This window comes from Agrobacterium burrii (assembly GCF_017313405.1).
Lineage (GTDB): Bacteria > Pseudomonadota > Alphaproteobacteria > Rhizobiales > Rhizobiaceae > Agrobacterium > Agrobacterium burrii.
In genome coordinates this window covers 229410-285620 of sequence record NZ_JAFLNA010000002.1, presented here as the reverse complement: position 1 = coordinate 285620, position 56211 = coordinate 229410, and the positions used below count along the sequence as shown (strand labels likewise).

General features: G+C 58.8%; 56 protein-coding genes and 1 other RNA gene (2 of these 57 running past the window's edge). 28 read left to right on the top strand and 29 right to left on the bottom strand.

What is annotated here, in order from left to right; all coding sequences use genetic code 11:
- The 5 genes from JZX89_RS04840 to ruvC all read right to left on the bottom strand — a co-directional run.
- Positions 1 to 135, bottom strand: partial view of a DinB family protein gene (locus JZX89_RS04840; protein WP_207133263.1) — the beginning only. 444 nt of this gene lie to the left of the window's left edge; only the first 135 of its 579 coding nucleotides appear in the window; its start codon is at positions 133 to 135; its stop codon lies beyond the left edge, outside the window.
- Positions 136 to 171: 36 nt separating this feature from the next.
- Positions 172 to 390 (bottom strand): hypervirulence associated TUDOR domain-containing protein, encoded by a 219-nt coding sequence (locus JZX89_RS04835; RefSeq protein ID WP_207133262.1) that lies wholly within the window; start codon positions 388 to 390, stop codon positions 172 to 174.
- Between the two features lie 52 nt (positions 391 to 442).
- Complete coding sequence (gene ruvB, locus JZX89_RS04830; RefSeq protein WP_207133261.1) at positions 443 to 1483, bottom strand: Holliday junction branch migration DNA helicase RuvB; 1041 nt, start codon at positions 1481 to 1483, stop codon at positions 443 to 445.
- 128 nt (positions 1484 to 1611) lie between these two features.
- Positions 1612 to 2229, bottom strand: a complete 618-nt coding sequence (ruvA, locus tag JZX89_RS04825; RefSeq protein ID WP_149899499.1) for a Holliday junction branch migration protein RuvA — start codon at positions 2227 to 2229, stop codon at positions 1612 to 1614.
- Positions 2230 to 2257: 28 nt separating this feature from the next.
- Positions 2258 to 2770 carry a crossover junction endodeoxyribonuclease RuvC gene (gene ruvC, locus JZX89_RS04820; protein WP_004445748.1) on the bottom strand — a complete coding sequence of 171 codons (513 nt, stop codon included), beginning with the start codon at positions 2768 to 2770 and terminating at the stop codon, positions 2258 to 2260.
- Positions 2771 to 3019: 249 nt separating this feature from the next.
- Between ruvC and JZX89_RS04815 the strand changes: the two genes are divergently transcribed.
- Positions 3020 to 5329: a methyl-accepting chemotaxis protein gene (locus JZX89_RS04815; protein ID WP_207133260.1), complete on the top strand. Its 2310-nt coding sequence runs from the start codon at positions 3020 to 3022 to the stop codon at positions 5327 to 5329.
- A gap of 126 nt (positions 5330 to 5455) precedes the next feature.
- Entirely contained in the window at positions 5456 to 6457 is a 1002-nt protein-coding gene (locus tag JZX89_RS04810; RefSeq protein ID WP_207133259.1) for an LLM class flavin-dependent oxidoreductase, read from the top strand.
- A 56-nt stretch (positions 6458 to 6513) separates the two neighbouring features.
- On the opposite strand, the gene JZX89_RS04805 is transcribed toward JZX89_RS04810, so the two are convergent.
- Entirely contained in the window at positions 6514 to 7260 is a 747-nt protein-coding gene (locus JZX89_RS04805) for a YebC/PmpR family DNA-binding transcriptional regulator (RefSeq protein WP_207133258.1), read from the bottom strand.
- A gap of 197 nt (positions 7261 to 7457) precedes the next feature.
- Here JZX89_RS04805 and JZX89_RS04800 point away from each other — a divergent pair, with 197 nt between their 5' ends.
- A complete protein-coding gene (locus JZX89_RS04800) occupies positions 7458 to 7961 on the top strand; it encodes a pyridoxamine 5'-phosphate oxidase family protein (RefSeq protein WP_149899503.1) in 504 nt (167 codons plus the stop codon).
- A gap of 50 nt (positions 7962 to 8011) precedes the next feature.
- On the opposite strand, the gene JZX89_RS04795 is transcribed toward JZX89_RS04800, so the two are convergent.
- The 7 genes from JZX89_RS04795 to JZX89_RS04765 form a co-directional block, all read right to left on the bottom strand.
- On the bottom strand, positions 8012 to 8854 hold the full coding sequence (locus JZX89_RS04795) for an MBL fold metallo-hydrolase (RefSeq protein ID WP_207133257.1): 843 nt from the start codon (positions 8852 to 8854) through the stop codon (positions 8012 to 8014).
- Positions 8855 to 8971: 117 nt separating this feature from the next.
- Positions 8972 to 9796, bottom strand: a complete 825-nt coding sequence (locus JZX89_RS04790) for a TIGR00282 family metallophosphoesterase (protein ID WP_207133256.1) — start codon at positions 9794 to 9796, stop codon at positions 8972 to 8974.
- A 69-nt stretch (positions 9797 to 9865) separates the two neighbouring features.
- Entirely contained in the window at positions 9866 to 10483 is a 618-nt protein-coding gene (locus tag JZX89_RS04785) for a 5-formyltetrahydrofolate cyclo-ligase (RefSeq protein ID WP_207133255.1), read from the bottom strand.
- A complete protein-coding gene (locus JZX89_RS04780) occupies positions 10483 to 11745 on the bottom strand; it encodes a CNNM domain-containing protein (RefSeq protein ID WP_174374019.1) in 1263 nt (420 codons plus the stop codon). The genes JZX89_RS04785 and JZX89_RS04780 overlap by 1 nt, the downstream gene beginning before the upstream one ends.
- Before the next feature lie 230 nt (positions 11746 to 11975).
- A non-coding RNA gene (ssrS, locus tag JZX89_RS04775) (6S RNA) lies at positions 11976 to 12134 on the bottom strand.
- Between the two features lie 79 nt (positions 12135 to 12213).
- Positions 12214 to 12591: a cell division protein ZapA gene (locus JZX89_RS04770; protein WP_149899509.1), complete on the bottom strand. Its 378-nt coding sequence runs from the start codon at positions 12589 to 12591 to the stop codon at positions 12214 to 12216.
- Between the two features lie 10 nt (positions 12592 to 12601).
- A complete protein-coding gene (locus JZX89_RS04765) occupies positions 12602 to 12874 on the bottom strand; it encodes a DUF4164 domain-containing protein (protein ID WP_046799912.1) in 273 nt (90 codons plus the stop codon).
- Between the two features lie 324 nt (positions 12875 to 13198).
- Between JZX89_RS04765 and tkt the strand changes: the two genes are divergently transcribed.
- A complete protein-coding gene (tkt, locus tag JZX89_RS04760; protein ID WP_149899510.1) occupies positions 13199 to 15181 on the top strand; it encodes a transketolase in 1983 nt (660 codons plus the stop codon).
- A gap of 64 nt (positions 15182 to 15245) precedes the next feature.
- Positions 15246 to 16256, top strand: coding sequence for a type I glyceraldehyde-3-phosphate dehydrogenase (gene gap / locus JZX89_RS04755; RefSeq protein WP_207133254.1), 1011 nt, complete (start codon positions 15246 to 15248; stop codon positions 16254 to 16256).
- Between the two features lie 193 nt (positions 16257 to 16449).
- On the opposite strand, the gene JZX89_RS04750 is transcribed toward gap, so the two are convergent.
- Positions 16450 to 16710 (bottom strand): hypothetical protein, encoded by a 261-nt coding sequence (locus tag JZX89_RS04750; protein WP_149899512.1) that lies wholly within the window; start codon positions 16708 to 16710, stop codon positions 16450 to 16452.
- A 421-nt stretch (positions 16711 to 17131) separates the two neighbouring features.
- Here JZX89_RS04750 and JZX89_RS04745 point away from each other — a divergent pair, with 421 nt between their 5' ends.
- The 3 genes from JZX89_RS04745 (at position 17132) to JZX89_RS04735 (ending at position 21485) form a co-directional block, all read left to right on the top strand.
- Positions 17132 to 18997, top strand: a complete 1866-nt coding sequence (locus tag JZX89_RS04745; protein WP_207133253.1) for a potassium/proton antiporter — start codon at positions 17132 to 17134, stop codon at positions 18995 to 18997.
- A gap of 68 nt (positions 18998 to 19065) precedes the next feature.
- Complete coding sequence (locus tag JZX89_RS04740; protein ID WP_207133252.1) at positions 19066 to 20268, top strand: phosphoglycerate kinase; 1203 nt, start codon at positions 19066 to 19068, stop codon at positions 20266 to 20268.
- Between the two features lie 191 nt (positions 20269 to 20459).
- Entirely contained in the window at positions 20460 to 21485 is a 1026-nt protein-coding gene (locus tag JZX89_RS04735; RefSeq protein ID WP_142841549.1) for a class I fructose-bisphosphate aldolase, read from the top strand.
- A 57-nt stretch (positions 21486 to 21542) separates the two neighbouring features.
- On the opposite strand, the gene JZX89_RS04730 is transcribed toward JZX89_RS04735, so the two are convergent.
- The gene (locus JZX89_RS04730; protein ID WP_003497629.1) at positions 21543 to 21698 is read right to left on the bottom strand and encodes a hypothetical protein; all 156 of its coding nucleotides are present in this window, start codon (positions 21696 to 21698) and stop codon (positions 21543 to 21545) included.
- Between the two features lie 136 nt (positions 21699 to 21834).
- Between JZX89_RS04730 and JZX89_RS04725 the strand changes: the two genes are divergently transcribed.
- From JZX89_RS04725 to rcdA, 3 genes are all read left to right on the top strand, one after another.
- On the top strand, positions 21835 to 23124 hold the full coding sequence (locus tag JZX89_RS04725) for an MFS transporter (protein WP_153514417.1): 1290 nt from the start codon (positions 21835 to 21837) through the stop codon (positions 23122 to 23124).
- Positions 23121 to 23312 carry a DUF1192 domain-containing protein gene (locus JZX89_RS04720; protein WP_142841551.1) on the top strand — a complete coding sequence of 64 codons (192 nt, stop codon included), beginning with the start codon at positions 23121 to 23123 and terminating at the stop codon, positions 23310 to 23312. The genes JZX89_RS04725 and JZX89_RS04720 overlap by 4 nt, the downstream gene beginning before the upstream one ends.
- Positions 23313 to 23715: 403 nt before the next feature.
- Positions 23716 to 24231 carry a protease adaptor protein RcdA gene (gene rcdA / locus JZX89_RS04715; RefSeq protein ID WP_149899516.1) on the top strand — a complete coding sequence of 172 codons (516 nt, stop codon included), beginning with the start codon at positions 23716 to 23718 and terminating at the stop codon, positions 24229 to 24231.
- A 516-nt stretch (positions 24232 to 24747) separates the two neighbouring features.
- On the opposite strand, the gene rpmE is transcribed toward rcdA, so the two are convergent.
- A complete protein-coding gene (gene rpmE / locus JZX89_RS04710; RefSeq protein ID WP_003506183.1) occupies positions 24748 to 24969 on the bottom strand; it encodes a 50S ribosomal protein L31 in 222 nt (73 codons plus the stop codon).
- 260 nt (positions 24970 to 25229) lie between these two features.
- Here rpmE and JZX89_RS04705 point away from each other — a divergent pair, with 260 nt between their 5' ends.
- The gene (locus JZX89_RS04705) at positions 25230 to 27029 is read left to right on the top strand and encodes an ABC transporter transmembrane domain-containing protein (protein WP_174373866.1); all 1800 of its coding nucleotides are present in this window, start codon (positions 25230 to 25232) and stop codon (positions 27027 to 27029) included.
- A 5-nt stretch (positions 27030 to 27034) separates the two neighbouring features.
- On the opposite strand, the gene JZX89_RS04700 is transcribed toward JZX89_RS04705, so the two are convergent.
- The 6 genes from JZX89_RS04700 to JZX89_RS04675 form a co-directional block, all read right to left on the bottom strand.
- A complete protein-coding gene (locus JZX89_RS04700) occupies positions 27035 to 28681 on the bottom strand; it encodes an FAD-binding dehydrogenase (RefSeq protein ID WP_207133251.1) in 1647 nt (548 codons plus the stop codon).
- An 88-nt stretch (positions 28682 to 28769) separates the two neighbouring features.
- A complete protein-coding gene (locus tag JZX89_RS04695) occupies positions 28770 to 29801 on the bottom strand; it encodes a peptidoglycan -binding protein (protein WP_207133250.1) in 1032 nt (343 codons plus the stop codon).
- A 2-nt stretch (positions 29802 to 29803) separates the two neighbouring features.
- On the bottom strand, positions 29804 to 30823 hold the full coding sequence (locus JZX89_RS04690) for a flagellar motor protein MotA (protein WP_207133249.1): 1020 nt from the start codon (positions 30821 to 30823) through the stop codon (positions 29804 to 29806).
- A 200-nt stretch (positions 30824 to 31023) separates the two neighbouring features.
- Entirely contained in the window at positions 31024 to 31824 is an 801-nt protein-coding gene (locus JZX89_RS04685; protein ID WP_149899521.1) for an inositol monophosphatase family protein, read from the bottom strand.
- A gap of 164 nt (positions 31825 to 31988) precedes the next feature.
- Positions 31989 to 33089 (bottom strand): tetratricopeptide repeat protein, encoded by a 1101-nt coding sequence (locus JZX89_RS04680; RefSeq protein ID WP_207133248.1) that lies wholly within the window; start codon positions 33087 to 33089, stop codon positions 31989 to 31991.
- 8 nt (positions 33090 to 33097) lie between these two features.
- Entirely contained in the window at positions 33098 to 33751 is a 654-nt protein-coding gene (locus tag JZX89_RS04675) for a thiamine phosphate synthase (RefSeq protein ID WP_207133247.1), read from the bottom strand.
- 104 nt (positions 33752 to 33855) lie between these two features.
- On the opposite strand from JZX89_RS04675, the gene JZX89_RS04670 reads away from it, so the two are divergent.
- Positions 33856 to 34620, top strand: coding sequence for a sulfite exporter TauE/SafE family protein (locus JZX89_RS04670; RefSeq protein ID WP_207133246.1), 765 nt, complete (start codon positions 33856 to 33858; stop codon positions 34618 to 34620).
- Positions 34621 to 34733: 113 nt separating this feature from the next.
- On the opposite strand, the gene JZX89_RS04665 is transcribed toward JZX89_RS04670, so the two are convergent.
- Positions 34734 to 34910, bottom strand: coding sequence for a YdcH family protein (locus JZX89_RS04665; protein ID WP_149899525.1), 177 nt, complete (start codon positions 34908 to 34910; stop codon positions 34734 to 34736).
- 235 nt (positions 34911 to 35145) lie between these two features.
- Here JZX89_RS04665 and JZX89_RS04660 point away from each other — a divergent pair, with 235 nt between their 5' ends.
- The 5 genes from JZX89_RS04660 (at position 35146) to JZX89_RS04640 (ending at position 37924) form a co-directional block, all read left to right on the top strand.
- Positions 35146 to 35349 (top strand): YdcH family protein, encoded by a 204-nt coding sequence (locus JZX89_RS04660; RefSeq protein WP_006314698.1) that lies wholly within the window; start codon positions 35146 to 35148, stop codon positions 35347 to 35349.
- A 14-nt stretch (positions 35350 to 35363) separates the two neighbouring features.
- On the top strand, positions 35364 to 35864 hold the full coding sequence (gene purE, locus JZX89_RS04655) for a 5-(carboxyamino)imidazole ribonucleotide mutase (protein ID WP_077767952.1): 501 nt from the start codon (positions 35364 to 35366) through the stop codon (positions 35862 to 35864).
- Positions 35864 to 36952 carry a 5-(carboxyamino)imidazole ribonucleotide synthase gene (locus JZX89_RS04650; RefSeq protein WP_207133245.1) on the top strand — a complete coding sequence of 363 codons (1089 nt, stop codon included), beginning with the start codon at positions 35864 to 35866 and terminating at the stop codon, positions 36950 to 36952. Before purE ends, JZX89_RS04650 begins: the two co-directional genes overlap by 1 nt.
- Before the next feature lie 139 nt (positions 36953 to 37091).
- Positions 37092 to 37217 (top strand): type B 50S ribosomal protein L36, encoded by a 126-nt coding sequence (ykgO, locus tag JZX89_RS04645; protein WP_003497670.1) that lies wholly within the window; start codon positions 37092 to 37094, stop codon positions 37215 to 37217.
- A gap of 101 nt (positions 37218 to 37318) precedes the next feature.
- Complete coding sequence (locus JZX89_RS04640) at positions 37319 to 37924, top strand: tetratricopeptide repeat protein (protein ID WP_153514410.1); 606 nt, start codon at positions 37319 to 37321, stop codon at positions 37922 to 37924.
- Between the two features lie 65 nt (positions 37925 to 37989).
- Here the strand turns inward: JZX89_RS04640 and JZX89_RS04635 are convergent, their stop codons facing one another.
- From JZX89_RS04635 to JZX89_RS04625, 3 genes are all read right to left on the bottom strand, one after another.
- Positions 37990 to 38247, bottom strand: coding sequence for a DUF2312 domain-containing protein (locus JZX89_RS04635; protein ID WP_006314683.1), 258 nt, complete (start codon positions 38245 to 38247; stop codon positions 37990 to 37992).
- A 156-nt stretch (positions 38248 to 38403) separates the two neighbouring features.
- Positions 38404 to 38709 (bottom strand): DUF1244 domain-containing protein, encoded by a 306-nt coding sequence (locus JZX89_RS04630; RefSeq protein ID WP_149899528.1) that lies wholly within the window; start codon positions 38707 to 38709, stop codon positions 38404 to 38406.
- Between the two features lie 15 nt (positions 38710 to 38724).
- On the bottom strand, positions 38725 to 39513 hold the full coding sequence (locus JZX89_RS04625) for an N-formylglutamate amidohydrolase (RefSeq protein ID WP_207133244.1): 789 nt from the start codon (positions 39511 to 39513) through the stop codon (positions 38725 to 38727).
- Positions 39514 to 39792: 279 nt separating this feature from the next.
- Between JZX89_RS04625 and JZX89_RS04620 the strand changes: the two genes are divergently transcribed.
- Positions 39793 to 40191, top strand: a complete 399-nt coding sequence (locus JZX89_RS04620) for a DUF1036 domain-containing protein (RefSeq protein WP_236776599.1) — start codon at positions 39793 to 39795, stop codon at positions 40189 to 40191.
- Positions 40191 to 41630: a pyruvate kinase gene (gene pyk, locus JZX89_RS04615; RefSeq protein WP_153514407.1), complete on the top strand. Its 1440-nt coding sequence runs from the start codon at positions 40191 to 40193 to the stop codon at positions 41628 to 41630. Before JZX89_RS04620 ends, pyk begins: the two co-directional genes overlap by 1 nt.
- Positions 41631 to 41714: 84 nt before the next feature.
- On the opposite strand, the gene JZX89_RS04610 is transcribed toward pyk, so the two are convergent.
- Complete coding sequence (locus tag JZX89_RS04610) at positions 41715 to 43628, bottom strand: peptidoglycan L,D-endopeptidase MepK (RefSeq protein WP_174373876.1); 1914 nt, start codon at positions 43626 to 43628, stop codon at positions 41715 to 41717.
- A 176-nt stretch (positions 43629 to 43804) separates the two neighbouring features.
- A complete protein-coding gene (locus JZX89_RS04605; protein ID WP_207133243.1) occupies positions 43805 to 45346 on the bottom strand; it encodes a sigma-54-dependent transcriptional regulator in 1542 nt (513 codons plus the stop codon).
- A 169-nt stretch (positions 45347 to 45515) separates the two neighbouring features.
- On the opposite strand from JZX89_RS04605, the gene JZX89_RS04600 reads away from it, so the two are divergent.
- Both JZX89_RS04600 and JZX89_RS04595 read left to right on the top strand, forming a co-directional pair.
- The gene (locus JZX89_RS04600; protein WP_153514405.1) at positions 45516 to 47366 is read left to right on the top strand and encodes a M3 family oligoendopeptidase; all 1851 of its coding nucleotides are present in this window, start codon (positions 45516 to 45518) and stop codon (positions 47364 to 47366) included.
- Positions 47367 to 47465: 99 nt separating this feature from the next.
- Positions 47466 to 48101: an aminotransferase class IV family protein gene (locus JZX89_RS04595; protein ID WP_207133242.1), complete on the top strand. Its 636-nt coding sequence runs from the start codon at positions 47466 to 47468 to the stop codon at positions 48099 to 48101.
- Here the strand turns inward: JZX89_RS04595 and JZX89_RS04590 are convergent.
- Positions 48098 to 49006: a GGDEF domain-containing protein gene (locus tag JZX89_RS04590; RefSeq protein ID WP_207133241.1), complete on the bottom strand. Its 909-nt coding sequence runs from the start codon at positions 49004 to 49006 to the stop codon at positions 48098 to 48100. The genes JZX89_RS04595 and JZX89_RS04590 overlap by 4 nt on opposite strands.
- 243 nt (positions 49007 to 49249) lie before the next feature.
- Between JZX89_RS04590 and JZX89_RS04585 the strand changes: the two genes are divergently transcribed.
- From JZX89_RS04585 to JZX89_RS04560, 6 genes are all read left to right on the top strand, one after another.
- Positions 49250 to 50695, top strand: coding sequence for a homospermidine synthase (locus JZX89_RS04585; protein ID WP_149899536.1), 1446 nt, complete (start codon positions 49250 to 49252; stop codon positions 50693 to 50695).
- A 150-nt stretch (positions 50696 to 50845) separates the two neighbouring features.
- Positions 50846 to 51220 carry an outer membrane lipoprotein Omp10 gene (gene omp10, locus JZX89_RS04580; RefSeq protein ID WP_153514403.1) on the top strand — a complete coding sequence of 125 codons (375 nt, stop codon included), beginning with the start codon at positions 50846 to 50848 and terminating at the stop codon, positions 51218 to 51220.
- 221 nt (positions 51221 to 51441) lie between these two features.
- On the top strand, positions 51442 to 53358 hold the full coding sequence (locus JZX89_RS04575; RefSeq protein WP_207133240.1) for a 5'-nucleotidase C-terminal domain-containing protein: 1917 nt from the start codon (positions 51442 to 51444) through the stop codon (positions 53356 to 53358).
- A 351-nt stretch (positions 53359 to 53709) separates the two neighbouring features.
- The gene (hemH, locus tag JZX89_RS04570) at positions 53710 to 54744 is read left to right on the top strand and encodes a ferrochelatase (protein ID WP_174373881.1); all 1035 of its coding nucleotides are present in this window, start codon (positions 53710 to 53712) and stop codon (positions 54742 to 54744) included.
- A 58-nt stretch (positions 54745 to 54802) separates the two neighbouring features.
- Positions 54803 to 55819: an SPFH domain-containing protein gene (locus JZX89_RS04565; protein WP_174374020.1), complete on the top strand. Its 1017-nt coding sequence runs from the start codon at positions 54803 to 54805 to the stop codon at positions 55817 to 55819.
- Positions 55820 to 55821: 2 nt separating this feature from the next.
- Positions 55822 to 56211, top strand: partial view of an NfeD family protein gene (locus JZX89_RS04560; RefSeq protein WP_174373882.1) — the 5' portion only. It continues 75 nt past the right edge of the window; 390 of the gene's 465 nt are visible here — the first part of the coding sequence; the start codon lies at positions 55822 to 55824; its stop codon lies off the right edge, out of view.

The window sequence follows — 56211 nt, the reverse complement described above, 5'->3', positions numbered from 1 at the left end:
CGTCGGGAAGAAACTGACACGGGGTGCGATCAACGCTTCCTGCGAAAGTCCGAAGCAAGCCTGATGAAGCCGGAAATTGGCCAGCCGGTTGTTACGTGCGAGTTTGCAGAAAACCCGCAGCGGATCGTAAGCCATCAGCGTCCCTCCCTTGTCGCCGATTGACGGCGTCCTTCAATCGGCCCGCTCAAGCTCCGATCGGCTTTTCAGAACCTTTGCGCCGTCTTCCTGCTCGATCAGAAAAGCGGGTTCGTCCTTGCTCGCCTTCCGCTTGATCCTGGAGCCGGCGATTACGCGCTCGACGTCATCAGTGAAGGTCTCGGCAATCTTACCTTCGCCTGTCCCACGGCCCCAGTTCCAGCGAACTGTCGTTCCTATGCGAAATGCCGACATCATCATCTCCTTACCAAAGACGATCAAATGCCGGCATGCCGGGCTTGTTCCCTCAATCGTCTTCCAGCGTCAGCCGGAACTGCGCGGCCTCGAGATCCTTCGGCGGCTGCATGCCGAGATGTTTCCAGGCGGTTGCGGTCAGAATGCGCCCGCGCGGTGTGCGCTGGATGAAACCCTGCTGGATCATATAGGGCTCGATGATGTCCTCGATGGCATCGCGCGGCTCAGAAAGGCCAGCTGCGATAGTTTCGATGCCGACCGGGCCGCCGCCGAAATTGACGGCGATCATGGTCAGATACCGCATGTCCAGTTGGTCGAGGCCCATATTGTCGACCAGCAACCGCGTCAAAGCCTCGTCGGCAATCTCGCGTGTAACAGCTTCTGCCCGCGCCACCTCGGCGAAATCGCGCACGCGGCGCAACAACCGTCCGGCAATGCGTGGCGTGCCGCGCCCGCGTCTTGCAATTTCCCGCGCACCGCCATCGGTCATATTCAGCCCCATCAGCCGCGCACCACGCCGGACGATCAGTTCCAGCTCATCGACCGTGTAGAAGGCCAACCGGACAGGAATGCCGAAACGGTCGCGCAGCGGTGTCGTCAGCAGGCCAAGGCGGGTAGTGGCGGCAACAAGGGTGAATTTGGACAGATCGATCTTCACCGAACGCGCCGCCGGCCCCTCGCCGATGATGAGGTCGAGCTGGAAATCCTCCATGGCCGGATAGAGGATTTCCTCCACAGCAGGGTTTAGACGGTGGATTTCATCGATGAAAAGAACGTCGCGCTCCTCGAGATTGGTGAGAAGTGCGGCAAGATCGCCTGCCTTGGCAATGACCGGCCCTGACGTGGACTTGAAGTTGACGCCAAGCTCCTTGGCCATGATCTGCGCCAGCGTCGTCTTGCCGAGACCGGGCGGACCGACGAACAGCACGTGATCGAGCGCCTCGCCCCGGTTCTTGGCGGCTTCAATAAATACCTTGAGATTGGCGCGGGCTTCTGCCTGGCCGGTAAAATCGTCCAGCGACTGCGGACGCAGCGTGGTGTCGATATCCTCACCGCGCTTTTCCGGGGTAATCAGTCTCTCCGCATCGCTCATTCAGGGCATTCCATTGTTATAGCCGAATTCATCAGGTAACCGCCGCCGCTATATCATGAGTATCGCAACAAGGCGCTTCACGAAATTCAGGATAGGCCTGGGCTACACGCCCGCTTGCCAAGCCGTTCTTACCGCGAAAGTTCCTTCAGCCCCAGCCGGATCAGCTTGGCGCTATCGCCGCCCTCCCCGCCATTCTTCAGCGCGGCGGCAACTGCATTGGCGGCCTGGTCTCGTGAATAGCCGAGATTGGTGAGCGCCGAGACCGCATCGGCCACCGGCGCGGAGGCGACGCCCTCCCCAAGTTCCTGCTTCAGCCCGATGGACGCCGAAGCATCCCCGGCGAAAGCGGGCGCCTTGTTGCGAAGTTCAGTCACAAGACGAACCGCCACTTTCGGCCCCACACCGGGCGCACGCGAAATCATCACCTTGTCCTGAAGCGCAATGGCATTTGCGAGCTCGGAAGGCGACAGGGTGGACAAGACGGCCAGCGCCACTTTCGAGCCAACCCCCTGCACGCTCTGCAGCAGGTTGAACCACTCCCGCTCCAGTGCGGAGAGAAAGCCGAACAGCTTCAACTGGTCCTCGCGCACGTAGGTTTCGATGAACAGCACCACCGCCTCTCCGGCGGAACCGATTTTCGACAGTGTGCGCGCCGAACAATAGGCGACGTAACAGACGCCATGCACGTCCACCAGCACGTAATCCGCGCCGATTTCCTCGATGCTGCCCTTCAATTTTCCGATCATGATGCCGCCCGCTCAATGAGATCTATATTCAACCGGCCGCCAGGAGCCGCCGCATCCTGTCACCGCCGCGATTATGGGCGTGGCAGATGGCGATGGCGAGCGCGTCCGCCGCATCGTTACCCTTGAATTCGGCCTTCGGCATCAGGATTTTCAGCATCATGTGAATTTGCTGCTTTTCACCATGCCCGACGCCAATGACGGCTTTCTTGACCGCATTCGGCGCATATTCGAAAACCGGCAATCCCGCCCGTGCCGGCACCAGCATGGCAATGCCACGCGCCTGGCCAAGTTTTAGCGTAGCCACGGCATCCTTGTTCACGAAAGTCTGCTCCACCGCGGCCTCATCGGGCTGGTGGCTGTGCACGATTTCTGCCAGCCCGTCATGCAGCTGGCAGAGGCGGGAGGCGAGATCCATATCGCCATCCGAGGTTACCGTGCCGGAAGCGACGAACCGCAGGCTGTTGCCGAGGGTGTCGATCACACCCCAGCCGGTGCGCCGCAGTCCGGGATCGATGCCGATGATTCGAATCGTCTTTTGCATGAGTTACCTTATCTTTCCGGTGGTGACCCTGCCAGCGATAAGTGAACAAAACGACAACATTGATCAAATTTGCAATGCAGCATTTACCTCTGCTTAAACCGCGTACCGCATTGTTCCCCCACAAAACCAACAAAAGGGGAGCTGCGGACATGATGATCCGCAGCACAATATGTTCGCCATATCAGCCGTCCGATGGCGCCATTCATGCATGGCGCGGGAACTGATCCGGCATTGGGGGCTGCTTCGGCCATGCTGAATCGTTTTCATTCCATATCCACCAAAGTGCTGGTGATTTTCCTGGCGCTGATGGCGATCTCCACCGGGGCTCTGACCCTTCTCGGTTATCAAAGCAGCAGCGGCGTTCTCGAAGAACAGGCGTCGAAATCCATGGAAAGCATTCTCGTCTTCCGCGGCGACATGCTTCAGGAACGCCTTGAACAGCTGAAGACGCAGGCGGACTCCATCGCCAAGATCGAAGCACTGCAAATGGCTGTTGTTTCCATGCGCAGCGGTTGGGCAACCGTACAAAAGAATTCCGGTGACGCGAAGGCGGAACTGCAGCGTGTCTTCGTCAAGGAAAATACCTTTGGTGAAAAGGAAAAGCTGATCAAGCCGGAAAGCCCAAGCGGCTTTTATTATTCGACCCATGAAAAGACCCAGACGGATATCGGCGGATATCTGCAGGGAACGCCGTTCAGCGACATCCTCTTCATCGATCCGGCCGGCACGGTCTATTACTCTTATCTGAAGGGAGCGGCCTTTGCGGAAACCGTGACCGGCGGCGTCTGGACGGAAAGCGGCCTCGGCGCGGCATTTGCACGCGGCACCGCGAATGCCGAAAAAGCCGTCAACGACATGGCGCAAACCAGTTTCTCCGGCTTGCGGATCGACACAGCAACAAAAGAGGCCGGTATTTATTTCGGCGTTCCGGTCGTTAAATTCGGTGCCTTCAAGGGTATCGTCCTCTTCCGCGTCAAGGAAGACGTGTTCAGCCAGATACTCGCAAAGGGCATCGCGGCCGGCAGCTCCGAACAATCGGCAATCATCTCGGCCGATGGCAAGGTTTTGGGCGAGCAGGGCGAAAAGCTCATCGGTCTCGACCCGGCAATCTACGGTTTCCATGGACAGGCGCTGAACGCCACCGGCATGACGATTGCCAAAATCGACCGCCCGGATGGTGAGGCTAATGCCTATGCCCGTCCCTTCTCCTTTGCAGGTGAAAAATATCTCGCCGTCGAAAGCATGTTGCGCAGCGAGTTGAACGCGGGTTCCATCTCGATTGCCGGCACACTTGCCGTGATCGGCCTTTGCGTTCTGGCCGCCATGTGCGCGGCGACGGCCTTTTTCGCGCGCCGCCTGTTCGCCCCGCTGGAAAAGCTCGCCGGGCTGACCGGCGAGGTGGCAGCAGGTCGTCTTGATGCGGAAATCGGCAATCAGGACAGGAAGGATGAGATCGGCCGCATGGCGCGGGCGCTCGGCAGTTTCCGTGAAAAGCTTATTCTGCAGCGGGAGATGGAAGAGACCGCATCGCGGACCCGGGAGGAAGCCGAAACCGCACGCCGCGCGCATCTTGCGCAGCGCGAAGCCGAAGCCGGAACCCTGCAGATGGTCGTGCAGTCTCTGGACGAAGGTCTGGACCGGCTGGCGAATGGCAATCTTGCCTATCGTATCGACACCGTGTTCCCCGACGATCTCGAAAGCCTGCGCCACAACTTCAATACGGCGCTTGCCCGGCTGAGCGAAACCATGCAGGCCATCGGTGGCAATTCCACAGCCGTTCGTGGCGGCTCCGAAGAAATGCGAGTGGGTGCCGACCAGCTGGCGGAGCGCACCGAGCGGCAGGCGGCCTCCATTACCGAGACTGCAAGCGCCATCAAGGCCATCACAGAGGCCGTCCGCGACCAGATCGAACGTGCCGAACAGGCAACGCGGATCGCCCATGACGCCAGCACGGAGGCGACGGCATCCAGCCGTGTGATGGCGCAGACCATCGCCGCCATGGAGGCGATCCAGACCTCATCGCGCCAGATCAACCAGATCATCGGCGTCATCGATGAAATTGCCTTCCAGACCAACCTTCTCGCATTGAATGCGGGTGTGGAAGCCGCCCGCGCTGGCGACGCCGGCAGGGGTTTTGCCGTCGTGGCGCAGGAAGTCCGCGAACTGGCACAGCGTTCGGCCGCCGCCGCCAAGGAAATCTCCAGCCTGCTGAAACGCTCCACCGACGAGGTTTCCGCAGGTGTTGTGTTAGTCGAAAAGGCGGGCGCGTCACTCACCGGCATCGGCAAGCATGTACAGACAATCAGTTCCCGCATCGAGGAGATCATGGAATCGACCCGCGAGGAAGCGCAAACGCTTGCGGAGATCAATGGCACCGTCACCAGCCTCGACACCATGACCCAGCAAAATGCCGCCATGGTGGAGGAAACAACGGCCGCCATTCATAACCTCGCTTCCGAAGCGGGCGAGATGGACGGCAGGCTCGGACAATTCGTGCTGGCCACTGACGGGCAAGCGGCGGCACACGGCAAAACCCGTCAATTCCGGCGGGCCGGCTGAGTAAGGGGCTTCTTCGGAGGCCCCAATTTTTTTGAACCATCCATCAATTCTATGCGACTTCTATGGTAAATCGGGACACGCGCCTTACATCCGCAGCAAAGATTTGAATTTACGCAGGAGCGTCGGATGATCCCCTTTTCCATTCTCGACCTTTCGCCCATCGGCGAAGGCGAGAGCGTCAGTGAGGCGCTTGAAAATTCCCGCCGCATGGCAATCAAGGCCGAAGACCACGGCTATAACCGCGTCTGGCTGGCGGAACATCACGGCATGCCGGGTATTGCCAGTGCTGCGACATCGCTCGTCATCGCCCATGTGGGGGCAGCCACGAAACACATTCGTGTCGGCTCCGGCGGCATCATGCTGCCCAACCACTCACCTCTCGTGATTGCCGAGCAGTTCGGCACGCTTGCAGCGCTGCTGCCCGGCCGGGTCGATCTTGGCCTTGGCCGTGCACCCGGAACCGATATGCGCACGGCACGCGCGTTGCGTCGCAATCTCGATGCCGGTGCGGAAAACTTCCCGCAGGACATCATAGAACTGCAGCGTTACCTCGGCCCGCCGCAGCAGGATCAGGCGATCCTCGCCGTGCCGGGCATGAATTCCAACGTGCCACTGTGGCTGCTCGGCTCCAGCACCTACAGCGCGCATCTCGCCGCGGCACTTGGCCTGCCCTATTCCTTTGCATCTCATTTTGCCCCTGACATGCTGATGGAAGCGATCCATATCTATCGCGAGCGCTTCCAGCCGTCCGAGGTGCTGGACAAGCCCTATGTCATGGTGGGTGTGATGGGTGTCGGCGCTGAGACGGACGAGGAAGCGCAACATCTCTTCACCTCGTCGCAGCAGCAATTCGTCAATCTGCGCCGCAACGTGCGCACTCCGTTCCCGAAGCCGGTGCACAGCATGGATGATTACTGGAATGAAATGGAGCGTTTCTCGGTGGAGCACACATTGCGTTTCGCCGCAGTTGGCTCCCCCGAAACGATCGAGCGCCATCTCGGTGGTTTCCTTGCCGAAACGCAGGCAGACGAACTGATCGTATCGATGCCGATCCATGACATCGACAAACGGCTGCGCTCCGTGGAGATTTTCGCCGATGTGCGAAGTTCCATCAGGAAGGCCGCCTAAACAAAAAGCCCCGGAGCGAAAACGCTGCCGGGGCTTTTTTTTAAAAATCTGAAACGTCAGGCGGAAAGTTTGGCGAGAATTTCTTCGGAAACCTCGAAGTTGGAATAGACGCTCTGCACGTCGTCATCGTCTTCGAGATTGTCGATGAGCTTCATTAGCGACTGCGCTTTTTCCTCATCCACTGGCACCGTGTTCTGCGGCTTCCAGATGGCCTTGACGCTTTCGGCTTCGCCAAGCACACCTTCCAGCGCCTTGGAAACCTCGTTCATCGCTTCGAAACCGCAGATGATGGTGTGGCCGTCTTCGGAAGATTCGACATCGTCAGCACCCGCTTCGATGGCCGCTTCCATAACCTTGTCGGCATCGCCGACTTCGACCTTATAGGTGATTTCGCCAACGCGGTCGAAGGAGAAGGACACCGAGCCGGTTTCGCCGAGTGCGCCGCCAGCCTTGGTGAAGATGGAGCGTACGTTGGAGGCGGTGCGGTTGCGGTTGTCGGTCAGGGCCTCGACAACGACAGCGACGCCACCCGGGCCGTAACCCTCGTAACGGACTTCATCGTAGTTTTCGCTGTCTGCACCGGAAGCCTTCTTGATGGCGCGCTCGATATTGTCCTTCGGCATGGACTGGGCCTTGGCGTTCTGGATTGCCAGACGCAGGCGTGCGTTCATGTTCGGGTCGGGCATGCCCGTTTTTGCCGCAACGGTGATTTCACGCGCAAGCTTGGAAAACATTTTGGACCGAACGGAGTCCTGTTTGCCCTTGCGGTGCATGATGTTCTTGAACTGTGAATGACCAGCCATGGAAAACCTGATTGCCTAAATTTTGAGATTGCGGGCCTTATAAGTGCGATACGCCCGTCGTTCAACCCCGCAGGCACTTTCTCTTCCGTGAACAATAGAAGGAACTGATTTATCCGCGCCTCGTTTTGATCATGAACGCAGCAGATGAGGAGATGGTTTTCTCCCCGTCGCAGCATCAGACCGGAAGGAGAAAACATATGGTCAGCCTGACTGAAGCACGAGAAGCCCCGGCCCGTCAGCTCTGGGACGAAATCAATTCCGTCCATGCCGGCATGCTCGGTCTCGAGGGCCTGCACAACCACATGCAGCCGATGGCGCCTCATGCTGACCCAAAGACCAACACCATCTGGTTTTTCTCCAAAAAAGACACCGATCTTGTGAAGTCGCTGAAGTCCGGCTCACGCGCGCATTTCTGCGTCATCGGCAAGGACCATGATTATCACGCCTGCCTTTCCGGAGTTCTGGAGACGCGTGACGACAGGTCGAAGATCGACGAGTACTGGAACTCTGTCACCGCCGCCTGGTTCGAGCACGGCAAGACCGATCCGCAGCTGACGATGCTGGCGCTTCATGTCGATGATGCTGATATCTGGGCCTCGACCGACAGCACGCTGAAATTCGGCTGGGAAATCGCCAAGGCCAACATGTCGGATGACAAGACACCGGATGTCGGCGTCCGCCAACATCTTTCCTTCGCCTAGTTCCGCCCCCGATTTATCGGCTCCCCCGGCCTTCCTCACCCGTCGCCAGACTACATGCCCTTGGGCACCAATATCTGCGGTTGGCGGGGAAGGTTTCTCATCGAAACCCGGATTACCGGATCGGTGGCATAGGCAATCTGGAAACTTTCGCCGAACATGGTCAGAAACTGCTCGAGCGGCGCCCCGGTACGGTGCATCGGCAGGATGAGCGCTGAGCGCAGACGCTTCACCACCCGGCTCATGCTGTCGGCTCCCATGGTCAGACCACCATCCACCGGCACCATCAGCACATCCAGACGTCCAATCTCAGCGTAATGCGTATCCGTCAATTCATGATGCAGGTGGCCAAGATGGCCGATACAAAGTCCTGCAACTTCGAAGATGAAGATGGAATTGCCGTTTTCCTGGAAGGATTCGTAGTCACCCAAGCGGTTGCGGATATCGGTCGCGACGTTGCGGATATAGACATCTCCCACCAGAACCTTGTGCTCGGCCTTTTCTCCCGGCGTATCACTCCAGCCATGCAGCACGTGTTGAATGGCCGGATCCGGGTTCAGGGTGAAATGGGTCGAATGCGCCCGGTTCATCGTCACCACGGTCGGGGTAAAGGGAGGGCGGTAGACGCCATTATAGTCGGTGGCGATCGTCACCCCACCGGGGCTTTCGATCAGATAGGTGGAATGGCCGATAAAGCTGATCTTCACTTCTTCCCGCGAAGCGGCCTGGGCAAGCTGAGCCCCGGGTGGATTGAAGCTGGCGAACATCACACCGGGAATATTGCGGGCAATCGCCTGGCACTGGCTGACGGGCGGGCGGCTTTCCGCCTGGGCAAAGGTCACTCCCGCGCAGGTGAGCAATCCCGTTATTGCAAGCATTAGCACGCGTAGCATCATGCCACTCTCCTGAACTTGCGAAGGCTCGGAGGATGAGACAGGTTTTGCCGGGCGTCCAGTTGCAAGAGTGGCGGGAACGCTCACAATCTCGTCATTGTGAGCATCGCTGAAGGAAGGTCAGGTCCAGAAAGACGGCAGGGTTTCGGCAAGCCGCGGTCCGATGCGCAGCGGCGCAATCTTTTCAGCGAGGCCAGTACGGTCGGAAATCTCCACACCGACGCCGCAGATCGTCGCAGGCCCGCTTGCCGCCTCGAAGCGCCCCTTCGGCATCTTGGAGATGAAGCGGTTGATCGGCTCTTCCTTCTCCATGCCGAGCGAGCTGTCATAATCACCGCACATGCCGGCATCCGACATATAGGCGGTGCCGCCATTGAGGATTTGCGCATCCGCCGTCGGAACATGCGTATGGGTGCCGACGACGAAGCTCGCACGGCCATCGACGAAATGGCCGAAACACTGCTTTTCGCTGGTCGCCTCGGCATGGAAGTCGAAAATGATGGCGTCGGCCTGCTCTTTCAGCGGGCAGGCGGCAAGAATAGTTTCGGCCGACTTGAAGGGATCATCGAGTTCCGGATGCATGAACACCCGCCCCATGATGTTGGCGACGAGGATACGTGCGCCGTTGCGGGCGTAAAAAATACCAGAGCCCTTGCCCGGCGTACCGTCAGGATAATTGGCGGGCCGCAGGAACTGGTCATGGCGCTCGCAGAAGGAAACCGCTTCTTTCTGGTCCCAGACATGGTTGCCCGTCGTCACCACATCGGCGCCGGCATTGATGGTCTCGAGATAAATATCCTCGGTAATGCCGAAACCGCCGGCGGCGTTTTCACCGTTGACGATGACGAAATCGAGCTTCAGATCGGAAATCAGTCCCGGCAACCTGTCCCAGACCGCCGTGCGTCCGGTCTTGCCAACCATATCTCCGAGAAAAAGAAGTCTCATTCACCGCCTCGTTTGCGTATGTTCTTTGGATTGCGTCCCTCTAGCGGGTAATCCATATTTTAAAAAGTGCTAAAGCGCCGTTTGCCCTTGATCGGGCATCGACCGCCGTTCGGAAAACCGCCGCAGGCCGCTCTCCGTCAGAATTGCATCAAGCGGCACGTCATGCGACTCCGCCGGCACCGACGGTACTTCCTGACAATCAAAGGCGACACCGATGAGAACGGGGCTCCGACCCTTGCCATGCAATCGCGCAATGGCGCGGTCATAGTGGCCCGCGCCATAACCGATACGCTGACCCTGACCGTCGAAAACAGAAAGCGGCACGAGCAGAATATCCGGATCGAGAACATCCGCATCCGCCCCCGGCCCGGTCGTGCCGAAGCCGGTCTTCACCAGTGTGGTATCCGCGTCAAAGGCGCGGAAAACGATGGTTTCGCGGTTAAGCACAACGGGAAGCACAAGACGTCCGCCTTTTGTCCGCAGCGCCTCCATCAGCGGTCGAATATCGGCCTCAGAACGGATCGGCATGAAACCGGAAATGATCGCGCCCGGCGCAAAGAGGATGGCGGATCCGCCATGGGCGGTGATCGCCCGGCTCTTTTCCTGCCGCTCGGCTAACGTCAGAGCATCGCGCGCGGCAAGCCTTTCGCCGCGCAGTCTCGTTTTTTCGGCAATGTCGCCAGACATCAGGCGGCCCGGCTCACGAGCACCTTGTCGATACGATGGCCATCGAGGTCGATGACTTCGAAACGCCAGCCGTTGCGAGTGATATGCTCGCCCAGTTCCGGCAGACGACGGAACTCATCCAGCACCAGACCGGCAACGGTCTCGAACTCGGCATCCTCGTCAATCTGGAACCCCATGCGATAAGCGAACTCGTCGGCCGGCATCCAGCCGGCGACAAGGAACGAACCGTCCTCGCGCTCGACCATTGCCGGCTCCTCGTCGTTATCTTCCTGGAAGGCACCGGTTATGGCCTCCAGAACGTCACCGGAGCTGACGATGCCTTCGAAATGGCCGTATTCGTCGTATACCAGCACCATATGCACCGTGGAACGGCGCAGAGACTGGATTACATCCACAGCACTCGTCAGGTCCGAGACAACGGGAACTTCGCGCAGAAGCTCGCGGACATCCAGCTCCTTGCCGGAGGCAAGTGCATCAAAGGCGTCCTTGGCGAAAAGCACGCCGAGAATTTCATCGGAAGCGCCGTTGCGTACCGGCAGGCGCGAACGCTGCGTCTGGCGAAGCTGCTCCCGGATTTCCTCCGCGCTGTCTTCGATATCGACCACTTCCACATCGCGGCGCGGCGTCATCAAGCCGCGTGCATTGCGGTCCGCCAAGCGCATGACGCTGGTGATCATCGCCGATTCCTCGGTTTCGATCACACCGGCGCTATGGGCCTCGGCCAGTACGGTGCGGATTTCGTCGTCGGTCACCGAGGCGTTGGACTCACCACTATGGCCGAGAAGGGCCAGAACAGCCTTGCCGGATCTGTCGAGCAACCACACCAGCGGCGCGCCAACCCGCGAAAGCATCACCATGGTGGGCGCGACACGAGCGGCAATCTTTTCAGGATCGCGCAAGGCAATCTGCTTGGGCACCAGCTCGCCGACAATCAGCGACAGATATGTGATGGCGATGACGACTGAGCCGACACCGATTGCATCGGCAGCACGATCAGGAACGCCCTGCTCCAGAAGCCATGAGGTGAAACGGGCGCCAAGTGTGGCGCCGGAAAATGCGCCGGAGAGAACGCCAACCAGCGTGATGCCGATCTGCACCGTGGAAAGAAAACGTCCGGGATTGTCGGAAAGGCCGAGCGCCATGGTGGCGCCCCTGCTGCCTTGCGCTGCAAGCACCTTGAGCCTCGCCGGTCTGGAGGAGACAACGGCAAGCTCGGACATGGCAAGCACACCGTTCAATACGGTGAGCAGGACCACGATCATAATTTCAGTAAACAAGTTTAGCTCTTTGGGCTGTTGAACGGCACGTCGCGGTTTTGGCCGCAGCGCCCTTTATATAAAAGGGCATGACAGACATACCAATCCGGATAATAGGGAATTGTTCCGCTATTGCAATGACGGCAATGTAAAAAAGCCGCATCCGGCAGCAGTGAAAAATAACTGTCGACGATAAAATAATCAGGTGAAGAACCGGGGTTGACCCAAAACTTCAAGTGCGATCCACGGCGACCGATGGAGATTTACGATCCTGGGTGCCTACAAATGTAGGTGGGCACCGTGTGTCCAGCCCCACGGGACTGGCCAGGGACAGCTCCCTTTGGATCGAGTATGGCCCCAGGGATTGTGGTTCCTGTCGGGAAGCGCAGAACGCATCCAAGATATAGGACGGATCGGATAAAACCGCCAGAGGGCGCGGTGCGAAATTTTGCCGCCTCAGAACTCTTCAGCCAGTCAATGCGCTGCGGGCTTCGGCCGGGCCAGCAATTTGTCGGTTATCCCGTTCAGGCGCTCAGCCAGATCGCCGATGGCAAGCGCCACCATCTCGTCCGATTTCGCCTTGTGCTCGGCCATGCCATCGCGGTTGCGGGAAAGGGAGGTAACTTCGCCTTCCAGCTTCTCGAGCTTGCGGTTGATTTCGGAAAGCTCATCCATCACCATGATGCCGGCCATGACGGTGAGCCTGAGATCACCGATTTCACCGAACTGGCTCTTGAGGTGCCCGACATAACGGTCGAAACGCGTGGCAAGGTCGGTCAGGTGATCTTCCTGCCCCGCCTCGCACGCCATGCGATAGGCCTTGCCGTCGATCATAACAGTGACTTGCGCCATGAAACGGCTCCTATCGATCCAGCACCGCGCGGATTGTCTCCATCGCCGTCACCAGACGGCGGGAAACCTCGCGATTGACTTCTTCAAGACGGTTGGCGCGAAACTCGGCCTGATCCAGTTCCTGCGCCAGCCTGGCGCGGTCAACATGGACCCGTTTGACCTCATTATCGATCTCGCCCGTCTCCCTTTGCCGCTCGATACGCATATCGATGGCATTTTCGAGATTTGTGATGGCAGCATTCAGCTCCGTCAGCGCAGATTGTACGGTCTTCTCAGCCGACATCGTTTTTTCCAACTCGCACGCAACCGGCCGAATCGTCCGGTTTCAGGCCTTTTCCACATTCAAGAGGTTATTACCCGATTTATCATCCCGTCAATCAAACCAGTGCATTGAGGCGTTTTGCTCTGTGGATGAACGAAGAAGCGCCGGCCCATATCGCACGAATTTTGTTGGGACACCCGATTTTCTAAACGATTTTTTCTCCCGCAGCGAACCGCAAACGCCCGTGGATTTATTGACTTGCCTGCCTCACCTGCTATGGATCAACCCGCTTTTTGGATAGTTGCGTAAAACTATCTCCTTTCACCCGGAACAGACGGAAAAGCCATGATTTCTCGCGACAAACACAACCGGATGGCAAATGCGATCCGCTTTCTTGCCATGGATGCAGTGGAGAAGGCCAATTCAGGCCACCCCGGTCTGCCGATGGGCGCCGCCGATGTCGCCACCGTTCTTTTCACCCGCTATCTGAAATTCGATCCCAAAGCATCGCTGTGGCCGGATCGTGACCGCTTCGTGCTGTCTGCGGGCCATGGTTCGATGCTTCTTTACTCGCTGCTCTATTTGACGGGCTACGAGGACATGACGATCGACGAGATCAAGCGTTTCCGTCAGTTCGGCTCCAAGACCGCCGGCCATCCCGAATATGGCCATGCGACCGGCATCGAAACCACCACCGGCCCGCTCGGCCAGGGCATCGCCAACGCCGTCGGCATGGCAATCGCCGAGCGCAAGCTGGAAGAAGAATTCGGCTCCGACCTGCAGAGCCACTTCACCTATGTGCTGTGCGGCGACGGCTGCCTCATGGAAGGCATCAGCCACGAAGCCATCGCGCTTGCCGGCCACCTGAAGCTCAACAAGCTCGTTCTGTTCTGGGATGACAACAACATCACCATCGACGGCGAAGTTGGCCTTTCCGACAGCACCGACCAGATCGCCCGCTTCAACGCGGTTCACTGGAACACCATCCGCGTCGATGGCCATGATCCGGACGCGATTGCCGCCGCCATCGAAGCTGCGCAGAAGTCTGACCGCCCGACCTTCATCGCCTGCAAGACCGTGATCGGCTTCGGCGCGCCCAACAAGCAGGGCACCCACAAGGTTCACGGCAACCCGCTCGGCGCAGAAGAAATTGCCGCTGCCCGCAAGAGCCTCAACTGGGAAGCCGAAGCTTTCGTCATTCCGGAAGACGTGCTCGATGCATGGCGTCTCGCCGGCCTGCGCTCCACCAAGACCCGCCAGGACTGGGAAGCCCGCCTCGAAGCTACTGAAGCCGGCAAGAAGGCCGAGTTCAAGCGTCGCTTCGCCGGCGACCTGCCCGGCAACTTCGACAGCTCCATCGATGCCTTCAAGAAGAAGATCATCGACAACAACCCGACGGTTGCCACACGCAAGGCCTCCGAAGACGCGCTCGAAATCATCAACGGCATTTTGCCGGAAATGGTCGGCGGTTCGGCTGACCTGACGCCGTCCAACAACACCAAGACCAGCCAGATGAAGTCCATCACGCCGAGCGACTTCTCCGGCCGTTACCTGCATTACGGCATCCGCGAACACGGCATGGCGGCGGCGATGAACGGCATCGCGCTGCATGGCGGTCTCATCCCCTATGCCGGCGGCTTCCTGATCTTCTCGGACTATTGCCGTCCGTCGATCCGCCTTGCCGCACTCATGGGCATCCGCGTCGTCCACGTTCTGACGCATGATTCCATCGGCGTCGGCGAAGACGGCCCGACCCACCAGCCGGTGGAGCAGATCGCGGCACTCCGTGCTATTCCGAACCTTCTCCTCTTCCGCCCGGCGGATGAAACCGAGACGGCGGAATGCTGGCAGCTGGCTCTCGAGCAGAAGCATCGCCCGTCCGCGCTGGCGCTTACCCGCCAGAATCTGACGCCTTCGCGCAAGGAATATGAAGAGAAGAACCTTTCCGCTTACGGCGCTTACGAGCTCGTATCGGCAAGCGACGCGAAGGTTTCGATCTTCGCTTCCGGTTCGGAAGTCGAAGTGGCGCTGAAAGCCGCCGCAACGCTGAAGGACAACGGCATTTCGGCCCGCGTCGTCTCCGTTCCCTGCTTCGAACTCTTCAAGGAACAGCCGGAAACCTATCGCAACGCCATCATCGGTAAGGCTCCTGTCAAGATCGCGGTGGAAGCCGCCATCCGCCAGGGCTGGGATTATTTCATCGGCTCCGACGGTGCTTTCGTCGGCATGCATTCCTTCGGTGCATCCGCGCCGGCGAAGGATCTCTTCAAGCACTTCGGCATCACGGCGGAAGCCGTTGTCGCCGCAGTCGAGGCAAAACTTGCATGAGGGCTTCCCAGCCCTCACTAATTTCAGCAAAGACCACGCACATATCTTGTTCGGGAGACTGTAAATGACTGTAAAAGTTGCCATTAACGGCTTCGGCCGCATCGGCCGCAATGTTCTGCGCGCCATCGTCGAGTCCGGCCGCACCGATATCGAAGTCGTTGCCATCAACGACCTCGGCCCGGTTGAAACCAACGCGCACCTGCTGCGCTACGATTCGATCCATGGCAAGTTCCCGGCTGACGTGAAGGTCGATGGCGACACGATCACCGTTGGCGGCGGCAAGCCGATCAAGGTAACGGCTGTTCGTGATCCGGCAATGCTGCCGCACAAGGAACTAGGTGTCGACATCGCGCTCGAATGCACGGGCATCTTCACCGCCCGCGACAAGGCCGCCGCTCACCTGACGGCCGGCGCAAAGCGCGTTATCGTGTCTGCTCCAGCGGACGGCGCTGATCTCACCGTCGTTTTCGGCGTCAATGACGACCAGCTGACCAAGGACCATCTGGTCATTTCCAACGCGTCCTGCACCACCAACTGCCTGGTGCCGGTCGTGAAGGTTCTCGATGACGTCGTTGGTATCGATCATGGCTTCATGACCACGATCCACTCCTACACGGGCGACCAGCCGACGCTGGACACCATGCACAAGGATCTGTACCGCGCCCGCGCCGCAGCCCTTTCCATGATCCCGACCTCGACGGGTGCAGCCAAGGCCGTTGGCCTCGTTCTGCCGCACCTCAAGGGCAAGCTGGACGGCACGTCTATCCGCGTTCCGACCCCGAACGTTTCGGTTGTCGACTTCAAGTTCATCGCCAAGCGCGACACGAGCGTTGAGGAAATCAACGAAGCGATCAAGTCCGCTTCCAACGGCAAGCTGAAGGGCATTCTCGGCTATACCGAAGAGCCGCTGGTTTCCCGCGACTTCAACCATGACAGCCATTCGTCGATTTTCGCGATCGACCAGACCAAGGTCATGGAAGGCCGGTTCGTGCGCGTTCTGTCCTGGTACGACAATGAGTGGGGCTTCTCCAACCGCATGTCGGACACGGCCGTTGCCTTCGCGAAGACCATCTGAGCATAAATCGCTCCATCAAAAAACCGGCAGGAGCAATCCTGCCGGTTTTTGTTTGCCGAAAAAAAAGCCGGCGGGACTGAGGGATCCCGCCGGCGTCGATCCAGAAGCAAGGCGGGGACGCTTCGGATCGAAAACGGTCGCCGGCCAAAGAACTGGCCGCTCCTCAACGCAACGGATGAGGCACGCACATTCGTCATCTTTTATTGTTGATGATGACCGGTCCCCGGTCGCCGGCATTGCTCCAGATCGTATCGAAAGTCTGCTGTCGCAGGTCGCTTTGCTGCATGGAAAGCTTCATCATGCAGTCTGCAAAATCACGCGAACCTTCGGGGTAACCGAATACCCGGCAGCGTTCGCGTTGCGCGGCCATATTTTCAGCTGTCTGCTCCGTGCTGGAGCAACCCGAAACAATCGAGCCCGCCGCCAGTAATATAATGATGGATATTCGTTTCATCCGATCGCTCCGGTAATGATGAAAGGCAATTCGGAGGTGACAACTAACGCAGCTGGATTATCGCTATGTTACGTGAAAACACGGCTGACTAATCTATTTCGGCAATCTGCTCATCCCTTTCAGGCAAAGCTCGAGGCGCGGAACAGGCGTTGCTTCAAGCGGCGCACCTTCGCCCGCTCGCCGAAAAAATTCCCATTTCCTGCCTTTGTCTGGTCCATTTTGAGACCGACAAGAAGCACAGGGACAACGGTCGTGCGCAATGCACTACGGCCCTGCCGTATCATTCGATACACCCCGCCTTGCGTCGCCTTTCAACGCCAACCAACTCAAGCGCTGACAGACCGCAACCCGTGGCGCATTGGCTGCAGACGCGCAGAGCATTCATTGCAGCGGCCAGCGCGGTTTGAATGAGGCGGTGGACGTGGAATCATTTTATCTTCTGTTGCTGGTGGCAACTGTTCTGGTTCTCGTCGCAGCCTTTTCCAGCCTCATCGCCTTCCGGTTCGGCGCGCCGCTGCTGCTGCTCTTTCTGATGATCGGCCTTGCCGCGGGCGTGGATGGCCTCGGCATCGAATTCACCAACAATCCGCTCGCCTATATGCTCGGCTCGCTTGTGCTTGCCGTCATTCTTTTCGACTCCGGTTTTGGTACGTCGATACAATCCTTCCGACTTTCGGCAGCACCCGCCGTCGCCCTCGCCACAGTCGGCGTCATCCTCACATCCGTCTTTTTTGCCGGAGCGGCCGCCCTGTTGCTCGGCCTTTCCTGGCTGGAGGGCCTGCTGCTTGGCGCCATCGTCGCCTCCACGGATGCGGCAGCCGTATTCTTCCTGCTGCGCATCGGCGGCATTCACATCCGCGATCAGGTGCGCTCGACGCTGGAGGTGGAATCCGGTACCAACGACCCGATGGCGATTTTCCTCACCGTCGCGCTGGTGGAGATCATCGCCAAGGGTCAGGGGCTTTCCGGTATCGACAGCGGTTTCCTGCTGCTGTTCATCGAACAAATGGGCCTCGGGGTGATTTTCGGCCTGCTCGGCGGCATCATGATCGCCACCGTGGTCAATCGTTTCGCAGCAGATCGCGGGCTTGCGCCGATCTTCGTTCTGGCGCTGGCATTGCTGGTCTTCTCCTTTACAGGCGCAATTGGCGGCAGCGGTTTTCTGGCGGTCTATGTGGCAGGCATCGTCGCCGGCAACCGCAGGATTTTCGCCAAGGAAACCATCCGCCGTTTCCATGAAGGGCTGACATGGCTTGCCCAGATCATCATGTTCCTGATGCTCGGCCTTCTGGCCACGCCGTCGCAATTTCCGGCAATCGCCATCCCGGCCGTGCTGCTGGCGCTTTTCCTGATCTTCGTCGCTCGCCCGCTAGCGGTCTGGCTCAGCCTCATGCCCTTCAGCTATACCCAGCAGGAAACATCCTTCGTGGCATGGGTCGGCCTGCGCGGCGCGGTTTCCATTCTGCTCGCCATCATGCCGATTCTCGGCGGGCTGGACGATGCACAGATCTATTTCAACGCCGCCTTCATCATCGTTCTGGTATCGCTCTTGGTGCAGGGCTGGACCATCAAGCCGGTGGCGACAAGGCTAGGGCTGATCGTGCCGCCGCGCATGGGCGACGTCGACAAGCTGGAAGTGGACCTTCCCGGCACCGCCAATCACGAACTGATTTCCTACCGTGTCGCCAAGGGCAGCGCCATCATGCAGGGCGAGCGCATTCCACGCTGGGCGATGCCTTCGCTGGTGGTACGCGACGGCAAGTCGATCCGCTACCAATATGCAGGCCGGCTGCGGGAAAACGACCTCGTCTATCTTTTCATTGCACCGGGTTATTCGCGGCTGATCGACCGGCTGTTCGCCAGCGCCCTGCCGGTTGCCGACGACGATGCCGATTTCTTCGGCACCTTCGTTATCTCTCCAGCCCGCCCGGCCAAAGAGCTGGATGCGGCCTATGGTCCCGGCCTGATTTCTCAGACCGAACAGGCGATGAGCATTGCCGAATTGATCGAGGCGCGTCTTGCCGGAAAGGCCGATTATGCCGACCGCGTCCGCCTCGGCTCCATTGTCCTCATCGTTCGGACGCTGGACGAACATGAGGCCATTACCGGCATCGGTATCTCACTGGAACCGGTTGAGCCCGCCACCAGCCTGCCGATCTTCATCAGCTTCGGCGAGATCATCCGCCGGGTGCGCAAGCATCTGGCGCAACGGCGTCAATCGCGCTCCGGCAACGCCATCGAAGACACCGCCGCGCCTTCGAACGCGGTGAGAGAAAATGAGGGCTGACCGGCTTGCGTCGGCAATCAGGCATAGTATGGTCCGTCCCGAACTCGCAACCAAATCAGGATCGCCCCATGCCCGCCTTCAAGACCATCGACGACCTTAACGACATTGCCGGAAAGCGCGTTCTCGTCCGCGTTGATCTCAACGTGCCGGTTGCGGATGGCAAAGTAACGGACGCGACCCGCATCGAGCGGGTTGCGCCGACCATCCTGGAACTGTCCGGCAAGGGCGCGAAAGTCATTCTGCTTGCCCATTTCGGCCGGCCGAAGGGCGAACCGGTGGCCGACATGTCACTTTCGCAGATCGTCCCCACCGTCGAGGAAGTGTTGGATCACGCCGTTTCCTTCGCGACCGATTGCATTGGCGCGCCTGCAGCGGACGCGGTCGCGAAGATGAATGATGGCGATATCCTGCTTCTGGAAAATACCCGCTTCCACAAGGGTGAAGAAAAGAACGACCCGGCATTCGTCGAGGCACTGGCCGCCAATGGCGATATTTATGTGAACGACGCCTTCTCCGCCGCCCACCGCGCCCACGCCTCCACCGAGGGTTTGGCGCGCCACCTGCCCGCCTATGCCGGCCGCACAATGCAGGCCGAACTCGAAGCGCTGGAAAAGGGTCTTGGCCAGCCCGTCCGTCCGGTGGTCGCCATCGTCGGCGGCGCCAAGGTTTCGAGCAAGATCGATCTCCTGATGAACCTCGTCAAGAAGGTCGATGCCCTCGTTATCGGCGGTGGCATGGCCAACACCTTCCTCGCCGCCCGCGGTGCGCAGGTCGGCAAATCGCTGTGCGAACACGATCTGGCCGAGACCGCAAAACAGATCATGATCGAGGCGGCGACATCAGGCTGCGCGATCGTGCTGCCGGAAGACGGCGTCGTCGCTCGCGAATTCAAGGCAGGTGCTGCAAACGAAATCGTCGATATCAATGCCATTCCGGCTGACGCCATGGTTCTCGATGTCGGCCCAAAATCGGTTGAAAGCATCAAGGCCTGGATTTCCCGCGCAGAAACGCTGGTCTGGAACGGCCCTCTCGGCGCCTTCGAAATCGAGCCTTTCGATGCGGCGACCGTGGCGGCGGCAAAACACGCCGCCGAATGCACAAAATCAGGAAAACTCGTCTCCGTCGCCGGTGGCGGCGACACGGTCGCGGCACTCAACCATGCCGGTGTTTCCGACGATTTCACCTATATCTCGACGGCGGGCGGCGCCTTCCTTGAGTGGATGGAAGGCAAGGAATTGCCGGGCGTTGCCATCCTGATCGCCGCCAAGTAAACTCATTTCACTTGCCTGACACAAGGCCGGACAAGCCCTGCTTGTCCGGCCTTGTTTTTTGGTAAGTGCACGTGGGAGGAAAAGTTTCAAACGATTGAAATCATTTCAATCGTTTCAATGAGTTAGCGTGCCATTTCCCTGCCCTGGAACTTCTGTTATCGGGAATTTATTGTGCCTTGGGAGAATAGCAAATGACCGAACGTCTCGAAGACATCGCAATCAAAATGGTCGCCGACGGCAAGGGCCTGCTCGCAGCCGACGAATCCACAGGAACGATCAAAAAGCGTTTCGACAGCATCAACCTGGAGTCCACCGAGACCGCCCGTCGCGATTATCGCGAGATGCTGTTCCGCTCCGACGACGCCATGAAGAAATACATCTCCGGCGTCATCCTTTACGAAGAAACCCTGTTCCAGAAGGCTGCCGACGGCACGCCTTTCGTTGACATCATCAAGGCCGCCGGCAGCCTGCCGGGCATCAAGGTGGATATCGGTGCAAAGCCGATGGCTTACCACCCGCATGAATTCATCACCGAAGGCCTCGACGGTCTTTATGAGCGTCTGCGCAAATATCACGAGGCTGGCGCGCGTTTCGCCAAGTGGCGTGGCGTCATCACCATCGGTGAGCAGCGCCCGAGCTGGGGCTCCATCAAGGCCAACTCCCAGTCGCTCGCCCGTTACGCCGCTCTCTGCCAGCAGGCGGATATCGTGCCGATCGTGGAGCCTGAAGTGCTGATGGATGGCGAACCAGGCACGCACGACATCGACCGCTGTGCGGAAGTCACGCAATGGGTGCTCCAGACCGTCTTTGCGGATCTGTTCGACGCCCGCGTCAACCTTGAAGGCATGATCCTCAAGCCGAACATGATCATCGACGGCAAAAAGGCTCGCAAGGCTTCAGTCGAGGAAGTGGCGGAAAAGACCGTCAAGGTTCTGAAGGCCACCGTGCCTTCCGCCGTTCCGGGCATCGCCTTCCTTTCCGGCGGCCAGTCCTCCGAAGAAGCGACCGCGCATCTCTCCGCCATGAATTCCGGTTACGACCTGCCCTGGTCGCTGACCTATTCGTATGGCCGCGCGCTCCAGGACACCGCACTCAAGACATGGGGCGGCAAACAGGAGAATGTCGCTGCCGGCCAGCGCGCCTTCACGCACCGCGCCGCCATGAACAGCCTTGCCGCCAAGGGCAACTGGAAGCTGGAACTCGAAAAGGCCGCATAAGGCCCTTCGACAGGCATGTAAAACAATCAAAGCCGCCCCCGATGGGCGGCTTTTTCTCTACGGGCGCAAGAGAAGCGTCGCCGACCAGATGACAAAGGCGGCCACCGCTATCTTCCAGCAATCGCCTCTTTTCTTAAGGCCCGGCAGCCCCAAAGGCCGGATGATCTGGACCACCATGGCCAGCAGCAAAAAAAGCCCGATCGCCTTCGTCATTTATTGAGCCTTTTCTTTATTTCTGCATCGTCACAGGCTGGACATTTTTACCGTTCACCAGAAGAGTGCAACTCATTCGGGTAATCCCGTTTTATGGCCTGTCCGACCGTCCGTCCGAACGCATGAGAGTGTTTTCATGAGCAGAAATCTTCTACCCGTATTCGCTCTTTTATCCAGCACTCTGTTTCTTTTTCTCGGCAACGGCCTTCAGGGCCTCGTGCTGCCGGTTCGCGGTTCGGCCGAAGGTTACTCCAATGAAATCCTGGGCTTTCTCGGCACCTCCTGGGCCGCCGGCTTCGTCATCGGCTGCTTCGTGGCGCCCGCCATCGTGCGCCGGGCGGGGCATGTGCGGGCTTTTGGCTCCTTCGTCGCGCTGATCTGCCTGACGGTGCTGATGACTGGACTCATTGTCGATGATGTCTGGTGGATTGCCCTGCGCGCACTTACCGGCTTCTGCACGGCCGGCACCTCGATGATCATCGAGAGCTGGCTGAACGAGCGCGCCACCAATGAGAGCCGCGGCATGATCTTTTCGCTCTATATCGCCATCACGCTGCTCGGCGTCGTGGCGGGGCAGATGATCGTGCCGATGGGCGACATCAGCAATACCTCGCTGTTCATGATCTGCGGCATCATCTATTGCATTGCCATTCTGCCGGCCACGCTTTCCAAGGCGGCCAGTCCACAACCGTTGCAGAAGGTCAGTCTGGATTTACCGGCGCTCTACCGCAACTCACCGGTGTCCTTCATCGGTATTCTGATGATCGGCATCGCCAACGGCGCTTATGGTACGCTCGGGGCCGTTTTCGGCGCGCGGGCCGGTCTTGACCCGACCATGATCGCCATCATGGTGTCCGTCACGATTTTCTTCGGCGCGCTGGCGCAATTTCCGGCAGGCCGTCTTTCAGACCGGATAGACCGCCGTTACGTGCTGGCCGGATTGGCCGGGCTTGGCGCCGTCGCAGGCCTTGCCGTTGCCGTGGTGCAGCCGCGTGATGTCTATGTGCTGATTTCCATGGTCGCCATTTACGGCGCCGCCGCCAACGCGCTTTATCCCATCGCCGTGGCGCATGCCAACGACTATGCCGCCGCGGAAGATTTCGTCAAGGTCTCGGGTGGTCTGTTGCTGCTCTACGGCATCGGCACCATTATCGGCCCGACACTCGGCGGCGCGGTCATGACCTATTCCGGCCCTTATGCCCTGTTTTTTGTGACAGCCGTGGCCCACGTGCTGATCACCGCCTATGCCATCATCAGGAGCCGTCAGCGCGCCGCCCTTTCAACCGGCGAGAAGGACAATTTCTCGACGATGATGCCAACCACACCTTCACCGCTCGTTACGCCGGAAAGTATTGCGCTTGACCCGCGCGCGCCGCAATATTCCGAAGACGATGGCGACTATGTGGAAAAAGGAGCAGGCATATGAGCCTCTTTGACGATGACCGCCCACAAAAACCCGTGGCGCACGAGATAGGCAGCGATCTCAGCCTTCTTTCAGTCGATGAGTTGAGCAGCCGTATCGACCTTCTGCAGGCCGAAATCACCCGGCTGGAGGAGGAGAGAACCCGAAAATCCGCCGGGCGCCTCGCGGCGGAGAACCTCTTCCGATCCTGACAGCAATTCAAGAAAAGGCCGAAGGCAATGCCCTTCAGCAGCAAGCTGCAACGCTGATGGTAAACGGGAATAAATATTCTGGCGCAGTCTTTCGTTTACCATTAACCAAAAATTAAGCTTTCTGAGAGATTACTATACATGTCCAGTTCTTCTGGACCTCAGGCATCTTCTCCATACGGCGAATTGGTCTGATTTTTCTCCCTGTTTTACCTTGAGAGCCGCTTTCGCGGCTCTTTTTTTACCGATCAACGGATTCGGTAAAACTGTGGGTATTAACCCTTCTTTAATAATTGCCTTGCGCATTTCGGGTAAAGATACCATCCTGAAAACACTAAAAGGCCGGAACAAAACATCCGAGTCTTCGTTGCCTGACAGTGTGGTGCGTGAGCAGGGATTTAAAGAAATGTCGGAACAGGTTTTAAATACCATAAGCTTTGCGGGGCGCGCTGCTGCTTCCAACCAGTTCAAAACCCTCTATACTGAGGGCATGACTTTGGTTGAGGAAACGGCAAGCTATCTCGATGGCGCCGGCCGCGTTGCCTCGAAGGTTCTGCCGCGCATGGCCTCGGTCCTTTACGCAGCGGAATCGATGCGCCTCACCACTCGCCTGATGCAGATGGCCTCCTGGCTGCTTCTGCAACGCGCCGTCAACAATGGCGAAATGACGCGGGATCAGGTTCTGAACGAAAAGAGCAAGGTGCGTCTCGACAGTTTCAATGTCGACCGCAATGCGCCGGGCTGGAACGATCTGCCGGAATCTTTCCGCGACCTCATCGAACGGTCGCTGCGCCTCCAGAACCGCATCGCCCTTCTCGACCGGGAAATCTATCGTCCGTCCGAAGCCACCAAGGTGCCGGACAACGAAAATAGCGTGCAGGCGCAGCTTAATCTCCTGCGCACGGCCTTTTCCATCAACTGAAAAAAGACGACCTTATCCGGACAATTTGAAAAGCAGGCTCATTGGCCTGCTTTTTTGTTTCTAACAATAGAACAGCGCGACGCCTGATTATTGCCTTTGTTCAAGGCAACAAATGATCCTCAATACTAACGACCGTAAATTCCGAATTGTTTTTATCACTCATGTTTCAGTGCGACTAAGACGCTTCCCAAAGAGTAGAAAATGCGGTTTTTAATGTATATTGCAGTGGCGTCTGGATGGGCATTACTCATCATTGCTTACATTTGCTTAAAGCCACTTCTGGACGCGAGCGACCGTATTGACCGCTGCTCTGATGACTCCTCTCCGGCGTATATCCACGATGACGCTGCAAGAGCCGCAGCCTGCGACTGATCGAGCCGACTCCCCGCGAAATTCAAAGTCTCTGGCAGCTGTCAACAGGACTGTTGCAGTCGCGCAAGACAAATCCAGGCAGAGCAACACAACAAAAAAGCCCGGCAAAACCGGGCTTTTTTAAACAATCCGTCCGCAAGTGGATCAGAGGCCGAGGCCGCCGAAACGCTTGTTGAACTTGGAAACACGGCCGCCGCGGTCCATAAGCTGCTGGTTGCCGCCCGTCCATGCCGGATGGGACTTGGGGTCGATTTCAAGGTTCATGACAGCGCCTTCCGAACCCCAGGTGGAGCGGGTTTCGTATTCGGTGCCATCGGTCATGACCACCTTGATCGTGTGGTAAGCGGGATGGATATCAGCCTTCATGACAATCTTCCTGGTTAAGTGACGTGCGGTCCATTGCCGCAATTGCGTCAATTGAGCCATTTCAATAAATGAAGCCATAGACCAGATGGGCTATGGCTTCCCAATTCGATGCGGAGCCTATACATGAAGGTCGCCGAGATAACAAGAGCCTGCCATACCCTTGTGAAAGGAGATGGCCGCAGGGGCAGAAATTTTACCGCACGCCGGAAATCTTCTCCCTAAAAAGCCGAAAATGGCATGGAACGAGGAGCATCAGGCACGTGGCAGACATAGAAGAGCAGAAAGCGGCGAAACAGCGAAGCCTTAAACCGCTTCTCAGCCTGTTTCCCTATCTCAGGCGTTATCGCGGCCTGATGGCGGCCGCCCTTTTTGCGCTCGTTCTTTCTTCCGCCACCACACTGGCCCTGCCACTCGCCGTTCGCCGCATCATCGATCACGGTTTTCAGACGCCGGATGGCGGCATGATCAACAGCTATTTCGCCGTGCTTCTGGCGATCGCCGTCCTGCTCGCGCTCGCCAGCGCCATGCGTTATTATTATGTCATGACCATCGGTGAAAGAGTCGTCGCCGATCTGCGCCATGATGTCTTTGCCCACCTCACAACATTGTCGCAGCAATTTTTCGATAGCAACCGATCAGGGGAACTGACCTCGCGGCTCACGGCCGATACGGTGCAGATCCGCTCGGCCTTCGGTTCCTCGGCATCCGTGGCGTTGCGCAACATCATCATGTGTTGTGGCGCGGTCGTCATGATGATCTATACCAGCCCCGGCCTTTCCGGCCTTGCGCTGCTTGCCATTCCCTTCATCGTCTTTCCGCTGATCGCTTTCGGACGGTCTGTTCGCGCCCGCTCGCGCACGACGCAGGATACGCTCGCCAATTCCGCCGCCTATGCATCCGAAACGATCGCGGCAAGCCGCACCGTGCAATCCTTCAATGCCGAAGCGCTTGCAAATGCCCGTTACGGCGCCTCCGTGGAAGCGGCTTATCAGGGTGCACGCGCTGCAATCGGCGCCCGTTCCATTCTCACCGCCGTCGCCATTGCGCTGGTCTTCGGCAGCGTCGTCGGCATTCTCTGGTATGGCGCGCAGAGTGTCCTCTCCGGCGGCATGACGGCGGGAACGCTCGGCCAGTTCGTGCTTTATTCGGTCATCGCCGCCAGTGGCCTTGGTCAGCTTTCGGAAGTCTGGGGTGAACTGGCGCAGGCGGGTGGCGCTGCCGAACGGCTTTCCGAGCTGCTAAATGAGCGCTCGCCCGTGATCGAACCCACGGCACCTGTTGCCATGATCGAGCCGCCGCGTGGCGAGGCGGAATTCGAAAATGTCGATTTTGTCTATCCGCTAGCGGCGGGACGCCCAACCCTCTCCGGCCTTTCCTTCAAGGTTGGCGCTGGCGAAACGGTCGCCATTGTCGGCCCGTCAGGCGCGGGCAAGAGCACGGTCTTTTCGCTGTTGATGCGGTTTTACGATCCGCAACAGGGCCGCATCACGGTCGATGGCGCTGATATTCGCGATGTCAGCCTCACCGATCTGCGCGCACACCTGTCCATCGTTCCGCAGGATGTGGCGATCTTTGCCTCCTCGATTCACGATAATATCGCCTTCGGCCGGCCGGAGGCGACCCGCGAAGAAGTCCGCACTGCCGCAATCGCTGCCCAGGCAGACAGCTTCATCGAGCGTCTCACCGATGGTTACGATACGCAGGTGGGCGAGCGCGGTGTAACGCTGTCCGGCGGACAGCGCCAGCGCATCGCCATTGCCCGCGCCATTCTGCGCGACGCACCGATCCTGCTTCTCGACGAAGCGACCTCGGCACTGGATGCGGAAAGCGAAACGCTGGTGCAAAAGGCGCTCGACGAGCTGATGAACACCCGCACCACCATCGTCATCGCCCACCGCCTCGCCACGGTTCTGAAGGCAGACCGCATTCTGGTGATGGATGACGGCCGCATCATCGAAGAAGGCACGCACCAGAGCCTCATTCGCCAGAACGGCCTTTACGCAAGGCTCGCCCGGCTGCAATTTCAGACCGGACCGGACGAGCTGCGCGCCCAGGCGTGAGTCGTTTAAGCCAGCACGCTGCGCCCCGCAATGCGGCCTGAAAACAGGCAGCCGCCAAGAAATGTGCCTTCGAGCGCATTATAACCATGCATGCCGCCGCCGCCAAAGCCGGCCACTTCGCCAGCGGCATAAAGGCCCGGCACCGGCTCACCGGCAGCATCCAGCACCCGCGCCTCAAGGTCGGTATGCAGGCCGCCGAGCGTCTTGCGTGTCAGCACATGCAGGCGCACCGCGATCAACGGCCCCATTGCCGGATCGAGCAAGCGGTGTGGTTTTGCTGTCCGCATCAGCTTGTCGCCGAGATAACGGCGCGCGCCATGGATCGCAGTTATCTGCGCATCCTTGCTGAAACCATTGACGATTTCCCTATCACGCGCTTCAATCTGCCGGCGGATGTGATCGATATCCAGCCGCTCGTCGCCGCTGATGGCGTTCATCGCCCCCACAAGCTCTTCCAGCGTGTCGCGGACAGCGAAATCCTCACCGTGTTCCATGAAGGCCCGTACCGGCCCGGGCGGCTCCTTGCCCAGCCTTTTGAGCAGCAGCCGCACATTCTTGCCCGTCAGATCCGGATTTTGCTCGGAGCCGGAAAGCGCGAATTCCTTCTTGATGATCGCCTTGGTCAGAATGAACCAGCTATGACCGCTGCCACGCTCGCCCAGCATTTTAAGCGTGCCGAGCGTATCGAAGCCCGGCATGGCGGGGGCGGCAAGACGGTTTCCATCCGCATCGCACCAGAAGGAAGAGGGGCCGGGCAGGATGCGGATACCATGGCCCGGCCAGATCGGATCGTGGTTCTTCACGCCTTCCGTGTAATGCCACATGCGATCAGGGTTGATGACAGCTCCGCCCGCTGCCTCGGTAATGGCGATCATGCGGCCGTCTACATGTGCGGGCACGCCGCAGACCATATCTGCCGGAGGTTTGCCCAGCCGCTCCACCGGCCAGTTGCGCCGTACCAGCTCCTGATTACCGCCAATGCCACCGGAACTGACGATAACCGCCGCGGCTGAAAGGGTGAAATCACCCTCAACTTTCCGGCTGCTCTGTTGCCCACGTAATACCGGATCCGTTGCAAGGACAGCGCCGGAAACGCCAGTCCCCCGACCATCGGTGATATCCAGATGGTCGACGCGGTGGCGGAAACGAAAGGTGAGCCGACCGCTTGCCGCCATGGCGTTTGCCTTTTCGATGAAAGGCGCCAGCACGCCGGGGCCGGTTCCCCAAGTGACATGAAACCGCGGAACGGAATTGCCGTGACCATCGGCCAACGCACCGCCGCGCTCGGCCCAGCCGACCACGGGAAACCAGCGCATGCCCATCCGGTGCAACCATTCGCGCTTCTCACCAGCGGCGAAATTCAGATAGGCTTCCGCCCAGCGGCGCGGCCAATAGTCCTCGGGACGGTCGAAACCAGCCGAACCAAACCAGTCCTGCCTTGCAAGATCGAGATTGTCGCGCACCCGCATCCGGCGCTGCTCGGGACTATCGACAAAAAACAGACCACCCAGCGACCAGAAAGCCTGCCCGCCAAGGTTCTGCTCGCCCTCCTGATCCACGACACAGACGGTCAGCCCTCGTTCGGCCGCTTCGGTCGCCGCCACCAGTCCGGCAAGCCCCGCACCGACAACGATCACATCATATCGCTCCATCAACCCCTCCCAGACATGACGGAATTACCTTTACGCGAACGTAAATTCACTTCCACCGGAAGGCAACCACCATGATGCGGCGGCGACGTCAGCGTTCGGTCAGCTTGAGTTCAATACGGCGGTTCTGCTGGCGTGCTTCCGGCGTATCGCCCTCGGCAATCGGCTGAAACTCGCCAAACCCGGCGGCAACCAGCCGGTTTGCCGGCACGCCCCTGGAGATCAGGAATTTCACCACCGAGGTCGCGCGGGCGGAGGATAGTTCCCAGTTGTCGCGGAAACGGCCGGAACCGGAAAGCTGAACATTGTCCGTATGGCCATCCACGCGCAGGACCCAGTTGATTTCCGCCGGGATTTCCTTGGCGAGATCGATCAGCGCGGCCGCGAGCTTTTCCATCTCCACCTGCCCTGCCGGATTGAGGTCATTACCGCCGGAAGGAAACAGCACTTCGGACTGGAAGACGAAACGGTCACCAACGATGCGGATGTTTTCGCGGTCTGAGAGAATTTCACGTAGCCGACCGAAGAAATCCGAACGATAGCGGTTCAGTTCCTGCACTCGCTGCGCCAGCGCGACATTGAGGCGACGGCCGAGATCGGCGATCTTGACCTGAGAGGAAGTGTCCTTGGCTTCCGATGCCTGCAGAGCGGCCTCCACCGAGGCGATCTGCGCCCGCAGCGCCGCAATCTGCTGGTTGAGCAATTCGATTTGCGCGGACGCCCGCGAATTCGCCTGCTTCTGGTCATCCAGTTCGCCGGTCAGGCTGCCGATCCGGGCGTTGGCGTTGGCGTTGTTGCCCGATCCCGCATCGAGAAGCGCCTGCAGGCGAGACCGTTCGTTTTCCGATGACGCAAGTGTCGATTGCAGGCTTGCGAGCGCGTCCTCAATATCCTGCTTGTTGCCTTTTTCCATAGCCAGAAGTTCGGTCAATTCGGCAATCTGGCTGTTGAGGCGCGTCAGCACCTCGTCCTTGCCGGTAATTTCCCGCGACAGCACGAATTGCGCCAGCACGAAGACCGTCAACAGAAACATGATGGCCATGAGCAGCGTCGACAGCGCATCGACGAAACCCGGCCAATAATCCACACCCCTGTCGCGGCGGCGATTGCGCGCAAGCGCCATGGCTACTCGCTCCCGTTATCGTGCCGGGTGCGTCCGGAGGGTTTTGTCTCGCTGTCGATCCGCGTCGACAGCCGCTCGAGCGTGCGGCGGAGTGATTTCGATTCTTCCTGTTGCGCCTCGATCCAGTCGCGCAGCATCTGTTGTTCGCTGCGCATATTCTTGACGAGACCCTGAATGCCTTCGGCAAGACTGGTCATGGCCGCAAGCGAGCGTTCGGTGCTGACCATGGCGCCGGGCTCCGCCTTGAATTCCCTCGGCCCATCGACCGTCGTATCCGTGACGGAAGACAGCCAGTTTTCAAGCTGCGTGTAAAAGCGGTTCTGAGCGCGGCCGGCCTGAAGATCGAGAAAGCCGAGGATCAGCGAGCCTGAAAGACCAAGAAGCGACGAGGAAAACGCCGTTCCCATGCCCGCCAGCGGCGCAGTGAGGCCGGCCTTGAGCGAACCTAGAATATCGTTGCTGTCGCCGGCGCTCGGGTCGAGCGACTGGATGACATTGCTGATGGCGCCGATGGTGCCGATCAGGCCCCAGAAGGTGCCTAGCAGACCGAGAAACACCAGAAGGCCGACGAGATAACGCGATGTGTCACGTGACTCGTCGAGACGTGTCCCTATGGAATCGAGGATGGTCCGCTGCGTGACGCCGGAAAGCCGGACTTCGCCGCCCTTGCCGATCAGCGTGCTCATGGGGGCGAGCAGTTTTGGCGCACGGCCAGCCTTTTCAACGCTGCCGGCGGCGCGGAAGGCATTAAACCAGCGCACTTCTGAACGCAGGCTCATGGTCTGGGTGAACACCAGAATGATGCCGATGGCCAAAACGCCGAGAATGAAACCGTTGAGACCCGGATTGGTCATGAAGGCGGTATGCGCCTGCCGGTAAAGAATGGCCGCCAGAAAACCGACGAGGATCAGGAACAGAACCATCGTCCACAGAAACGGTGTGGGGCTGGACAGCTTGTAGCTGAATTGCCGCGTGGTCACCGGTTTCTCGACGCCGAGATCAAGTAACTCCGAATCCGCCATAACGTTCGCATTCCCTTCGGTCATGTATCTAGCGGAAGCTATTTGAAAATTGCGACGATTTGAAGCGAAAAGCCGGTCTTTCGCCACAGGCATTTTACAAAACCGGGAGGGAACCATGCGCAGAAAAACAAAAACGCCCGGCAAGGGTTTGCCGGGCGCCTGAAACTTGCATTAAATGGCAGGTTTTCTGCCGAAATCGATCAGCGGCCCGGGATCGGGCGATTGGCGACTTCCACGAGCGCCTTGTGGATATATTCGTTTCCGGCAGCGACACTGCCGGTGCCAAAGATGTCCGCACCACCCTTGACGTCGGACGTGAAGCCGCCAGCTTCGCGAATCAGCACCAGACCGGCCGCCACGTCCCACGGAGAAAGTTCCGCTTCCCAGAAACCGTCGAGGCGACCTGCGGCAACATAGGCAAGGTCAAGCGCTGCAGCGCCCATGCGGCGGATGCCAGCAGCCTCGCCCATGACGTGGCGAAGCTCGACCAGGAACTTGCCGTGATTGCCGCGGCCAAGATGCGGAACGCCGCAGCCGATGACGCAGTCAGTCAGTGCTTTGCGCGCAGCAACACGAATGCGGCGATCATTGAGGAACGCGCCGCCGCCACGCTCGGCTGTGTAGAGCTCGTCGGTGGCCGGGTTGAAGATTACGCCAGCGACGACTTCACCGTTGCGCTCCAGCGCTATGGAAACGGCGAAATGGGGAATGCCGTGCAGGAAGTTGGTGGTGCCATCAAGCGGATCGACGATCCAGCGATGCGCGCCATCCGTGCCCTTTTCCTCGCCGCCTTCTTCGCCCAGAAAATCGTAGGTCGGGCGGGCTTTCATCAGCTCGTCGCGCACGATCTTTTCGGCTTTCAGATCCGCCTGCGAGACGAAATCGCTCGGTCCTTTGACCGAAACCTGAAGATTCTGCACTTCACCGAAGTCACGCGACAAAGACTTACCCGCCTTGATGGCGGCCTGAACCATGACATTGAGAAGGGCTGAACGGGCCATCGAATTTGTTTCCTGGAAAGCTTGCGAACCGCCCGAAAGCGCATCGGGCAGGCACGTCATTATTTTCTTGAATTGAAAGTTTGCGGTTCAAGACCACAAAACGCGCGGAAATTCAAGGCAAAAAGCCCGGCAGTGCCAGCCAGCTCTGCAAGACCGGGTCTGCATCACGTCGGACGGAAACGATTTGCAGCATCAATCGCCTTTTTCTGCTGCTCGTCGGTAATGCCGAGATAGAAATCCTCCAACCTTGGATCCTTCAACCCGGCGCGGCGGGAAAGCACATACCATTTGGCCGCTTCCACCGGATCTGGCCGGGTGCCGAGCGCCTGAATGTAAAGATGTGCGACCTTGTTCTGCGCAATGACATTGCCGCGCTGCGCCGCGCCATAAAGCCAGCGGAAGCCTTCATCCAGATTACGTTCACCGCCAAAGCCATTCACCAGCCAGATGCCCAGATCGACCTGCGCGGTATCATAGCCCGCCTTTGCGGCGCGCATCAGCCAGTCCCGCGCCTTGGCCTTCTTCTCGGCCGGCACATCCTTGACCGACCAGTAGATCTGCGACACCGCATATTGCGCGTCGGCAATGCCCTGCTCAGCGGATTTTTCGTAGAATGGCATCGCCATCAGCAGACCCTTGGCACCGGGATTTTCCGAAACCATTATCTGTCCCCAGTTGAACTGGGCGGACGCATTGCCGGCTTCCGCTGCGCGCCGCATGAAATCGTCGGCCTTCGCCTTGTCGCGGGTGACGAATTTGCCTTCCATCAGGATCAGGGCGAATTTGAACATGGCGACGGGATCGCCACCCTGCGCCGCCTGCTGATACCAGAAGGCCGAGGTCTTTTCATCGCGGGCGATGCCAAGGCCGCGCGACATCATTTCGGCCACCAGCGTCTGGGCCGACGCATCGCCATTCTGCGCCCGGTTCAGCGCCTTGTCGAGCGCCTGCACATATTCGCCGCGCTGGAAATGCCCGTAGGCCTCATCCACCCTGCCCTTGAATTCCTTCTCCGGCGGCAGGGCCGGCAGGTCCGCGCCCATGCGCTGATAGACATTGACGCCCTGCGACGGCTGCAAATCCTTCTGTTCCTCGGATTGCACCCTGCCCTGACGGGAAGGCTGGGCCTCATCTTCCAGCTGGCGGGAGAGCGCATTGCTTTCGCTCTGCGGTCCGGACTGGGCAAAGGCGACGCCTGCCGGCGCGCCGAAAGCAAGCGCCAGCAGCGAAACGGAAAGGCAGAAAGGAACCGAGCGCATGAACATCGCCTGTATCAACCGCCAAACCGTGGCGCTTTTTCGTCAAGCAAAGCGTTGATTTCAGAAACGGCCTGAGCGGCGCCGGCGGGATTGTCGAAAACGCCGCCACGCATCGCCACAAATTCCACGCCGGTTTCGGAAACGGCGACCACCGAAGACGGATCCATGCCGCCCATGACGATGGCCGGGATTTCGATCATCGACGCCCACCACTCGCCGAGCGCCAGATTTTTGGGATGCGCCTCCGGCTTGATGTCGCCTTCGAGTTTGCCAAAGAAGACGTAGTCCGGATTGGACTCACCCATCTCCAGCGCCTTGTGGCGGTCATCGGCATTGCCGCCGCCGACGATCAGTTTCGGCGTAAAGTTTTCCACAGCCTCTGCAAGCGCCTCGGCATTACCAGCAACATGCAGGCCATCCGCCTTCACCCGGCTGGCGACGCGGCTGTCGCCGGCGACAAGGGCGGCCGCACCGGCCGCCTGAACGATCGGCACGATCAGTTCGGCCCATTTCTGGAAAGACGCGTCATCCAGACCGTATTGCGGAATGATGACGGAAGCCACATCGCCGCCCTTTAGCGCGCCTTCCACTTCTGTCGCCTGCTTTCGCGCATCGTCCGATTGCGGAAGGATCAGAACAAGGCGGCAACGGTCTTCAACTATGGTCATCGGTTCGTCCATTTCAGGCAGAAGACACTTCTGGAGCGATCTGCACTCGTTTTGATATGATAAATCCGATAAACCGGACCGGCGAAAGGATCAACCATCCATCCATGCTGACCGATTTTCATTTTTTTCTCGTCGCCATTCCCGCAGTCGTGCTTGTCGGCCTTTCCAAGGGCGGATTGGGCGGTGCGCTGGCACTGATGGGTGTGCCGCTGATGGCGCTTGCGATCCCGCCCGTACAGGCGGCGGCGATCTTCCTGCCGATCCTGATCGTCATGGATCTCGTGGCTCTTTGGGCGTGGCGGCACCATAATCATCGTCAAACGCTCCTCATCATGCTGCCGGGCGCAATCGCCGGCATCACTCTCGGTTGGGCCACCTCGAGCTTCATATCAGCGGACGCCATGCGCCTTGTCGTCGCCTCGGTGACCATCCTCTTCGTCTTGCGTTATTTTTACGAGAGCTTCAAAAGCCGAAGGGGACAGGCAATCCCGGCCAAACCGCAACGACCGGCGGCGGCAACGCTCTGGTCCAGCCTGTCGGGTTATGCGAGTTTCGTGGCCCATGCGGGCGGCCCGCCCTTCCAGATTTACGTCCTGCCGCTGAAGCTCGACCCCAAAACCTATACCGGCATGAGCGTGCGTTTCTTCGCCATCATGAATGCGATCAAGCTCATCCCCTATTTCGCGCTGGGGGCGCTGGACGCCACCAACCTCAAGACATCGGCGAGCCTGCTACCTGTGGCGATGCTGGCGACACTCGCCGGCGCCAAAGTGGTGAAATATATGAAGCCGTCCGTGTTTTATCCGCTCATGTATGCCATGGCGCTTGTCGCCGCATCAAAGCTGCTATGGGACGGGCTGCCGCTTTAGTCTTCGGCAGCCAATAAAAAGCCCCGGCTGCACCACAGGTGCTGCCGGGGCCGAAAGAGATCAAACCGTCAGTCCTTCATTTCATCGACGGCTGCGGTTCGGCATTATTCAATTTAATGCCTGGTGGAGGCTCTGAGCCTCTGCAATTCATCCTTCAGGCGCAGTTTTCGACGTTTGAGGTCGGCAATCTCCGTATCGTCCGAAGACGGGGAAGAAAGAATACTTTCGAGCTGCTCCTCCAGAGCGCCGTGTTTCTTTTCGAGCGATGCAATATGAGCCTGAATGGTCATGCGGCACGTCCTTCCTTTTTTAAACCTACCTCCAGCTCTCCATCGCTGGAGTTTCAGGTTTGCGACGACAATGTGACATGGATTAACTGTATTGTCGAAGGCGAAATGAAGGCAATAAGTGGGCAATTTGGTCGCAAGGGATAACTTCCCGTTACCGCGATTTGATGATAGAGGCTCGTGAACGATGACATACGCGCCGGAGGCTATCCGGCTGGCATAAAATGGGGATGACAAGATGCCCGATCAGGACCAGGCGGACATCAGGCTCACGCTGGCGCGGCTGCGCCAGGAGCATGAGGACTACGACGCGGCGATCAACGCGATGATCCAGACCAGCTGCGATGCGCTGCGGATACAGCGCATGAAAAAGAAGAAGCTGGCCGTCAAGGACAAGATGACCCAGATCGAAGATCAGGTCATTCCCGATATCATCGCCTGAGCCGGAGACATTACGTGACAGCAGAAACACCCCCCGTCGCCATCATCATGGGCAGCCAGTCGGACTGGGAGACCATGAAGAACGCCGCCGATACGCTGGATGCGCTGGATGTGGAATATGAAGCGCGCATCATTTCCGCCCACCGCACGCCGGACAGGCTTTATGATTTCGCCAATGGCGCCAAAGACGAAGGTTTCAAGGTCATCATCGCAGGTGCCGGCGGTGCCGCCCATCTACCGGGCATGACGGCCGCGATGACACCTCTGCCCGTCTTCGGCGTTCCGGTCCAGTCCAAGACCATGTCCGGACAGGACAGCCTCTACTCCATCGTGCAGATGCCGGCCGGCATTCCCGTCGGCACACTCGCCATCGGCAAGGCCGGCGCCATCAATGCCGCACTTCTGGCGGCTGCGGTTCTGGCGCTTGGTGACGACGATCTGGCCGACCGGCTGGATGCATGGCGCGCGCGCCAGTCGGCAGCCGTCGCCGAATATCCCATGGACAGCGCCCAGTGATGGCGAAGATGAATGATCTGACCATCGGCATCATCGGTGGCGGGCAGCTTGGCCGCATGCTGGCGATGGCGGCGGCGCGCCTCAACCACCGTACCATCGTGCTGGAGCCGCAGGCTGATTGTCCGGCCGCGCAGGTCTGCAACGATCAGATCGTTGCAGATTATGACGATGAACGCGCCCTTGCGGAACTCGCCCGTCGCTGCGATGTCGTAACTTATGAATTCGAGAATGTACCTGTCGCGGCAGCCGAAACGCTCGCCGCCTCCGTTCCCGTCTATCCGCCACCGCAGGCGCTCAACGCCTCGCAGGACCGGCTGACCGAAAAACGCTTCCTCAATGGTTGCGGCATTCCGACGGCCGATTTTCGCGCCGTGGATGGCCAGGAAGAGCTGGAGGCCGCCTTGGCAGCTTTCGGCGGCAAGGGCGTGCTGAAAACCCGCCGCATGGGCTATGACGGCAAAGGCCAGCGCCTTTTCCGCGGCGACGAGGACAGCACCACGGGTGCTTTCGAGGCGCTCGGCGGTGTACCCCTGATCCTCGAAAGTTTCGTCGCCTTCGAGCGGGAAATATCGATCATCGCCGCCCGCTTCAGGGACGGCACCGTCGTCTGCTACGATCCGGCTGAAAATATTCATTTGAACGGCATTCTGCATACGTCGACCGTGCCGGCAGCGCTCGCCGAAGCGGCTGCGACAGTTGCGGTGCAATCGGCCGAGAAGCTTCTCGCGGCGCTCGATTATGTCGGCGTCATCGGCATCGAGTTCTTCGTGCTGCCCGATGGCTCACTGGTCGCCAATGAAATGGCGCCACGCGTGCACAATACCGGGCACTGGACGGAAGCCGCCTGCGTGATCTCGCAATTCGAACAGCATATACGCGCCGTGTCCGGCCTTGCTCCCGGCAACACGGAGCGCCATTCGGATTGCGTCATGACCAATCTCATCGGTGACGACATCGATGATGTTCCGGCATGGCTGTCGAAAAAAGACTGTCTCGTGCACCTCTACGGCAAGACGGAAGCACGGCCCGGCCGCAAGATGGGCCATGTGACCGAGCTTTTACACACGGGAAAAGCCTCAGTCTTTTAGGGCAAAGACACCGGCAAGTGTTGACAGGCAGGGCTCAAACGGGTATCTGCCTGCCAACCGAAAAGAGCGCGCCCCGTTGCGCGCTTTTGATTGTTTGAATAAGCACGGTAAATGCCGTGCAAAACTGCGGACCAGTAAAATGAAAATCAAGAATTCGCTTAAAGCGCTTAAGGCCCGTCATCGCGATAACCGCCTGGTTCGCCGCAAGGGCCGCGTCTACATCATCAACAAGCAGAACCCGCGCTTCAAGGCTCGTCAGGGCTGATTGACTGCGACTGCGGTTCGCGATCAATGTCGCGGATCACTTTGTTGACAGAGCAAAACTTTGCATTTGATATTGGGCGCAGGCGGGTTAATCTTTAGCCCATGCGCCCAAATCGTTTTTGCATGTCCATCATAGTCGCTCAGGGTCTCCTGTTATCAGGAATGGCTTCCGTTGCTCATGCCGCGGATGGGCAAACCCCTGCGGTGGCGGAAGCTGCGCCTTCACCGGCCGGAACCATCGATACGCTTTTTGCGTCTCTAAAAAAAGAGCGAAATGCGGTCAAGGCGCGCAGCATCGCCAACCAGATTGCGTCCGAATGGAACGATTCCGGCAGCGCGACAATCAATCTCCTGATGCAATGGGCAGGCGAAGCCTCCGACGAAAAGCGCAACGCCGCCGCTTATGATTTTCTCGACCAGATCATTCTGCTCGATCCGGACTATGTGCAGGCACCCTATCGCCGCGCCATGGTGCATTTTGCCGATGGCGACACCCGCAAGGCGATGGCGGATATCAACCTGACGCTGGAAAAGGAGCCGCGCTATTTTCCAGCGCTGGCAAGCCTCGCCAATATCCTCGAAGCCTCCGGTCGCGAGGAACTCGCGCTAAAGGCATGGGAACGCTATCTGGCGGTCTATCCGGCAGACAAGGATGCCCGCAAACAGGCTATCGATCTTTCGGAGAAGCTGGCTGGCACACGCGGGTAAATCTGCGGGACCAAACAAAAATCGCCGCAAAAGCGGCGATTTTTTATTGAGCGATCGGTAACCGATCATTCCATACCAAGCGCCGCCATATAGGTCTGCAGGATGGTTTCTTCCTCGATACGCTCGTTGGCGTCCTTCTTGCGAAGGCGGATGATGGTGCGGATCGCCTTGGTATCGTAGCCACGACCCTTCGCCTCGCCCATGACATCCTTGATATCACCCTGAATGGCGGCTTTTTCTTCTTCGAGACGCTCGACGCGCTCGATGAACTGACGCAGTTCGGCGGCGGCGACGGTTTCGGTGGTGCTGGTTTCGTCCATCATATCATCCTTCGTAGTGGCGGCTCTTTTTGCGTGAGCCCTGTTCATTGTATCCGGGCTAAAACTTTCGCCGGTCGCCGCCAGCCGGACGGCAGAAATTCAGGCCTGTGAACTGCCCATTGCCGGGCCTCACGTCAAGTCGTTTCCGTCGATCGGGGGTTATTCCTTCGGTCTGTTCTGCTCAAAGGCGACTTTCTGGGCGTCGCTCGCCTCCGCTTGATATTTTTCCTTCCAGTCGTCATAGGGCATGCCATAGACAATTTCGCGGGATTGCTCCTTGCTGAGCGCGACGCCCGCTTCCTCTGCCGCTTCGCGGTACCAGTTGGAAAGGCAATTGCGACAGAAGCCCGCCAGATTCATCATATCGATGTTCTGCACATCGTGGCGCTCGCGAAGATGCTGCACCAGACGGCGAAAGGCGGCGGCCTCGAACTCGATCTGGTGTTTGTCGTTCTCTTTCGTCATGGGGCAACTCCAGGCTCAATAGGGGCCGGTGCGAGAGGCGAACAGCTTATATTCATGCAAAACCGGATCGTCGTTCATTGCGGCGAAAATGGGAGCGAGACGGTTCGACCAGGCCGCAATCCCCTCTTCATCCGCGATCAGATCCTGCCGAACCTCCAGAAGCGCATGCGGTATGCCCTTCATCATGCAGTGGCGGAACATGGTATCGCCCTTCAGCGCCCCGTCATAGGGTTCGTTATCGCCGACGAGAATGTCGCCGGTCGCGCGCAGATGCGCCAGAAGCGGATCGACCGCGCGATTATCCGTGTCCCAGAGCACCGCCGCATGCCAGGGCCGGGGCGTTTCCTTCCAGAAGGGCGTGTAAGAATGCAGCGACAAGACGAGGGGTGCTTCTTCCGATACTTCCGCTACGCCTTTCAGCACACGGTCCACGGCATTGTGATAAGGCCTATGAAAAACCTCGATGCGCCTTTGCCATTCCTCATCCGAAATCCGGTGATTGCCGGGAATGATCGCCCCGTCCGAGATCTTCATGATGAGAGTGGGATCATCCTCGCCGCGATTCGGATCGATCAGCAGCCGCGAAAACCGTCCGAGCACTGCCGGCACGCCAAGACGGGCGGCCAGCGACCGTGTCAACGCTTCTATGCCGATATCAAATGCGATATGGCGATGAAAAGCGGTTTGCGGAAGGCCAAGTTTGCCGTAGTGTGCCGGCAGAAGGTTCATCGCGTGGTCTGCCAGAAGGACCATGCCTTTGTCATATTCGCCTTCTATGATTTCATAAGGTATGAAGTCGTTCATCGATGATTTTCTGGGGCAGGATTGAGGAGAAAAGCTTGATGGCATGGCTTGAGGCCGGGCGCAAGTTTCGGCGCAGGAACAGCCATCTACCTTACCGCACTCACGATCCCACGAACAATATAATCGATTAAACTCGCGTTGACTTTCTTGGGCGGCCACGCCAAGAAGTGTGTTCATTATAACCATGGAATCCGGATGGAAGCCGTGACTCAGTCATCTCTCGCTCGTCCTCGCCACTTTCGGCATCTTGCCCGTCTTTTTTCCGCAGCGGCATTGTTTATGACCCCGTTTGTGTTCGTGGAGACCGCACATGCGGATTTCCGCGTCTGCAACAGCACGCAAAATCTCGTGGGGGTCGCAATCGGCTATCGTGGACAGGAGGGCTGGGTCAGTGAAGGCTGGTGGCAGGTCCCCTCCTCCACCTGCGCAACGCTGATCGAGGGTGAGCTGCAGTCGCGTTATTATTATCTTTATGCCGAAGACGCCGCCCATGGCGGCCGCTGGACCGGTGACGTCAACATGTGCGTGGCGGAAAACGAGTTCAAGATCGGCGGCGTAGACGATTGTTATGCCCGCAGCTTCCAGAGAATGGGTTTCAAGGAATATGACACGGGCAGACAGGGCAGCTGGATGGTCCAGCTTTCCGATACGCCAGGCACACAGGGAAATCAAAACTGATGAAGCGTAACCGCAAAGTCAAAATTCTTGCAACTCTCGGCCCCGCCTCCTCGGATGAGGCGATGATCGAAAAGCTGCATCTGGCTGGCGCCGATCTTTTCCGGATCAACATGAGCCACGCAAGCCACGACGTGATGCGCACGCTGATTGAGCGTATCCGCTCGGTCGAGAGCCGCAACGGCCGTCCCATCGGCATTCTGGCCGACCTACAGGGTCCCAAGCTGCGCGTCGGAAAGTTTGCCGAAACCAAGGTCGATCTGGTTCCGGGCCAGACCTTCACGCTGGACAATAACGACACACCCGGCGACAACACCCGCGTTTTCCTGCCGCATCCTGAAATTCTCGAAGCGGTCAAGCCCGGCCATCGCCTGCTGATCGATGACGGCAAGCTGCATCTGCGCGCTGAAAAGAGCGACGGCAAAAGCATCGTCACCACGGTTGTTTCCGGCACCAAGATTTCCGATCGCAAGGGCATAAGCCTGCCCGACACCCTGCTCGGCGTCGGCGTTTTGACCGACAAGGACCGTGTCGACCTTGATGCCGTTCTCGCCACCAACGAAGTGGATTGGGTCGCCCTCTCCTTCGTCCAGCGTCCGGAAGACCTGGCCGAAGTGCGCAAGATCGCGCGCGGCCGCGTTGGCCTGATGTCCAAGATCGAAAAGCCGCAGGCCGTCGAGCGTATCGAGGAAATCATCGAGCTTTCCGACGCCTTGATGGTCGCGCGCGGCGATCTGGGTGTCGAAATGCCGCTGGAAGCGGTTCCGGGCATCCAGAAGCAGCTGACGCGCGCCTGCCGTCGCGCCGGCAAGCCGGTCGTGGTCGCCACGCAGATGCTGGAATCGATGATCACCGCGCCCGTCCCGACGCGCGCTGAAGTGTCCGACGTCGCCACCGCCGTGTTCGAAGGCGCTGATGCCATCATGCTTTCGGCTGAATCGGCCTCCGGCGACTATCCGATCGAAGCCGTCTCCACCATGGCGTCCATCGCCAGCACCGTGGAACAGGATCCCTATTACTCCAACATCATCTACGCGCAGCGCCCGCAGCCGGAAGCCACAGGCGCCGACGCCATTTCGCTCGCCGCCCGCCAGATCGCCGAAACGCTGAAACTGTCGGCGATCGTCACCTACACCTCGTCCGGCACGACGGGTCTGCGTGCGGCGCGCGAACGGCCGCAGGTTCCGATCATTGCTCTTTCGCCGATCATCCAGACCGCACGCCGCCTGTCGGTTGTCTGGGGTCTGCACTGCGTAGTGACGGGCGATGCCAGCGATCTGGACGACATGGTGAACCGCGCTTGTCGCATCGTCGTTTCCGAAGGTTTCGGCAAGCCGGGCGACCGTATCATCATCTCCGCCGGCGTGCCGCTCGGCACCCCCGGTGCGACCAACATGGTGCGCATCGCCTATATCGGCTCGGACGGCCAGAGCGGCGTCTGATAAAGGAATATCCAGGCATTAAAAAACCCGCCGGCAACGGCGGGTTTTTTGTTGGCCTTTCGGCCATATCACAAAAAACAGGGCTCAGTGCATCTTCACCGGTGTGCTGAAGCGGCTGGACTCGATTGCCGCCGCGCCCGGCTTGAAGCTTGCCGAGGTGGCCGAAGCCGACATGTCGTGGCTGAGCATGCGGTTAGCGACAACACGCGGCGCCTTTACCGAGCGTCCGGTCGTACCCTTGTTCTGGTTGAGCGCCCAGTCAGAGATCGAATCCTGCGTCAGGCGACCACCACCGACCATGGCCTGATGGGAAACGGCCGCATCCTGCCTGCTCGGACGCGAGCCTTTGGTTGGCAAACCAGCAGTAAGGCCACCATTGACGGCGGGCTTCAGATCGAAGGCGTCACCGAAACCTTCCTGTGGAGCGGCCTTTGCGGTTTCAGCAGGCGCGACCGTAACCTTGTGGTTGACGGCGGCCGGGAATTGCGCGGCCGTCGGCATGGCAGCGGACTGAACCTGTGAACGGGCGGCCTGGCCGCTCTGTTCAAGCGCCGCAACCACCGTCGGCGAAAGCGTATCCTGCTGCGCCTCGGCGAGATCGTCTTCGCCTTCCTGATCAGCATTGGCGGCAGCGAGAAGAGCTTCAGCCACGGCCGGGCGATTGGCGGGAACCGGAATGGAGGCAAGCTCACCGGTCGCCGCAGGGGTCGCACCATCGGCGGAAGCCGTCAGAACTGATCCTTCCGCATCGCCTCTCATGCCACGCGGCCCGAGAAGTGTGGGTACTGGCACGGAGACTTCAGCCAGATCGGCAAATTGCTGGCGTTCGGCCGGAGCAGATGCCGGGGTCGGCGTCGTTGCAGCCTGCAAGGCGTCCTGTGCGGCATTACGGGCTGGAGAATAAAGTGCCGTCGCCAAGCCGGTATTAGCCGGCGGCTGGTTGCCGAAAGCTGGACGAGCCGTCGGCAGCGGCGCATCGTTCACGCCCGGAAGAGCTTGGGCGGAAGCCACCGCAATCGTTGGTTCTGGCTCAGGCGCTGCTTGCTGCTGCGGAGCAGCCGGCCGTGCGACCGCCGGGCGTTCTGCGGGCTCCGGCGCTGCGATGCTATCGGGATCTTCATCCTCATCACCACCACCGCCAAACAGCGCCTGCAACAGCGTCTTGCGCTTGCCACCGCCACCAGAGGAAGCGGGACCGGAACCGGCGCTGGACGCAACCTGAACGGAGGAGGAGCTGACGCGCTTCTTGTAATCCGCCAGCGCCTGCTCATAACCGGGAAGCGGCTTGCCATCGGACGGAACGTGCAGCGTATTGCCTTTCGGGAAAATACGCACGAGTTCCTGGCGGCTCATGCGTGGCCAGGCGCGAACGCCGCCGACATCCATGTGCACGAAGGGAGAGCCCGAACTCGGATAAAAGCCGACGCCGCCGATCTGCATCTGCATGCCTACTTCACGCAGGGTGGCAAGCTTCACACCGGGAATGTAAAAATCCATGGCCTTGCCGAGCATGTGCTGGCTTTTTTCCGCGACACCCTTGGTGCGCGAACGCAAGAGGCCGTTGGTCTCCGGCGAACGGAAGGCCGAGACGACATTGATATAATCGGTCGCGCCGCTGCGGCGATAAACTTCCCAGACAAGATCGAAAAGGCGCGGGTCCATGCGCGTCGGCTGGTTGCGACGCCAGTCGCGCAGGAAGCGGTTCAGCTCCTGCAGGCCCTTCTGGTCGTATTTTCCATTGCGCTTGAAGGTGATGACCGCCTTCTCGCGTGTATGGATATAATACAGTTTGAGGCTGCGCGTTTCGGCGGCGGCTTCCGTCGCCGAAACACCTACGAAAGGCATGGCGGCGAGCATCAGGCAGGCAAAGGTGACAGCGCGTGCCGACAGCTTCGTGCATATATCCTTGATCAAGCCGCGCGCAATCTTTGTCGAAAGCGCGTTATTCCGATGCAGATATGGCAATTCGATCCCCGCCTGGAAGACAATTTCTGTCACATTGCCTCAAATGAACGTCAAATACGGTGACACGATGGCAAAATTGCCACACAGATGCAACCTTCCTCTATATAGTGAATCAGCCACTAACAAGAGGTTTATAGACGGTAAGCGGATATCCTTGCTCAGAAGTTAACGAATTTCACGATCTGCCGGGCAATGCGCCATTTGCGACTTCATGCGGCATCTCGAAGCGGATCGTCGGGATCGATGCCGTAATCCTTCAGTTTTCGATAAAGCGTCGAACGGCCAATGCCGAGTTTCCTGGCGACCTGGCTCATCTGCCCGCGATAGAAACGCAGCGCGAAGCGGATAAGCTCCTCTTCGATCTCGGCCAGCTTTCGAATATTGCCCGCCTCATCCATGCTCGAGATCAGATTTCCGCCCCGGTAGATGGTGGTGGAAACATCCGATGCTTCTTCCACAACAGCGTGGCTTTCGGCGAGCGGCGGCGGCGAATAGGCAGCCAGCTTCAGCGACGATCCGGATGGCGAGCGGATGGAATCGCCCGCATCGTCCATCGCTGCGAATTCTGGCAGCTGCAACGCGATCTGCGGAAAATCGGTATCCGCCAGGTCCTCGCCCTGCGACAGCACAACGGCGCGGAAGACCGCGTTTTCAAGCTGACGAATATTGCCCGGCCAGTCATAGGCCGTCAGAAGCGCCAGCGCGCTGGCATCAAGGCCAACGGGATTGGGCAATTTCTGTTCGGCCGAAAAACGCTCGGCAAAAACCCGCGCCAGATGCGGGATGTCTTCTTTACGGCGACGCAGCGCCGGGATGGTGATCGGGAAAACGTTGAGGCGGTAATAAAGGTCTTCGCGGAAACGGCCTTCCTTCACCTCTTCGATCAGGTTCTTGTTGGTGGCGGAAATCAGCCGGACATTGACCTTCTGCACCCGTACGGAGCCGACGGTTTCGATTTCGCCCTGCTGAACCGCGCGCAACAGCTTGACCTGCACGTCCAGCGGCAGGTCGCCGATTTCATCGAGGAACAGCGTGCCGCCATCCGCTTCCATGAATTTACCGATGTGTTTTTCCGTAGCGCCGGTAAAAGCGCCCTTCTCGTGGCCGAAGAGGATGCTTTCCACCAGATTATGCGGGATGGCGCCGCAATTGACGGTGATGAACGGCTTGTTCGCCCTGTCGCCGGCCGACTGGATAGCGCGAGCAACCATTTCCTTGCCGACACCGGATTCGCCTTCCAGCACCACGGGAATGCTGGACTGGGCGGCGCGCTGCGCCAGCTCTATGACCCTCAGCATTGCCGGGCTGGCGGAAACGATATCGGTAAAATTCACTGCATTGCTCCGTCCACGCCTGCCCGTGCGGGCCTTTGCCTCTCTCCTGTCCAGCTTGAGGGCATTGGAGATGGCCGCGCCGATCCTTTCCGGCGAAACCGGCTTGACGACGAAATCGAAAGCGCCGGCGCGCATGGCCTGCACGACGGTATCGATGCCGCCCTGCCCGGTCTGAACGATGACGGGAACATCGGTGCCGAGTTCACCAACGGCTCTCAGAAAAGAAAGACCGTCCATTTCCGGCATCATGAGGTCGAGGACGATGACATTGATCTCGCCGCTATATTGCTTGAGCAGCTCCAGCCCCGCCCTGCCGTTTTCGGCAAGCAAGGCCAGATGCCCATAACGTTCCACCGCATTTTTGAGCAGGCGGCGCTGGACGGGATCATCGTCTATCACGAGAACATGCGCGGTCATTTTTGGCTCCGGTTTCCGGTTTATGGACCTGCGTCATGCGGTCCCTTGTGGCGCACTCTGGCACGGGAGACTTGAACATCCAGTTTTGAGATTTGCTTGCATTTTATCCATTGCTGCGGGAAACAAAGGCTCCATATGCTTCGCAAGCATAATCAGAAGGACGCGTTCGATGACCCTCAATCGCCTCACCCCGCCGCCCGTATTCTCCCTTGCCGAAACCTCCGGTCCAGTGCTTGGCGACCTGCCCGGCTGGAAGCTCGCGGATCTCTACCCATCGGGTGATTCACCGGAATATAAGGGCGACATCGAAAAGGCGGCGGCAATGGCGACCGCTTTTGAAGGCAAGTGGAAGGGCAAGCTTGAGGCAGCTGCAAAGGCCACGGGCGACAAGGGCATTGGCGCAGCGCTGAAGGAATATGAGGCACTGGACGACCTTATCGGCCGCATCGGCTCCTTTGCCGGGCTGACCTATTTTTCTGACACCTCGAACCCGGCGAACGGCAAATTATACGGAGATGCACAGGCGAAGTTGACGGATATTTCCGCACATCTCCTGTTCTTCACGCTTGAACTCAACCGCATCGACGATGCGACGATGGACGCATGCATGGTGAACGACGCCGCAGCGGGACACTACCGGCCTTGGCTGGTGGATTTGCGTAAGGACAAGCCGCATCAGCTTGACGACCAGCTGGAGCAGCTGTTCCTCGAAAAATCGATGACAAGTGCCTCAGCCTTCAACCGCCTGTTCGACGAAACGATGGCCGATCTGCGTTTCGACATCGACGGCGCGAGCCTTCCGCTGGAAGTGACGCTCAACATGCTGCAGGAGCCGGAGCCAGAAACCCGGAAAAAGGCGGCGGAAGCATTGAGCGCCACCTTCAAGGATAATCTGCGGGTCTTCACCCTCATCACCAACACGCTTGCCAAGGACAAGGACATTTCCGACCGCTGGCGCAAGTTCGAGGACATTGCCGATAGCCGCCATCTGGCCAACCGCGTCGAGCGTGAAGTGGTCGATGCATTGGCCGCCGCCGTAAAGAAGGCTTACCCGCGCCTTTCGCATCGCTATTACGCCATGAAGGCAAAGTGGCTCGGCATGGAGCAGATGAATTACTGGGACCGCAACGCGCCGCTTCCCGATACATCGAACACGATCATTCCATGGGATGAGGCGAAGGACACGGTGCTTTCCGCCTATGGCAATTTCGCCCCGGAAATGGCCGATATCGCCCGCCGTTTCTTCGACGAAGAATGGATCGACGCCCCGGCCCGGCCGGGCAAGGCGCCGGGCGCATTCGCGCATCCGACCGTGCCTTCGGCCCACCCTTACGTGCTCGTCAACTATCTCGGCAAACCGCGCGACGTGATGACGCTTGCCCATGAGCTTGGCCATGGCGTGCATCAGGTACTGGCCGGTCAGCAGGGCGCCTTGATGTGCGCAACACCGCTGACGCTTGCCGAAACCGCCTCCGTTTTCGGTGAAATGCTGACCTTCCGCAAATTGCTCGACGACACGAAAGACATCCGCGAACGCAAGGCCATGCTTGCCCGCAAGGTCGAGGACATGATCAACACGGTCGTGCGCCAAATCGCTTTCTACGAATTCGAGCGCAAGCTGCACACCGCCCGCAAGGACGGTGAACTGACTTCCGACCAGATCGGCGAATTGTGGCTGTCCATTCAGGCCGAAAGCCTCGGACCGGCGATCCGCATTTCCGAGGGCTACGAGACATGGTGGACCTATATCCCCCATTTCATCCATTCGCCCTTCTACGTCTATGCCTATGCCTTCGGCGATTGCCTGGTGAACTCGCTTTATGCGGTTTACCAGAAGGCCGAGACGGGGTTTCAGGAGAAATATTTCGAGCTTCTGAAAGCCGGCGGCACCAAACACCATTCGGAGCTTCTGAAGCCCTTCGGCCTTGATGCCACCGATCCCTCCTTCTGGGACAAGGGGCTTTCGATGATCGAAGGGCTGATCGACGAACTGGAAGCGCTGGACAATAAACAGGCTTAACCTCGCCAGCCGGCAAGGCTATCCTATTTCGGATAAGCTTTGCCGGTTGATGGTGCCGGCGCAGAAACCGACCATGATGACAGGCGACGAGCACAGGCAATGAAACGCAAACCCGCCGATCTGACCTTGAGAGAAACCCTGCGCTGGGAGCCGCAATCGGGCTTTCAGCGCATCGACCAGCATATGCGCCGGCTGCTGCGTTCGGCCGATGCGCTCGGTTTTCGGGCGCCGGCCAATGCGGTTGAGGCGCTGGAAAAGACGGTGGGCGGCGAAAACCCGCTCTGCGTCAGGCTGGTGATGAACTACAAGGGCGAACTCGATATCGAGACGGCCGATTTTAGTCCCATACAAACAAATGCGATCTGGCGCGTTCGTATCGCGACAAAAACCACGCTCGATTCCACGGATACCTTCTATCGTCACAAGTCGTCACGTCGCGAACCTTATGATGCCGCTCGCGCCGAGTTTTCAGCGGAGGAGGCGGATGAAGTTCTCCTGCTCAATGAACGCGGCGAGTTGTGCGAGGGATCATCGACCAGCATTTTCGTCGAAATGCCGGACGGGCAGTTGCTCACGCCACCGCTCGACAGCGGTATCCTGCCGGGTGTGTTGCGCGCCGACCTGATCCGTGAACGCAAGGCGCGCGGAAAGGCGCTGAAACCGGAGGATATCGCCGGGCGGCGGCTGTTCGTTGGTAATTCGCTACATGGGCTGATTGCGGCTGAGTTGATTTAAACAGTCACCGCCAGAAGCCGGTCGCGGCCTTTTTCCTTGGCTGCATAAAGAGCCTGATCAGCGCGCATGAAAACATCATCGGCGCTTTCCGCCATCCGATAGGCCGTCATGCCGGCCGAGCAGCTGTAAGAGAAATCCGGAAATTCGGCCAGAGGCCTTGAAAGCCGCACCCTTTGCAGCAGGCGCTCGACGATCTCCCGGCCTTCGGCAACCGAACTGCGCGGCAGGACGAGCATGAATTCCTCACCGCCGATCCTGCCGAAACAATCCACCCGGCGAATGACGGAATGGGCGATGCCGACAAAATCGCGCAGCACCGCATCTCCACATTTATGGCCGAAACGATCATTGATCTGCTTGAAAAAATCGATGTCGAGCGTGCAGAGGCAAAAGGGTGCTTCAAGCCCCTTGCCGACCCGTTCCACCTGCAAAGCCAGCTTGGCGAAAACGAAACGGCGGTTCGCCGTTCCCGTCAACTCATCCGTCTGCGAGGCGCGCACGGCCAGATCCCGGTCCTGTCGCAGCGTTCGGTAACCCTGACGCAATTCGGTGACATCGCTTGCGACGCATAGCATCCAGCCATCCTGCTGCACCGTCTCCGTCATCCAGAACCAGCGGCCGTCATACATGTCCATCTCAAAGGCGCGATATGGCAGCTTGCCGCGCCGGGACTGCGCCGACAGAAGCCAGCCCTCGAAATCCCTGTGTCGAACGACGACACCGGTTTGCAGGCGATGGTTCAGCCGCATGATATCCGCCCAGGTCGGAAATTCTTCCGGGGTAATTTGAAAGCTCTCCAGAAACGACGGGTTGGCATGCCGCAGCCGGTCTTCGGAATCGTAAAGGGCAATCAGAACGGGGGTGGCACTTTGAAGCGCTGCGACACGCTCGATGAAACTGTTCAACAGGCAATTCTCCTGTGATGGCAAAAACTCTCGTCGTCATCCGGCCAAAGCCCCCAGCACATGACCTTACGCACGAAAAGAAGAATTCGATTATAAACGCAGTCTCTAAAATGCGAAGGGGCAGAATGCGTCCGTCTGCCTGCTTTCACCCTGACCGTCATATGTCCGTCATCCACCTGCCCTTTATTGTGGCACGCTTTTATGATCTAGCTTACTTATTGGCTGAAAAAGGAAAATTGACGAATGACGGACGCAAACCATCCGATTTACGGCGATATTGACGGCCCCATCATCATGATCGGCTTCGGCTCTATCGGGCGCGGTACTCTTCCGTTGATCGAACGTCATTTCAATTTTGACAAGACCCGGCTCGTCGTTATCGATCCGCGCGAGGACATCGCCGCGTTTCTGGCCGAGAGGAACATTCAGCATATCCGCACGCATCTGACCAAGGAGAATTACAAGGAGGTTCTGAAGCCGCTGCTCAAGGGCGTTCAGGGTCAGGGCTTCTGCGTCAATCTTTCGGTCGATGCCGCCTCCGTCGATCTGATGCGGCTTTGTCGCAAACACGGCATGCTCTACATCGACACCGTAGTTGAGCCGTGGCCGGGCTTTTATTTCGATGCCGATGCCGACAATGCCTCCAGAACCAATTATTCACTTCGCGAGACCATGCTGAAAGAAAAGGCACGCAGGCCGGGCGGCACGACGGCCGTTTCCACCTGCGGGGCAAATCCCGGCATGGTGTCCTGGTTCGTGAAACAGGCGTTGATCAATCTCGCCAAGGATACCGGTCTCGAGATCGAAGAACCGCAACCGCATGACCGGGAGGCATGGGCAAAGCTCATGAAACAGCTCGGCGTCAAGGGCGTGCATGTGGCCGAGCGCGATACGCAGCGGGCGAAAGATCCCAAGCCCTTCGGCGCTTTCTGGAACACTTGGTCGGTCGAAGGTTTTATCGCCGAAGGTTTCCAGCCCGCCGAGCTCGGCTGGGGCACCCATGAAAACTGGATGCCGAAAAACGCGAAAAAACAGAAGAAGGGCAGCAAGGCGGCGATCTATCTCGATCAACCCGGCGCCAATACGCGGGTGCGGACATGGTGTCCTGGACAGGGACCGCAATATGGCTTTCTGGTCACCCACAATGAGGCGATCTCGATTTCCGACTATTTCACCGTCCGCAATGACGATGGCGAGGTGACCTATCGGCCGACCTGCCATTACGCCTATCACCCCTGCAACGACGCCATTCTTTCCTTGCATGAACTTTTCGGCAATGGCGGCATCCCCCAGCCGGTACAGCATGTGCTGGGCGAAGATGAGCTGGTCGACGGCGCCGACGAGCTGGGCGTTCTGCTTTATGGCCACAACAAAAACGCCTATTGGTACGGCTCGCGCCTGAGCCTGCAGGAGGCGCGTTCACTTGCCCCCAGCCAGAATGCGACCGGGCTGCAGGTCAGTTCCGCAGTGCTGGCCGGAATGGTCTGGGCCATTGAAAATCCGCAAGCCGGCATCGTCGAAGCGGATGAAGTAGATTACCGCCGATGCCTGGAGGTGCAGCGCCCCTATTTAGGCCCGGTCGAAGGACACTACACGGACTGGACGCCGCTCGACGGCCGCCCTGGCCTGTTTCCCGACAATATCGACACATCCGATCCGTGGCAGTTCCGCAATATTCTGGTGCGGTGAGGAAAGCGGCGTCTCATATTTGTCACGTCACCGCTTTCATGTGGGATGTGAGGAACCGGTAAGAGCAAACAACGTTGCCTTGAAATAAGGAACGCTTCACGGCATGGTCGAAACACGGAAAGTTTCATCGAATCGCAGGAGAACAGGCTCATGAACTTCAAGACAAGCGCTGCTTTGCTTTCAGCCGCCATCGCGGTGTCTTCATGCGTCGCGCCGGGTCCCTCGCAGCAGACCTCGATGGCGCCTTCGCTTTCCCGCGGCCCAGCCGTGGATGGCCGGTGGATCGATCGCAACGGCATCATATCGACGTTTCAGAACGGCGCCTTCTCCACCCGTTCGACCGACACCAACACGCTTCTGGCCTCGGGCACCTATGTGACGATTTCGCCGACGCTCTACGAAATCAACATGACATCGCTGGTGCGCAACACACAGTCGCGCGTCAACTGCGCCCTCGTCTCGCCGTCACAATTGAACTGCACGACAGACAGCAACAGCCAGTTTTCGCTGAACCGCCAGGGCTGATATCGTCGACTTTTCAATGGGATGATCTTCTGAAACGCACGCTTCCAGCGTGCGTTTTTGTTTGTCGCACACCTGTCATAATTTCGCTTGCGGCAATTGCCGCTAAATGGAAACATCCGGTTTTGAAAGACTGACATACTTTCAGCTTAAAAAATGATGGAAGCACGGTCGGATGATGATCGGCCGGCCCGGGCTTCCGCCTTGAACAGGAGAGAGGGACCATGAAGAAAATTTTGGGACTTGGCATGCTGAGCGTTTCGGCGATCACGCTTTCGGCTGGAGCGGCACTGGCCGACTACGAACTCAACATTCTCCACATCAACGATTTTCACTCCCGTATCGAATCGATCAACAAATCCGATTCGACCTGCTCGGCGGCAGAAGAAGGCAAAAACGAGTGCTTCGGCGGTGCCGCACGCCTTCTGACCGCAATCAACCAGACCCGTGATGCGCTGAAGGCTGAAGGCAAGAACGTTCTCCTGCTCAATGCCGGCGATAATTTCCAGGGGTCGCTTTTCTACACTACCTACAAGGGCACCGTTGAAGCCGAAATGCTGAACGCCATGAAGTTCGACGCCATGACCGTCGGCAATCATGAATTCGACGATAGCGAAGACGGGCTTGCCGGCTTCCTCGACAAGGTCCAGTTTCCGGTTGTGACTGCCAATGTGGTAGCCACCGCCGCCTCGAAAATCGGCGATCGCGTCAAGCCGTCCATCGTGCTTGAGGTCGGCGGCCAGAAAATCGGCATCGTTGGCGCCGTCGCCAATGACACGGCCGAACTGGCCACCCCCGGCCCCAATATCACCATTGCCGAAGATATCGCAAAAATCAGCGAACAGGTGCAGAAGCTGAAGCAGGAGGGTGTCGACAAGATCATCGCCCTTACCCATGTCGGATATCCGCGTGACCTCGAATTCATCGCGAAGATCCCGGATGTGGACGTTGTGGTCGGCGGCCACTCGCATACGCTGCTTTCAAACACCGACCAGAAGGCCGAAGGCCCTTATCCGACCCTCGTCGACAATCCCGGTGGTTACAAGGTTCCGGTCGTTCAGGCCGGGCAATACAGCAAATATCTCGGCGACCTGAAAGTCGTCTTCGATGACAGCGGCGTGGTCAAGGAAAGCAAGGGCGATCCCATCCTGATCGATTCCTCCTTCAAGCCCGACGAAGCGACACTGAAGCGCATCGATGAGCTGAAGGCGCCGATCGAGGCACTGAAAACCAAGGTCGTCGGTTCCTCGGAAGGCCCGATCGAGGGAGACCGCAAGATTTGCCGCGTCAAGGAATGCTCCATGGGCAATCTGGTAGCGGATGCAACGCTTGCGCGCGTCAAGGATCAGGGTGTTACCATCGCTTTCGCCAATAGTGGCGGGCTGCGCTCCTCCATCGATGCCGGCGATGTTTCCATGGGCGAAGTTCTGACGGTCCTGCCGTTCCAGAACACCGTTGCCACCTTCCAGCTGAAGGGCGAGGATATTCGCGCTGCCCTCGAAAACGGCGTCAGCCAGATCGACGACGGTGCTGGTCGCTTCATGCAGGTTTCCGGCATGAAATATTCCTTCGACCGGTCGAAGCCGGCTGGCAACCGCGTCGTTTCGGTTGACGTCAAGGAAGGCGAGGCCTTCGTGCCGCTCGACCCGGCCAAGACCTATATCGTTGCGGCCAATAACTACGTGCGCACCGGCGGCGACGGCTTCAAGGTCTTTGCGGAGAAGGCGATCAACGCCTATGATTTCGGCCCCAACCTTGAAGAGGCTGTCGCCGCGTTTATCACCGCCAACAGCCCCTATAAGCCCTATACGGACGGCCGCATCAATGAAGTGACGCCGGCGGGTTACGTTGCGCCGGCAAAACCTGCAGCACCTGCAACCGCCGCAACCGCACCGGCGCCGGCGGCAAGCACGCCTGCCCCTGCGGCCACACCGGCCCCGGCACCTGCGGCCACTGCACCGGCACCCGCAGCAGCGGCTGCTGCCGTCAAGTATGTCGTCGAAAAGGGCGACTCGCTCTGGAAGATCGCGGCGGAAAAATATGGCGACGGCGCGCTTTGGACAAGAATTGCCAAGGCGAACACTCTGAAACGGCCGAACCATATCGAGATCGGCGAGGAACTCGAACTTCCGGCTCAATAAGCCGCAAGCCGAGAGACAGGGCAATTTGCCGCAGACCGGAAGCCGGCCCTCAGCAAATGGGGCCGGCTTCTTATTTTTCCATAAAAAACAGGCAATTACAGGCCGTTAGCTGTCAAAAAGTATCCTGCCTGCCGCTCAACCCCGGAAATCACGTCTGCCGGTGGTTCAATCCTGAGAAAATTCGTCTAGAACACGTGAACAAATTGACGTCACGGGCGTATAGCTCGTGCATTTCCGGCAAACCCCGTCACGGTTCTCGCCGGTGTGTATAAAATAAAAGATGGAGCCTTTCCGCCCCTATCTCAAACGGAAAAGCTCTCACGCAACCAGTCCGAGTTTCAGGTGTCATTCATGGCGACAGAACTATCCGCACTCCCCGTAGACCATCCACGCATCGCGTTCGGCAAGGTTGGCGTCCTGCTCGTCAATCTCGGCACGCCAGATGGTACGGACTACTGGCCGATGCGCCGTTATCTGGCGGAATTTTTGAGCGACAAGCGCGTCATCGAATGGTCGCGCCTTTACTGGTATCCGATCCTTTACGGCATCGTCCTCAACAAGCGCCCGCAGAAGGTCGGCAAGGCCTATGAGGCGATCTGGAATCGTGAGCGCAACGAAAGCTACCTGCGCACCTTCACCCGCAGCCAGGGCGAACTGATGGCGCAGGCGTTGAAGGATCTGCCCAATGTCGTCGTGGATTGGGCGATGCGGTACGGCCAGCCTTCCATCGCCTCGAAAATCGACGCGCTGAAGGAACAGGGTTGTGAAAAAATCCTGCTTTTCCCGCTTTACCCGCAATATGCCGCATCGACCACGGCAACGGTGAACGACAAGGCATTCGAACATCTGATGAAGCTGCGCTGGCAGCCCGCCATTCGCACCGTACCGCCCTATCACGACGATCCGGCCTATATCGAGGCGCTTGCCGCCTCCGTCAAAAACCATCTGGCAACGCTGGATTGGGAGCCGGAGATGCTGATCACCTCCTTCCATGGCATTCCGCAATCATACTTCAAAAAGGGCGATCCCTATTATTGTCATTGCCAGAAAACCGCACGCCTGCTGCGGGAGGCTCTTGGCCGGACCGACAAGAATTTCATGATCACCTTCCAGTCGCGTTTCGGACCGGAAGAGTGGTTGCAGCCCTATACCGACAAGACTGTGGAAAAACTGGCATCCGAGGGCATGAAGCGCATCGCCGTCATGAACCCCGGCTTCGTATCGGATTGTCTTGAGACGCTGGAGGAAATTGCCGGTGAAGCTGGAGAAATTTTCCTGCATAATGGCGGTGAGAAATTCACCCATATTCCCTGCCTGAACGACAGCACCGAGGGCATGACCGTTCTCGAAAAGGTTGTAAGACAGGAGTTGCAAGGCTGGGTGTAATTTTGCCATAACGATGATGGGGTAAAACCCTGATAGTTCGGATTTTGGAGGAAAAGTGATGATTGCATTGGGCGGGTTCGACATCGTCGTCATAGCGGCGGTTGTTCTGGTTATTCTGGTGCTGTTTGCCGGCATCAAGACCGTGCCGCAGGGGCATCGTTACACGGTTGAACGGTTCGGGCGTTACACCCGCACACTCGAACCCGGCCTGAACCTCATCGTGCCGTTCTTCGAAAGCATCGGTTCGAAAATGAACGTGATGGAGCAGGTGCTGCATATTCCGACGCAGGAAGTCATCACCCGAGACAACGCCAGCGTCTCCGCCGATGCCGTCACCTTCTATCAGGTGCTCAATGCCGCACAGGCAGCTTATCAGATTTCCAATCTACAAATGGCGATCGAAAACCTCACCATGACCAACATCCGCTCGGTGATGGGCTCGATGGACCTCGACGAGTTGCTGTCGAACCGCGATGCTATCAACGACCGCCTATTGCGCGTGGTGGACGAGGCGGTGGGACCATGGGGCATCAAGGTCACCCGCATCGAGATCAAGGACATCGCGCCGCCGAAGGATCTGGTTGACTCCATGGCGCGACAGATGAAGGCCGAGCGTGAAAAACGCGCGCAGGTGCTGGAAGCTGAAGGCTCGCGTAATGCCCAGATTCTGCGCGCGGAAGGTGCAAAACAATCCGCCATTCTGGAAGCGGAAGGCCAGCGGGAGGCGGCATTCCGGGATGCCGAAGCCCGTGAACGTCTGGCTGAGGCCGAAGCCAATGCGACCCGCATGGTGTCGGAGGCCATCGCCGCCGGCAATGTCCATGCCATCAACTACTTCGTCGCCCAGAAATATACCGAGGCTCTGGCCGAGATCGGTACGGCCAAAAATTCCAAAATCGTTCTGATGCCGATGGAGGCCTCGGCGCTGATCGGCTCTCTCGGCGGTATTGGCACAATTGCGAGAGAAGTTTTCGGTGACAGGGGCGACACACCAACTGCCCCCCCTGCCTCCACATCTCCCCGCTCGGTGCCGCCGACGCGGTCTTCCCCCTTCGGTTCTTCATCGGAGAAATAACGATGCTGCAACGGCTTGCCACTGAGCTGGGACCATGGAGCTGGTGGATCGTCGGCTTTGTGCTGCTGGCCGCCGAGCTCATCGCTCCGGGCGTTTTCCTGATCTGGATTGGCCTTGCCGCGCTGGTCATCGGCGCGCTCTCGTTGCTTTTATGGGATGCGGCATATTGGGCCTGGCAATTGCAACTGGTGCTGTTTGCCGCACTCTCCATCGTCTTTGCCCTGCTTGGCCGCAAATATTTCGGCAGGAACCGAGAGACCACCGATGAACCGTTCCTCAATCAGCGCGAGGCAAGCCTTGTCGGCCGCACCGCGACGCTGCAGGAACCGATTGTCGAAGGACGTGGCCGGATAAGACTGGACGACACATGGTGGCCGGTAAATGGTGAAGAC

Excerpts from the sequence above, each read along its gene's own strand:
- JZX89_RS04835 (WP_207133262.1), bottom strand. The coding sequence starts at position 390 with ATGTCGGCATTTCGCATAGGAACGACAGTTCGCTGGAACTGGGGCCGT.
- ruvB (WP_207133261.1), bottom strand. The coding sequence starts at position 1,483 with ATGAGCGATGCGGAGAGACTGATTACCCCGGAAAAGCGCGGTGAGGAT.
- ruvA (WP_149899499.1), bottom strand. The coding sequence starts at position 2,229 with ATGATCGGAAAATTGAAGGGCAGCATCGAGGAAATCGGCGCGGATTAC.
- ruvC (WP_004445748.1), bottom strand. The coding sequence starts at position 2,770 with ATGCAAAAGACGATTCGAATCATCGGCATCGATCCCGGACTGCGGCGC.
- JZX89_RS04815 (WP_207133260.1), top strand. The coding sequence starts at position 3,020 with ATGCTGAATCGTTTTCATTCCATATCCACCAAAGTGCTGGTGATTTTC.
- JZX89_RS04810 (WP_207133259.1), top strand. The coding sequence starts at position 5,456 with ATGATCCCCTTTTCCATTCTCGACCTTTCGCCCATCGGCGAAGGCGAG.
- JZX89_RS04805 (WP_207133258.1), bottom strand. The coding sequence starts at position 7,260 with ATGGCTGGTCATTCACAGTTCAAGAACATCATGCACCGCAAGGGCAAA.
- JZX89_RS04800 (WP_149899503.1), top strand. The coding sequence starts at position 7,458 with ATGGTCAGCCTGACTGAAGCACGAGAAGCCCCGGCCCGTCAGCTCTGG.
- JZX89_RS04795 (WP_207133257.1), bottom strand. The coding sequence starts at position 8,854 with ATGATGCTACGCGTGCTAATGCTTGCAATAACGGGATTGCTCACCTGC.
- JZX89_RS04790 (WP_207133256.1), bottom strand. The coding sequence starts at position 9,796 with ATGAGACTTCTTTTTCTCGGAGATATGGTTGGCAAGACCGGACGCACG.
- JZX89_RS04785 (WP_207133255.1), bottom strand. The coding sequence starts at position 10,483 with ATGTCTGGCGACATTGCCGAAAAAACGAGACTGCGCGGCGAAAGGCTT.
- JZX89_RS04780 (WP_174374019.1), bottom strand. The coding sequence starts at position 11,745 with ATGATCGTGGTCCTGCTCACCGTATTGAACGGTGTGCTTGCCATGTCC.
- JZX89_RS04770 (WP_149899509.1), bottom strand. The coding sequence starts at position 12,591 with ATGGCGCAAGTCACTGTTATGATCGACGGCAAGGCCTATCGCATGGCG.
- JZX89_RS04765 (WP_046799912.1), bottom strand. The coding sequence starts at position 12,874 with ATGTCGGCTGAGAAGACCGTACAATCTGCGCTGACGGAGCTGAATGCT.
- tkt (WP_149899510.1), top strand. The coding sequence starts at position 13,199 with ATGATTTCTCGCGACAAACACAACCGGATGGCAAATGCGATCCGCTTT.
- gap (WP_207133254.1), top strand. The coding sequence starts at position 15,246 with ATGACTGTAAAAGTTGCCATTAACGGCTTCGGCCGCATCGGCCGCAAT.
- JZX89_RS04750 (WP_149899512.1), bottom strand. The coding sequence starts at position 16,710 with ATGAAACGAATATCCATCATTATATTACTGGCGGCGGGCTCGATTGTT.
- JZX89_RS04740 (WP_207133252.1), top strand. The coding sequence starts at position 19,066 with ATGCCCGCCTTCAAGACCATCGACGACCTTAACGACATTGCCGGAAAG.
- JZX89_RS04735 (WP_142841549.1), top strand. The coding sequence starts at position 20,460 with ATGACCGAACGTCTCGAAGACATCGCAATCAAAATGGTCGCCGACGGC.
- JZX89_RS04730 (WP_003497629.1), bottom strand. The coding sequence starts at position 21,698 with ATGACGAAGGCGATCGGGCTTTTTTTGCTGCTGGCCATGGTGGTCCAG.
- JZX89_RS04725 (WP_153514417.1), top strand. The coding sequence starts at position 21,835 with ATGAGCAGAAATCTTCTACCCGTATTCGCTCTTTTATCCAGCACTCTG.
- JZX89_RS04720 (WP_142841551.1), top strand. The coding sequence starts at position 23,121 with ATGAGCCTCTTTGACGATGACCGCCCACAAAAACCCGTGGCGCACGAG.
- rcdA (WP_149899516.1), top strand. The coding sequence starts at position 23,716 with ATGTCGGAACAGGTTTTAAATACCATAAGCTTTGCGGGGCGCGCTGCT.
- rpmE (WP_003506183.1), bottom strand. The coding sequence starts at position 24,969 with ATGAAGGCTGATATCCATCCCGCTTACCACACGATCAAGGTGGTCATG.
- JZX89_RS04700 (WP_207133251.1), bottom strand. The coding sequence starts at position 28,681 with ATGGAGCGATATGATGTGATCGTTGTCGGTGCGGGGCTTGCCGGACTG.
- JZX89_RS04695 (WP_207133250.1), bottom strand. The coding sequence starts at position 29,801 with ATGGCGCTTGCGCGCAATCGCCGCCGCGACAGGGGTGTGGATTATTGG.
- JZX89_RS04690 (WP_207133249.1), bottom strand. The coding sequence starts at position 30,823 with ATGGCGGATTCGGAGTTACTTGATCTCGGCGTCGAGAAACCGGTGACC.
- JZX89_RS04685 (WP_149899521.1), bottom strand. The coding sequence starts at position 31,824 with ATGGCCCGTTCAGCCCTTCTCAATGTCATGGTTCAGGCCGCCATCAAG.
- JZX89_RS04680 (WP_207133248.1), bottom strand. The coding sequence starts at position 33,089 with ATGTTCATGCGCTCGGTTCCTTTCTGCCTTTCCGTTTCGCTGCTGGCG.
- JZX89_RS04675 (WP_207133247.1), bottom strand. The coding sequence starts at position 33,751 with ATGACCATAGTTGAAGACCGTTGCCGCCTTGTTCTGATCCTTCCGCAA.
- JZX89_RS04670 (WP_207133246.1), top strand. The coding sequence starts at position 33,856 with ATGCTGACCGATTTTCATTTTTTTCTCGTCGCCATTCCCGCAGTCGTG.
- JZX89_RS04665 (WP_149899525.1), bottom strand. The coding sequence starts at position 34,910 with ATGACCATTCAGGCTCATATTGCATCGCTCGAAAAGAAACACGGCGCT.
- JZX89_RS04660 (WP_006314698.1), top strand. The coding sequence starts at position 35,146 with ATGCCCGATCAGGACCAGGCGGACATCAGGCTCACGCTGGCGCGGCTG.
- JZX89_RS04650 (WP_207133245.1), top strand. The coding sequence starts at position 35,864 with ATGGCGAAGATGAATGATCTGACCATCGGCATCATCGGTGGCGGGCAG.
- ykgO (WP_003497670.1), top strand. The coding sequence starts at position 37,092 with ATGAAAATCAAGAATTCGCTTAAAGCGCTTAAGGCCCGTCATCGCGAT.
- JZX89_RS04640 (WP_153514410.1), top strand. The coding sequence starts at position 37,319 with ATGCGCCCAAATCGTTTTTGCATGTCCATCATAGTCGCTCAGGGTCTC.
- JZX89_RS04635 (WP_006314683.1), bottom strand. The coding sequence starts at position 38,247 with ATGATGGACGAAACCAGCACCACCGAAACCGTCGCCGCCGCCGAACTG.
- JZX89_RS04630 (WP_149899528.1), bottom strand. The coding sequence starts at position 38,709 with ATGACGAAAGAGAACGACAAACACCAGATCGAGTTCGAGGCCGCCGCC.
- JZX89_RS04625 (WP_207133244.1), bottom strand. The coding sequence starts at position 39,513 with ATGAACGACTTCATACCTTATGAAATCATAGAAGGCGAATATGACAAA.
- JZX89_RS04620 (WP_236776599.1), top strand. The coding sequence starts at position 39,793 with ATGACCCCGTTTGTGTTCGTGGAGACCGCACATGCGGATTTCCGCGTC.
- pyk (WP_153514407.1), top strand. The coding sequence starts at position 40,191 with ATGAAGCGTAACCGCAAAGTCAAAATTCTTGCAACTCTCGGCCCCGCC.
- JZX89_RS04605 (WP_207133243.1), bottom strand. The coding sequence starts at position 45,346 with ATGACCGCGCATGTTCTCGTGATAGACGATGATCCCGTCCAGCGCCGC.
- JZX89_RS04600 (WP_153514405.1), top strand. The coding sequence starts at position 45,516 with ATGACCCTCAATCGCCTCACCCCGCCGCCCGTATTCTCCCTTGCCGAA.
- JZX89_RS04595 (WP_207133242.1), top strand. The coding sequence starts at position 47,466 with ATGAAACGCAAACCCGCCGATCTGACCTTGAGAGAAACCCTGCGCTGG.
- JZX89_RS04585 (WP_149899536.1), top strand. The coding sequence starts at position 49,250 with ATGACGGACGCAAACCATCCGATTTACGGCGATATTGACGGCCCCATC.
- omp10 (WP_153514403.1), top strand. The coding sequence starts at position 50,846 with ATGAACTTCAAGACAAGCGCTGCTTTGCTTTCAGCCGCCATCGCGGTG.
- JZX89_RS04575 (WP_207133240.1), top strand. The coding sequence starts at position 51,442 with ATGAAGAAAATTTTGGGACTTGGCATGCTGAGCGTTTCGGCGATCACG.
- hemH (WP_174373881.1), top strand. The coding sequence starts at position 53,710 with ATGGCGACAGAACTATCCGCACTCCCCGTAGACCATCCACGCATCGCG.
- JZX89_RS04565 (WP_174374020.1), top strand. The coding sequence starts at position 54,803 with ATGATTGCATTGGGCGGGTTCGACATCGTCGTCATAGCGGCGGTTGTT.